The organism is Pseudobutyrivibrio sp. (assembly GCF_017471675.1).
Lineage (GTDB): Bacteria > Bacillota > Clostridia > Lachnospirales > Lachnospiraceae > Pseudobutyrivibrio.
The window spans coordinates 1-53,587 of sequence record NZ_JAFUSK010000077.1; the positions used below are offsets into that span (position 1 = coordinate 1).

At 36.8% G+C, this 53,587-nt stretch carries 51 protein-coding genes; 50 read left to right on the top strand and 1 reads right to left on the bottom strand.

Going from position 1 to position 53,587, the window contains the following annotated elements; translation table 11 throughout:
• The first annotated feature begins 240 nt into the window (after positions 1 to 240).
• The 50 genes from IJ535_RS12305 (at position 241) to IJ535_RS12545 (ending at position 52,199) form a co-directional block, all read left to right on the top strand.
• Complete coding sequence (locus IJ535_RS12305; protein WP_294303433.1) at positions 241 to 1,308, top strand: hypothetical protein; 1,068 nt, start codon at positions 241 to 243, stop codon at positions 1,306 to 1,308.
• Between the two features lie 3 nt (positions 1,309 to 1,311).
• Positions 1,312 to 3,060 carry an ABC transporter ATP-binding protein gene (locus IJ535_RS12310; RefSeq protein WP_294303436.1) on the top strand — a complete coding sequence of 583 codons (1,749 nt, stop codon included), beginning with the start codon at positions 1,312 to 1,314 and terminating at the stop codon, positions 3,058 to 3,060.
• Positions 3,053 to 4,801: an ABC transporter ATP-binding protein gene (locus IJ535_RS12315; RefSeq protein WP_294303439.1), complete on the top strand. Its 1,749-nt coding sequence runs from the start codon at positions 3,053 to 3,055 to the stop codon at positions 4,799 to 4,801. The genes IJ535_RS12310 and IJ535_RS12315 overlap by 8 nt, the downstream gene beginning before the upstream one ends.
• Positions 4,802 to 4,853: 52 nt before the next feature.
• Positions 4,854 to 6,149, top strand: coding sequence for a UDP-N-acetylglucosamine 1-carboxyvinyltransferase (locus IJ535_RS12320; protein ID WP_294303444.1), 1,296 nt, complete (start codon positions 4,854 to 4,856; stop codon positions 6,147 to 6,149).
• A gap of 8 nt (positions 6,150 to 6,157) precedes the next feature.
• Positions 6,158 to 6,400 (top strand): cysteine-rich small domain-containing protein, encoded by a 243-nt coding sequence (locus tag IJ535_RS14200; protein ID WP_294303449.1) that lies wholly within the window; start codon positions 6,158 to 6,160, stop codon positions 6,398 to 6,400.
• A gap of 421 nt (positions 6,401 to 6,821) precedes the next feature.
• Positions 6,822 to 8,312 (top strand): methyl-accepting chemotaxis protein, encoded by a 1,491-nt coding sequence (locus tag IJ535_RS12330; protein ID WP_294303452.1) that lies wholly within the window; start codon positions 6,822 to 6,824, stop codon positions 8,310 to 8,312.
• Between the two features lie 79 nt (positions 8,313 to 8,391).
• Positions 8,392 to 8,613, top strand: a complete 222-nt coding sequence (locus tag IJ535_RS12335) for a Lar family restriction alleviation protein (RefSeq protein ID WP_294291678.1) — start codon at positions 8,392 to 8,394, stop codon at positions 8,611 to 8,613.
• 16 nt (positions 8,614 to 8,629) lie between these two features.
• Positions 8,630 to 10,132 (top strand): nicotinate phosphoribosyltransferase, encoded by a 1,503-nt coding sequence (locus IJ535_RS12340; protein ID WP_294303454.1) that lies wholly within the window; start codon positions 8,630 to 8,632, stop codon positions 10,130 to 10,132.
• A gap of 2 nt (positions 10,133 to 10,134) precedes the next feature.
• Positions 10,135 to 10,827 carry a class I SAM-dependent methyltransferase gene (locus IJ535_RS12345; RefSeq protein WP_294303458.1) on the top strand — a complete coding sequence of 231 codons (693 nt, stop codon included), beginning with the start codon at positions 10,135 to 10,137 and terminating at the stop codon, positions 10,825 to 10,827.
• A gap of 102 nt (positions 10,828 to 10,929) precedes the next feature.
• The gene (locus tag IJ535_RS12350; protein ID WP_294303463.1) at positions 10,930 to 12,306 is read left to right on the top strand and encodes a cache domain-containing sensor histidine kinase; all 1,377 of its coding nucleotides are present in this window, start codon (positions 10,930 to 10,932) and stop codon (positions 12,304 to 12,306) included.
• 145 nt (positions 12,307 to 12,451) lie between these two features.
• On the top strand, positions 12,452 to 13,441 hold the full coding sequence (locus IJ535_RS12355) for a LacI family DNA-binding transcriptional regulator (protein WP_294303466.1): 990 nt from the start codon (positions 12,452 to 12,454) through the stop codon (positions 13,439 to 13,441).
• Between the two features lie 159 nt (positions 13,442 to 13,600).
• Entirely contained in the window at positions 13,601 to 14,887 is a 1,287-nt protein-coding gene (locus IJ535_RS12360; protein WP_294303470.1) for an extracellular solute-binding protein, read from the top strand.
• Between the two features lie 201 nt (positions 14,888 to 15,088).
• Entirely contained in the window at positions 15,089 to 16,516 is a 1,428-nt protein-coding gene (locus IJ535_RS12365; RefSeq protein WP_294303473.1) for a carbohydrate ABC transporter permease, read from the top strand.
• Complete coding sequence (locus IJ535_RS12370; RefSeq protein WP_294303475.1) at positions 16,516 to 17,358, top strand: sugar ABC transporter permease; 843 nt, start codon at positions 16,516 to 16,518, stop codon at positions 17,356 to 17,358. The genes IJ535_RS12365 and IJ535_RS12370 overlap by 1 nt, the downstream gene beginning before the upstream one ends.
• A gap of 176 nt (positions 17,359 to 17,534) precedes the next feature.
• A complete protein-coding gene (locus tag IJ535_RS12375) occupies positions 17,535 to 17,795 on the top strand; it encodes a DUF1292 domain-containing protein (RefSeq protein ID WP_294303478.1) in 261 nt (86 codons plus the stop codon).
• Positions 17,796 to 17,941: 146 nt separating this feature from the next.
• Positions 17,942 to 18,616: a nickel pincer cofactor biosynthesis protein LarB gene (gene larB, locus IJ535_RS12380; RefSeq protein WP_294303480.1), complete on the top strand. Its 675-nt coding sequence runs from the start codon at positions 17,942 to 17,944 to the stop codon at positions 18,614 to 18,616.
• Positions 18,606 to 19,346, top strand: coding sequence for an alpha/beta hydrolase (locus tag IJ535_RS12385; RefSeq protein WP_294303482.1), 741 nt, complete (start codon positions 18,606 to 18,608; stop codon positions 19,344 to 19,346). Before larB ends, IJ535_RS12385 begins: the two co-directional genes overlap by 11 nt.
• A 201-nt stretch (positions 19,347 to 19,547) precedes the next feature.
• Positions 19,548 to 20,915: a CDP-glycerol glycerophosphotransferase family protein gene (locus IJ535_RS12390; RefSeq protein WP_294303485.1), complete on the top strand. Its 1,368-nt coding sequence runs from the start codon at positions 19,548 to 19,550 to the stop codon at positions 20,913 to 20,915.
• Positions 20,912 to 21,574 (top strand): ribulose-phosphate 3-epimerase, encoded by a 663-nt coding sequence (locus IJ535_RS12395; protein WP_294303487.1) that lies wholly within the window; start codon positions 20,912 to 20,914, stop codon positions 21,572 to 21,574. The genes IJ535_RS12390 and IJ535_RS12395 overlap by 4 nt, the downstream gene beginning before the upstream one ends.
• Positions 21,575 to 21,580: 6 nt before the next feature.
• Positions 21,581 to 22,276 (top strand): IspD/TarI family cytidylyltransferase, encoded by a 696-nt coding sequence (locus IJ535_RS12400; protein ID WP_294303489.1) that lies wholly within the window; start codon positions 21,581 to 21,583, stop codon positions 22,274 to 22,276.
• A gap of 26 nt (positions 22,277 to 22,302) precedes the next feature.
• Positions 22,303 to 23,301 (top strand): galactitol-1-phosphate 5-dehydrogenase, encoded by a 999-nt coding sequence (locus tag IJ535_RS12405; protein ID WP_330619615.1) that lies wholly within the window; start codon positions 22,303 to 22,305, stop codon positions 23,299 to 23,301.
• A gap of 122 nt (positions 23,302 to 23,423) precedes the next feature.
• Entirely contained in the window at positions 23,424 to 24,785 is a 1,362-nt protein-coding gene (locus IJ535_RS12410) for an ATP-binding protein (RefSeq protein WP_294303494.1), read from the top strand.
• Between the two features lie 306 nt (positions 24,786 to 25,091).
• Complete coding sequence (locus IJ535_RS12415; RefSeq protein WP_294303497.1) at positions 25,092 to 25,529, top strand: DUF4869 domain-containing protein; 438 nt, start codon at positions 25,092 to 25,094, stop codon at positions 25,527 to 25,529.
• A 9-nt stretch (positions 25,530 to 25,538) separates the two neighbouring features.
• Positions 25,539 to 26,513, top strand: coding sequence for a translation initiation factor 2 (locus tag IJ535_RS12420; RefSeq protein ID WP_294303501.1), 975 nt, complete (start codon positions 25,539 to 25,541; stop codon positions 26,511 to 26,513).
• A 202-nt stretch (positions 26,514 to 26,715) separates the two neighbouring features.
• Positions 26,716 to 27,753, top strand: coding sequence for an RES domain-containing protein (locus IJ535_RS12425; protein WP_294303505.1), 1,038 nt, complete (start codon positions 26,716 to 26,718; stop codon positions 27,751 to 27,753).
• Positions 27,754 to 27,844: 91 nt separating this feature from the next.
• Positions 27,845 to 28,594, top strand: coding sequence for a hypothetical protein (locus IJ535_RS12430; protein ID WP_294303507.1), 750 nt, complete (start codon positions 27,845 to 27,847; stop codon positions 28,592 to 28,594).
• A gap of 310 nt (positions 28,595 to 28,904) precedes the next feature.
• Positions 28,905 to 29,840 carry an SDR family NAD(P)-dependent oxidoreductase gene (locus IJ535_RS12435; protein WP_294303510.1) on the top strand — a complete coding sequence of 312 codons (936 nt, stop codon included), beginning with the start codon at positions 28,905 to 28,907 and terminating at the stop codon, positions 29,838 to 29,840.
• 29 nt (positions 29,841 to 29,869) lie between these two features.
• A complete protein-coding gene (locus IJ535_RS12440) occupies positions 29,870 to 31,039 on the top strand; it encodes a glycosyltransferase family 2 protein (protein WP_294303513.1) in 1,170 nt (389 codons plus the stop codon).
• Positions 31,032 to 31,475 carry a hypothetical protein gene (locus IJ535_RS12445; RefSeq protein WP_294303516.1) on the top strand — a complete coding sequence of 148 codons (444 nt, stop codon included), beginning with the start codon at positions 31,032 to 31,034 and terminating at the stop codon, positions 31,473 to 31,475. The genes IJ535_RS12440 and IJ535_RS12445 overlap by 8 nt, the downstream gene beginning before the upstream one ends.
• A 2-nt stretch (positions 31,476 to 31,477) precedes the next feature.
• Positions 31,478 to 32,695: a glycosyltransferase gene (locus IJ535_RS12450; RefSeq protein ID WP_294303519.1), complete on the top strand. Its 1,218-nt coding sequence runs from the start codon at positions 31,478 to 31,480 to the stop codon at positions 32,693 to 32,695.
• Positions 32,696 to 32,697: 2 nt separating this feature from the next.
• Positions 32,698 to 33,654 (top strand): class I SAM-dependent methyltransferase, encoded by a 957-nt coding sequence (locus IJ535_RS12455; RefSeq protein ID WP_294303521.1) that lies wholly within the window; start codon positions 32,698 to 32,700, stop codon positions 33,652 to 33,654.
• 9 nt (positions 33,655 to 33,663) lie between these two features.
• Positions 33,664 to 34,626 (top strand): phosphotransferase, encoded by a 963-nt coding sequence (locus tag IJ535_RS12460; protein WP_294303524.1) that lies wholly within the window; start codon positions 33,664 to 33,666, stop codon positions 34,624 to 34,626.
• Positions 34,626 to 35,786 carry a radical SAM protein gene (locus IJ535_RS12465; RefSeq protein WP_294303526.1) on the top strand — a complete coding sequence of 387 codons (1,161 nt, stop codon included), beginning with the start codon at positions 34,626 to 34,628 and terminating at the stop codon, positions 35,784 to 35,786. Before IJ535_RS12460 ends, IJ535_RS12465 begins: the two co-directional genes overlap by 1 nt.
• Before the next feature lie 10 nt (positions 35,787 to 35,796).
• A complete protein-coding gene (locus IJ535_RS12470) occupies positions 35,797 to 36,999 on the top strand; it encodes a glycosyltransferase (RefSeq protein WP_294303529.1) in 1,203 nt (400 codons plus the stop codon).
• On the top strand, positions 36,992 to 38,257 hold the full coding sequence (locus IJ535_RS12475) for a radical SAM protein (RefSeq protein ID WP_294303530.1): 1,266 nt from the start codon (positions 36,992 to 36,994) through the stop codon (positions 38,255 to 38,257). Before IJ535_RS12470 ends, IJ535_RS12475 begins: the two co-directional genes overlap by 8 nt.
• An 11-nt stretch (positions 38,258 to 38,268) precedes the next feature.
• Positions 38,269 to 39,408 (top strand): hypothetical protein, encoded by a 1,140-nt coding sequence (locus IJ535_RS12480; protein ID WP_294303533.1) that lies wholly within the window; start codon positions 38,269 to 38,271, stop codon positions 39,406 to 39,408.
• Positions 39,409 to 39,438: 30 nt separating this feature from the next.
• Positions 39,439 to 39,645 carry a DUF1796 family putative cysteine peptidase gene (locus IJ535_RS14230; protein WP_442961402.1) on the top strand — a complete coding sequence of 69 codons (207 nt, stop codon included), beginning with the start codon at positions 39,439 to 39,441 and terminating at the stop codon, positions 39,643 to 39,645.
• A gap of 276 nt (positions 39,646 to 39,921) precedes the next feature.
• Positions 39,922 to 40,437, top strand: coding sequence for a hypothetical protein (locus IJ535_RS12485; protein ID WP_294303534.1), 516 nt, complete (start codon positions 39,922 to 39,924; stop codon positions 40,435 to 40,437).
• 14 nt (positions 40,438 to 40,451) lie between these two features.
• Positions 40,452 to 42,479, top strand: coding sequence for an HAD hydrolase-like protein (locus IJ535_RS12490; protein WP_294303535.1), 2,028 nt, complete (start codon positions 40,452 to 40,454; stop codon positions 42,477 to 42,479).
• 135 nt (positions 42,480 to 42,614) lie between these two features.
• On the top strand, positions 42,615 to 42,827 hold the full coding sequence (locus IJ535_RS12495) for a helix-turn-helix domain-containing protein (RefSeq protein WP_294303538.1): 213 nt from the start codon (positions 42,615 to 42,617) through the stop codon (positions 42,825 to 42,827).
• A 537-nt stretch (positions 42,828 to 43,364) separates the two neighbouring features.
• Entirely contained in the window at positions 43,365 to 44,783 is a 1,419-nt protein-coding gene (locus tag IJ535_RS12500; RefSeq protein ID WP_294303540.1) for an AAA family ATPase, read from the top strand.
• Positions 44,784 to 44,788: 5 nt separating this feature from the next.
• Complete coding sequence (locus IJ535_RS12505; protein ID WP_294303542.1) at positions 44,789 to 44,971, top strand: hypothetical protein; 183 nt, start codon at positions 44,789 to 44,791, stop codon at positions 44,969 to 44,971.
• A 62-nt stretch (positions 44,972 to 45,033) separates the two neighbouring features.
• Entirely contained in the window at positions 45,034 to 45,555 is a 522-nt protein-coding gene (locus IJ535_RS12510) for a helix-turn-helix domain-containing protein (RefSeq protein WP_028242886.1), read from the top strand.
• The gene (locus IJ535_RS12515) at positions 45,545 to 46,279 is read left to right on the top strand and encodes a DUF6036 family nucleotidyltransferase (RefSeq protein WP_294303546.1); all 735 of its coding nucleotides are present in this window, start codon (positions 45,545 to 45,547) and stop codon (positions 46,277 to 46,279) included. The genes IJ535_RS12510 and IJ535_RS12515 overlap by 11 nt, the downstream gene beginning before the upstream one ends.
• Before the next feature lie 82 nt (positions 46,280 to 46,361).
• Positions 46,362 to 47,057, top strand: coding sequence for an IspD/TarI family cytidylyltransferase (locus tag IJ535_RS12520; RefSeq protein ID WP_294303548.1), 696 nt, complete (start codon positions 46,362 to 46,364; stop codon positions 47,055 to 47,057).
• Entirely contained in the window at positions 47,035 to 48,045 is a 1,011-nt protein-coding gene (locus IJ535_RS12525) for a galactitol-1-phosphate 5-dehydrogenase (RefSeq protein ID WP_294303550.1), read from the top strand. Before IJ535_RS12520 ends, IJ535_RS12525 begins: the two co-directional genes overlap by 23 nt.
• Positions 48,046 to 48,062: 17 nt before the next feature.
• A complete protein-coding gene (locus IJ535_RS12530; protein ID WP_294303552.1) occupies positions 48,063 to 49,028 on the top strand; it encodes a sugar phosphate isomerase/epimerase family protein in 966 nt (321 codons plus the stop codon).
• 107 nt (positions 49,029 to 49,135) lie between these two features.
• Positions 49,136 to 50,719 carry a glucose-6-phosphate isomerase gene (locus IJ535_RS12535; RefSeq protein ID WP_294303553.1) on the top strand — a complete coding sequence of 528 codons (1,584 nt, stop codon included), beginning with the start codon at positions 49,136 to 49,138 and terminating at the stop codon, positions 50,717 to 50,719.
• Positions 50,720 to 50,860: 141 nt separating this feature from the next.
• Positions 50,861 to 51,559, top strand: a complete 699-nt coding sequence (locus tag IJ535_RS12540; RefSeq protein ID WP_294303555.1) for a hypothetical protein — start codon at positions 50,861 to 50,863, stop codon at positions 51,557 to 51,559.
• Positions 51,560 to 51,563: 4 nt separating this feature from the next.
• The gene (locus IJ535_RS12545) at positions 51,564 to 52,199 is read left to right on the top strand and encodes a YesL family protein (protein ID WP_294303556.1); all 636 of its coding nucleotides are present in this window, start codon (positions 51,564 to 51,566) and stop codon (positions 52,197 to 52,199) included.
• A 23-nt stretch (positions 52,200 to 52,222) separates the two neighbouring features.
• On the opposite strand, the gene IJ535_RS12550 is transcribed toward IJ535_RS12545, so the two are convergent.
• The gene (locus IJ535_RS12550; RefSeq protein WP_294303557.1) at positions 52,223 to 53,032 is read right to left on the bottom strand and encodes a hypothetical protein; all 810 of its coding nucleotides are present in this window, start codon (positions 53,030 to 53,032) and stop codon (positions 52,223 to 52,225) included.
• Between the last annotated feature and the right edge of the window lie 555 nt (positions 53,033 to 53,587).

A 53,587-nucleotide genomic window follows, 5' to 3' on the forward strand; every position in this document is an offset into this window, starting at 1 on the left:
ATTATATACCGGATTTGGGTCACAGCCATAGGTCTGTGGCTCATTTTTTTAATAAAAGAGGAGTGAAATCCGAAGATTTCACTCCTTACCTTTTAGGGGAGTTTTTTAACAGCCCCTTTTTTAGTTAGCAGTTAAGAGCATCGCTGTAATTCTTCGCCTAAACTTGTATAATTCACGAGGATTAATTATAATAAAAAGGCTTGAATATATTTGGGTGGGGACACTCAGGAGGAATTTATAATGAATAGAAAAATGGTAAAGACAGCTGGTCTTACTGCACTTTCAGCAGTAATGCTTATGACTGGTTGTGGTAAGATTAATCCAAACGAGACACTTGTAACAATTAACACAGGGGATGCTAAGGATACTATTTCTTTAGGTTATGGTAATTTTGCTGCCAGATATCAGCAGTCTATGTATGATCAGTATTTGCTTTCATACTATGGCGAGGATATGTGGAAATCAGATATGTCAGGAAGTGGTTCTACACTTGAGGCAGATACAAAGGACGGAGTCCTTGAGGAGATGGAATCTCAATATCTTACAAAGCTTCACGCTGGTGATTATAAGATAGAGCTTTCTAAGGATCAGAAGAACGATATTGCAAAAGCTGCAAAGAAGTTCATCTCTGATAATAGCAAGGAATCTCTTGAGGCTATGGGTGCCACAGAGGAATATGTTAAGGAATATCTTGAATATAGAACATACTATTCTCTAGTTAGTGCAGCAGCAAAGGAAGCATCTGATGCTGACATTAAAGATGAGGATTGTTGGATGCGTACATTTACCTATGTTCTCTTTGATACAACAGGTAAGAAGGACGAAGAAGGTAATGTAACAGAGTATACAGATGATGAGATTACTGAATTAAAGACTCAGGCTAAGGAGCTTTCTACATCAGAGGATTTTGATGCAAAGGTAGAGGAACTTGGTCTTACAACACAGAATTATTCTTATCTTAAGGGCGAGTCAGAAGATAACACAATGGATATGTCGATAATCTCTGAGGCTGAGAAGCTTAAAGAGGGTGAGCAGTCAGGTGTTATTGTTGTTGATGGTGTAGGCTTCTATGTAATTAAGCTTACTGCAGATCATGATGAGGACGCTTCACAGAGCAAGAGAGAGTCACTTCAGTCAGAGGCATTTGATAAGCTTTTAGACGAATGGAAGGAAGCTATCACTTGGAAAGTAAATGACAAGGCTTGGGAGAAGGTTAAGTTCGATAGCTTATTCAAGGCTCCTGAGACAGAAGAATCTAAGGAAGATACAACAGCTACTGAATCGACTGAGGAAACAGAAGCGGAGTAATTTATGAGTTTTGTTTTAAAATATCTTAAACAATATAAGGTTAAGGCATTTTTAGCCCCACTCTTCAAAATGTTAGAGGCGATATTTGAACTGCTGGTACCACTTGTTATGGCATCAATCATTAACAAGGGAATTGCCAGTTCAGATACCCACTACATCCTAAGGATGAGTGGGGTTCTTTTATTACTGGCAGTTGTGGGCCTTATATTTTCTATCACAGCCCAGTATTTCAGCGCATATGTTGCAGTGTTTACAGCAGCAGAAATAAGAAGAGACTTATTTGCCAAAATCATGTCTTTGTCACAGGGCGTGAAGGAAAGTATTGGTGAAGAAGTTCTTACCACTAGAATCACAAATGATATTAATCAGATTCAAAATGCTATCAATATGGTGCTTAGATTATTCTTACGTTCACCATTTATAGTGGCAGGTGCTATAGTAATGGCGTTTGTGGTAGATGTTAAATCAGCATTTGTTTTTGTGCTGGTGGTAGCTTTGCTATCTATCATAGTGTATTTTATTATGCGCTATACACTGCCAAGGTATAAGGCTATAGCTGCTAAGCTTGAAAAAGTACTGCATGCTGTTTCAGAAAACTTAGAAGGCTCTAGAGTGCTTAGAGCATTCTGCCAGGTGGATGAAGAAAAGGAAAGCTTTGAGATTAAGACAGGTGAGCTTGCAATGATGCAGATTGGAACTGGCAAGGTTTCAGCCCTTTTAAATCCAGTTACATACGTGGTAGTAAATCTTGGCATAGTATTCCTTATCTATGTAGCCATGCACAGGGTTGATAATGGATTTATATTACAGGGTGACGTGGTAGCCTTGGTTAATTACATGAGCCAGATACTTATAGAGCTTATAAAGCTTGCCAATCTTATAGTTCTTTTGATGAAGGCATTTCCATCTGCTGATAGAGTACAAGAGCTTATGGAGATGAAGTCAGATGAGCGAAGCCTTGTTAAATTAAATGATAATTTAATTATATGCGGTTCGGATGCGCCTGAGCAAATCTCCATTAAGAACGTATCCTTTAGCTACAATGGCACAGCGGATATGGACCTTGAAGATATTAATTTGGAAATTCCTGCTGGTTCTACACTAGGCATTATTGGTGGTACAGGTTCAGGTAAGAGCACACTGCTTAAGCTCCTTAATCATACCTATGATGTTACTAAGGGCTCTATCGAAATAGGTGGCACTAATGTAAATCAGTTTGATGATAGCTATTTAGCTAAATGCTTTGGTATAGTTCCCCAGAAGGCATATCTATTTAGCGGCACTGTTAGAAGTAATATGGAAATGGCTGGAACTAATCCAGATGATGATGAAATTAAATCAGCACTTAATATAGCACAAGCTATAGATTTTGTTGAAGCAAAGGAAGGTGGCATTGATACAGAGGTGAAGGGACGAGGCTCTAACTTCTCTGGAGGCCAAAGACAGAGGCTAACAATCGCAAGGGCTCTAATTGGACAGCCTAAATATTTATTATTAGATGATTCAGCCAGCGCACTTGACCTTGCCACAGAAGCAAAGCTTAAAAAGGCTCTTATGAATCTTAGCTGGCATCCTACACTTATCATAGTATCCCAAAGAGCTTCATCCGTAATTGAGGCTGATCAGATATTGGTACTTGATGATGGTAAATGTGTAGGCCTTGGAAATCATGATAAACTAATTAAGGACTGCGAAACATATCAGGAGATATATTATTGCCAGTATCCTAGAGAGGAGGCTGCAAATGAATAATAGGTCTCAAGGTAAAATATTAAATCGCGTTTTAATAGAATTGAAAACCTACAGTTTTCAAATAATTATCTCTTTAATATGTGCTCTTGCTACAGTTTACCTAACACTTAGAATTCCTATCCTTACCGGTAGGGCGGTGGACTGTATAGTGGCAAAGGGTGAGATTGATTATGATAAGCTTATAGCTGTGTTACAACAGATGGCCGTTACAGTAGCCGCTACATTCTTCACACAGTGGATTATGAACAGGGTGAATAATTCAATCACCTACAACGTAACTAAGAGCCTTCGCGATAGGGCTTTTAGAAAGCTACAGCACATGAAGCTATCTCAGATAGATTCACACCCACATGGAGATTATGTAAGCCGAATCGTTTCTGATGCAGATACATTTGCAGATGGACTACTCATGGGCTTTACCCAGTTTTTTACAGGAGTGCTTACAATACTTGGTACAATCTATTTTATGCTGATGATTTCAGTGAAGATTGCGCTGATAGTAATTATTGCAACACCTGCATCTTTATTGCTTGCCAAGTTTATCTCGGAAAAGACTTACAAGTTTTTCGGAGAGCAGGCCAAGCTTAGAGGAACAGAAACTTCTTATATAGAAGAGATGATTACTGGCAAAAACATTGTAAGAAACATGGATTACGAAGCTACGGCTATAGAGAAGTTTGACAAGATGAATAATAGTCTTCGAGATGCTTCTATGAAAGCAACATTTTATTCATCAACAGTTAATCCTAGTACAAGGCTTATAAATAACATTATCTATGCTGCTGTTGGCGTGTTTGGTGCAATTCTTGCAATAGGTGGCGGCATTACAGTAGGAGGGCTTACCAGCTTCCTTTCTTATGCCAGCACATACGCTAAGCCATTTAACGAGATATCAGGAGTTATTACAGAATTCCAAAACGCATTGGCATGTGCAGCCAGATTATTTGAAATGATAGACGCTGAGGTTGAGGTAGATGAAGGCGAAAAAGCTATAAATGATATTAGAGGAGAGATAGAGTTTAAGGATGTGTTCTTCTCTTATGATAAGAGCAAGAAGCTTATTGAACATCTGAATCTATCTGTTAAGAGTGGTCAGCGCATCGCCATAGTAGGACCAACAGGTGCAGGAAAAAGTACAATCATTAATCTTCTTATGAGATTTTATGATATTGATAATGGTCAAATCCTTATAGACGGGGTGGATATCAGAGATATTCCAATTAACGATTTGCGTCAAAGCTTTGGTATGGTTCTTCAGGAGACATGGCTTAAGAATGCCAGCGTAAAGGAAAATCTTAGAATGGCAAATCCTGATGCCACAGATGAAGAAATAATAGAGGCAGCCAAGGCCACATATGCACATAGCTTTATAAAAAGAATGCCTTACGGCTATGATACAATCCTTTCGTCAGAAGGGGGAGCTTTGTCCCAAGGGCAGATGCAGCTTTTGTGTATAACACGTGTTATGCTTAATATTCCACCAATGTTAATACTTGACGAAGCTACAAGTTCAATTGATACTCGTACCGAGCAGAAAATACAATCAGCATTTAATAAGATGATGAAGGGCAGAACTACATTCATTGTAGCCCATAGATTGTCAACAATTAGAGAAGCAGATGTGATTCTATTTGTAAAAGACGGAAGTATAGTGGAGCAAGGAAGTCATTCAGAATTGTTGCAGAAAAACGGCTTTTATGCTAAATTATATCAGAGTCAGTCTAAAGAGGAATCAGCTTAGCCGATTCCTTTTTAATGACTCGTTTCTTAAGTTAGAGATTATAGGAGATAAAATGGAACAGTATGTTATTAAAGGTGGTACTGCGCTTTCTGGAGAGGTAGAGATTAGCGGTGCCAAAAATGCAGCGCTAGGTATTTTAGCTGGTGCCATTATGGCAGACGAGACTGTTACAATTGAAAATTTGCCAAATGTTAAAGATATTAATGTCTTGATTGGGGCTATCGAAGATATTGGGGCTAAGATTAACCGTGTGGATGACCACACAGTAGAGATTAACGGCGCTAGTATAAATAGACTTTCTGTAGACTATGAGTACATCAAGAAGATTCGTGCTTCCTATTATTTAATGGGTGCACTTCTTGGAAAATATAAGAGTGCAGAGGTAGCGCTTCCAGGTGGTTGCCTTATTGGTTCACGTCCAATCGATTTACACGTAAAGGGACTTAAGGCTCTTGGTGCTAATGTAGATGTATCATATGGTCTTTGGTCTGCCAGGGCAGATAAGCTTGTAGGTAGTCATATTTATCTTGATAAGGTATCTGTTGGTGCTACTATCAATATTATGCTTGCTGCTGTACTTGCAGAGGGTAAGACTACTATCGAAAATGCTGCTAAGGAGCCACACGTGGTAGATGTTGCATCTTTTTTAAACAGTATGGGTGCTAATATCCGTGGTGCTGGTACAGATGTTATTCGTATTGTTGGTGTTTCTAAGCTTCACGGTACTACTTACGCAGTTATTCCAGATCAGATTGAAGCTGGTACTTATATGTGTGCAGCTGCGGCAACACACGGCGATGTTCTTATTAAGAATGTTATTCCTAAGCATTTGGAGGCTACATCAGCTAAGCTTGTTGAAGCAGGCTGTGTTATTGAAGAATATGATGATGCTGTTAGAGTAATCGCTAAGGGACGTAAGCTTACACATACACATGTAACTACACTTCCTTATCCTGGCTTCCCTACTGATATGCAGCCAGAAATCACAGCAGTTCTTGCCATAGCAGATGGTACTAGCACTGTTACAGAATCGATTTTTGAGAACCGTTTCAAATATGTAGATGAGCTTGCCAGAATGGGAGCTAACATTAAGGTTGAGGGTACTGTTGCAATCGTCACTGGTGTAGAGCGCTACACAGGTGCACAGGTGCAGGCACCAGACCTTAGAGCAGGCGCTGCGCTTATCATTGCAGGTCTTGCTGCAGATGGTATCACCACTATTGATGATATCAAGTTCATCCAGCGAGGCTACGAAGATATCGTTGGTAAGTTCACCAAGCTTGGCGCATCCTTCGCCCAGGTAGATAACGAACACGATTTACAAAAGTTCAAACTAAAGGTAGGCTAATCCGTAATATGGAGCATTACAAGTTTTTTCAGAACAAAGAATGTGAATATTTTCCTTGCCATGAGACAGATAAACCAGAAGAGTTTAACTGTCTCTTTTGTTATTGCCCACTTTATCATTTGGGTAAAGACTGTGGAGGAAATTTTTATTACACAGACAAAGGTGTAAAGTCTTGTGTTAATTGCATAAGACCTCACATTAAAGACAATTATGAAGAAATAGTGAAAAAATTAAAAAACGATATAAATTAACAAAAATATAACAATTTTGGACTATGATGAACTCAAATTTACGAGTATGCAAACGAGGAATCGGTGATATTATACACTTACAGAAAGTGCTAACCAGATTGCAACAGAAAGTCAGGGCGTAGAGGATGTAGCAAATTCTGTTTCAGATTCAGCGCTTGCTATCAATGATGAACTTTCTAAGTTCAAGATTGAATCTGATAATCAATAAGTGTAGTAGCGCTACAATCATATATAGAGGGGGCCACGGCGGTTAATCTGTCGTGGCCTCTTCACTTTTTCAATCCTGGGTAAAAATGGGTGTTATGAAAGTTTTGTGAAGATTCTATAAAATTCACATTATTTTCAAAAAAATGTTGTTATACTTAGTATGATACGTGGGGGAATGTGAATTGTAACCAATGTATTAATGGAGGACATTAATATGAACGAAGAAGCTGAGAAGATTGATATTAAAACCAAGCAGATGCTGGAAAAAAACAGACTTGCAAGGTACTGTGGGACTATAACATGTATCGCACTTGTATTTTTTGCGGTCAGGTCACTTATTATGGACGGGGTAAATCCCCTTGACGTGGTTCGTTTAGTTACAGCAGTATTAGATATTATATTATTCCAGGTATGCTACATGAGTTTTGGCGAACAGTATAAATACAAATTCTGCATCACATTATCTATGGTTGCCATGTTCCTTATGAACATCTATGTGCCTAGTGATAATCATATGTATTTGTTCATGTATACTATCATCCTTATTGTAATGATTTATGGTGAGGCTTCTACAGTTAGGATTGGATGTATTATCGCAAATGTGTGTCTTATTACATCTGGTTTCATAGAGATTAACAGAGGTCGACTTACTGGTCGTGATTTGATAACAGAGCTTGGATTTAGTATCATAGCCTGCACTATAGCCGTAGTTGTATGTAAGCAGCAACGTAATCAGACAACAGAGGCACTTGATACTATCAAGGATCATGCAGCAGATTTGAAGGAAACATCAGAGGCAATTGTGGATTTGGCTGACCAGTTGAACCAGAAATTTGAAGAAGCTAACGATGTTTCTAACAGACTTAATGAGTCTATGGAGACAGTACATTCATCAGTTGCTGATATTGTTGAAGGTACAAGAAACACAGCTGAGGCTGTAGAAAATCAGACTAGCAAGACAGCGGTCATCCAAGAAAGTATTCAGACTGTTGGTACAGAAGCAAACAACATTGATGATGTTTCAATGCGTGTAGAGGAATCTGTAAACGAAGGCGTAGACCTTATCAATCAGCTTAAGAGTCAGGCTGAGAAGGTTGCAAACATAAATATCGAAACCAGTGAAACAACACAGGCACTTAACGAAAGTATTCAGGATATTCAGGGTATTACCGAAACAATCCTTGGAATTTCCAGCCAGACAAATCTGCTTGCGCTTAATGCATCTATTGAGGCTGCAAGAGCTGGTGAGGCAGGTAAAGGCTTTGCCGTTGTTGCAGACGAAATCAGAGCACTTTCTGAAAGCACCAGAGAGGCTACAGAAGAGATTGCAAAGATTATTGAGCGTCTTACATCAGATGCCCGTTCAGCAGCTTCTGCCATGTCTAAATCAGCAGAATATGCTAACAAGCAAAACGAGCTTATTTCTGAGACAGGAACCAAGCTTGATACAATCAAGGAAGGTACAGATGAGCTGAGAGAAGGCGTTGTTCAGGTTAAGTCTTCCGTAGATGAGGTTATCGCAGCAAATACTCAGATTATGGATAACATCACTAATCTATCTGCAACCAGTCAGCAGGTTGCAGCAGCAACAGATACTGTTGGCTCTGTAAGTGATGATGCTATGGATGCCCTTACAAACATGAATGATACTCTTGCAGTTATTAATAAAATTGCAAGAGAAATGGAAGAGATGGCATTGAAGTAAGAAATCGTGTACAATAGAACAGTGAAGTAGCAGAGGTGTAGCAGATGCTACACCTCTATTTGTGTAAGGAGTTTATAAAATGGACATTACAGAAAAAATCGAATTACATGATTGCCCAATTTGCGGTGGCGCAGGAATACTAGAGGAAGAGGATATGGGATATTATGTGGCTTGCTTGGATTGCGGCAGTTATACAGGAACTGTAGGCTATAAGGACGAATCAGGAAAGCTTACAGCGGCAGAAAAGTCAGCAATGCTGTGGAATACAGGCAAAGTAATTAATAGTGCACCTGGAGAGTAAAGAAAGAAGGTAGAGTATGAAGCAGACACAGGATAAGGCACGTAACCTTACGATGATGATGGATGAGTATGAGCTTACAATGGCTAATGCTTATTTTAACGACCCTACAATTGATAATAATACTAGGGTTAGCTTTGATGTGTTTTATAGAGTGAATCCAGATGGCGGCGGTTTTGCTATATTTGCAGGCTTGCAGCAGGTAAAGGATTATCTTTTGAATATGCATTTTACAGATGAGGATATTGAGTATCTGAGAAGTGTTGGACATTTTACCGAGGATTTCCTTGCCTACCTTAAGGATTTCAAGTTTACAGGTGATGTGGATGCATTTAAAGAGGGTACTATCATGTATCCTAATGAGCCAATCATTACTGTTACAGCCCCAATTATCGAGGCTCAGCTGGTGGAGACAGAGCTATTAGCTCAGGTAAATCATCAGTCTCTTATAGCTACTAAGGCTAGCAGAATCGTCCGTGCAGCAGCAGGCAGGGCTGTTTCGGATTTCGGTGCAAGACGTGCCCATAATAACGATGCTGCTATTTACGGCGCAAGAGCTGCCTATATCGGAGGTGCCAGCGGTACAGCTACTGTTTCTGCAGGCCAGTATTTTGATATCCCTATTGGTGGCACAATGGCTCACAGCTACGTAATGTATTTCACATCTGATGATAATGATTATCGTACATCGGAGCTTGCAGCTTTTAGAAGCTTTGCAAAGAGCTACCCTAATAACTGCATTCTTCTTGTTGATACATATAATGTACTTAAGTCTGGCGTGCCTAATGCTATTAAGGTATTTCAGGAGATGAAGGATGCCGGCATCGAATCTAGGAGCTTTGGTATCCGTATTGATTCAGGTGACCTTGCATACCTTACCAAGAAGGCCAGAAAGATGCTAGATGATGCAGGCTTTGAAAAGGCTAAGATTATCGTTAGCAATTCACTGGACGAGTATACTATCACATCTATCCTTCAGCAGGGTGGTCAGGTAGATTCATTTGGTGTTGGTGAGAGACTTATCACTGCCAAGTCGGAGCCTGTATTTGGTGCAGTTTACAAGCTTTGCGCTGTTACAAACCCTAAGACTGGTGAGATTATCCCTAAGATTAAGATTTCTGAAACAGTAGAGAAAATTACAAATCCAGGCCTTAAGGATGTGTACCGTATCAAGGATGCAAGTGGAAGAGCAGTGGCAGATTTGCTTGCAATCAAGGGTGAGAAGATTGATATGAGTGTGGAGGGTGGCTACAAGTTTGTAGACCCAGAGCAGCCATGGAAGAGTACACACATCTTTGAAAATTGTACTGCAGAGCCATTGCAGCATCCTCTTATTAGGGACGGTAAGGCTGTATGCGAGGACGAGGATATGCAGGCGATTAGAGCCAGGGTTCAGGCACAGCTTAATGATAGCGTATGGCCTGAGGAGCAGCGTTTTGAGAATCCTCATAAGCATTATCTGGATATGACTCCAAATTACTACAACATGAAGATGGATCTTCTTCGTAAAGAGGATAAATAGAATTGATATCAAAAGATGTAATAGAACAGTATAATTTAAAGCTCGCAGATAGAGGGCTGGCCCTGATTCAAACAGATGAGGGGCTTAGCCTTAGCTCTGGCGAGCTTTCTATAATGGCGGACTTTAGAGATATGCTGCCAAGGCTAAAAAAGAGCAACCTGGAGAGGGAGATGCTTGTTAAGGTGGCTCGCATTAAGGGACAGCCTATGCCACAGAGCCTAGTGGACGCCACGGCAGGCTTTGGGGAGGATTCACTTATTCTTGCTGCAGCAGGCTTTGATGTGAGGCTGTATGAGTTTGATGAGGTTATAGCACTGCTGCTACAGGATTGCATGGAAAGAGCTATGGAGATTCCTGAGCTTAAGGAAGCAGTAGGAAGAATGACCTTGGTGTGCGGTGACAGTACAATCGCCATGAAAAGCTTAGATTATAAGCCTGATATCGTGCTACTGGACCCTATGTTTCCAGAAAGACAAAAGAGCGCTTTGATTAAGAAAAAGTTTCAGCTTTTGCAAAAGTTAGAAAGCCCTTGTTCTAATGAGGAGCAGCTACTAGAGGCAGCCATAGCAGCAGAGCCTAAGAGAATCGTAATAAAGCGCCCTTTAAAGGGGCCATATCTTGCAGATAAAAAGCCTAGCTATAGCTTAGATGGTAAGGCAATCAGGTATGATTGCATGGTGTTTGCCAGAAACTAGGGATATTTCATCAAATGACACGGTTTTTTCACGAAAAACCCTCAAATTTATAATAAGATAAATGATATACAAGTGTGCGTATTATCTTTTTGAGGGATAGATATGGAAAAAACTAAGAGAACTACCATAAAAAGCAGAATAACAAGGCATGTGGTTATAGCCATTATTATTACAGTAGGGTTTATGACTGTTGTTAATCTCGTATATCTTTCTAGGCGTATTATAGAGCAGCAGGAGATGAAGCTGGAGCTGGCTACTCAGATGAGCGCTAACAAGGTGGAAAACTGGGTTAATGATATGGCTACTGTTACAGAGGATATGGCAAGTACTCTTACTGCAAACGGTGATTTGAGCAAGGATACAGTAAGGGCTGTTGTAGATAGGGTAGCTCTTAATCATCCTGAATTTTACTTCGTTTATTTTTCAGATAAGCTGGGAAATATGACCATGGCCAGAGGCGTGGACTTTGCTCAGGGGGTAGACCCTAGAGAGCGTGGCTGGTACAAAAAGGCAGAGGCAGCAGGACATACGGTAGTTCTTGACCCATATGCCAGTGCCACCAGACCGGATGTAATGATGGTAACAGTTGCAACACCGGTATATTGGGGAACTATGATGGTAGGTGTTGTGGCAGTTGATGCAAATATTGAATCTGTTCAGCAATTTATGGGAACCATTAATTTTGAAGAAGGCTCCTATGGATTCCTGCTAGATAGTCAAAACAATATCATTGTTCATCCAGATGCAGATTACAATCCTACTGCAGAAAAGATAACAGCAGCAGTGGATGTAATGCCAGAGCTTGAAAAGGTTCTTTCTTCATCTAAGAAGGATGAGTACGTAACTAACAAGGACTATACAGGAACCAGCATGGTTTATTCAGCTACAACCATTGAAAACAGTAATTGGACAATAGCAGTTGCTTATCCTGAGTCAAACTTCTTAGCTCACGTAGATAGAGGGATAAGGATAAGCTTACTTGTAGCAGTATTTTGTATAGCTTTAGCACTTGGGGATATTACAGTTACCATTAGAAAGGTGCTTAAGCCTCTAGAACAAATTAATCCAGCTATGGATAAGATCATGGAGGGCGATTTTACATCTAAGCTGAATTTCGCAACTGCAAATGATGAGATTGGGGATTTGCAAAACAAACTTGCTGTTACGCTAGAAACATTGTCCAAGGTAATTCAGGAACAGAAGCATGTGTTATCTGAGATGGAAAAGGGAAACCTGATTGTTGAAAACATAGACGACTTCCCTGGAGAGCTTAATGAGATTGCAACATCAGTTAATTCCATCAAGGAGTCATTTAACGATATTATCAGTGATATTCAGTTCTCAGCTATAAACCTGCAGAGCTTTGCAATGGGCATCAATGAATCCAGCGACTTAGAGGAAATGAGGTCAGTGTTTGAGGAGCTTTCAGCTGAGGCAAATGCCCTGATGGAAAAAACATCCAAGTTCACCACAATGTAATAAAAGTAAACAAGATAGATATCAAGGAAAGTCTTCACAAGGTGTGGAGACTTTTTTTGTTTGTTTTTTACAAAAAGTGCGCAACCGATTGCAAATGTAAATTTAGTGTGCTAACGTAAGATGTTAGAAAGAGAAGAGGTTAATTATGAGCCATACATTAGATTCTATTGCCAAAGAATTAGGCCTAAGCAAGACAACAGTGAGCCGTGCTATTTCAGGAAAGGGCCGAATTTCAGAGGAAACCAGGAAAAAGGTTAATGAATATATTAAGGAGATAAACTATAGACCAAGTGCTGTAGCCAGGTCTCTTGCTTCTAATCGCACATACAATGTGGGATTAGTTGTGCCTGCAGATTCTGCATTAGGGGAGATGCCATATTTCCAGACACTTATGACAGGTGTTTGCGATAGAGCTATGGAATTTGAGTATGATGTACTTATCATCCTTGCGGATAATGATGGTATTGCAGCCTTAAGACATGCTGTATCTAACAGAAAGATAGATGCTGTTATTGTCAGCCGATGCGAGCGTGATTCCAAGGTTATCAACTTCTTAAAGGAGTCTGATATACCTTATATTGTTGTGGGAAATCCTATGGACGAAGGGGTTCCTTATGTGGATCACGACAACGAGGGCGCTGCATCTAGAATGATAGAAACCCTTATAGATGCTGGCATTACCAGAATGGCTCTTATAGGCGGTGGTGAAAATATCAATGTTACCCATAGCCGTTTGGAGGGCTTTAAAAAGGGCTTTATAAATAAGGGGTTAAAGGCAGATGAATCCCTTATTTTCTTAAACATGCATAAAAGTGCGCGAATGGATTCTGTTCTAAAGGAATCAATTGCAGAAGGGGCAGAGTGTATAGTTTGCATGGATGATATGCTTTGTAATTCTGTGCTTAATTGCCTACATAACGATGGCATTTCTGTACCAGAAGATATCAAGCTTTGTTCTTTTTATGATTCTAATTTGCTTTCTACATCAAAACCATCTATTACCAGCCTTTATTTTGATGCAAAGAAGTTAGGTGGCCAGTGCTTAGAGATTTTGATGCGCAACTTGGATGGGGAAAGCATCACAAGTCAGACTCTCACCGACTTTAATATCCAAATGAGGGATAGCACGCTTTAGTAAAATTAACAAAATTATCACAAAATAGTTGTACAAATTGCTATATTGACCAAAATCGGTTCAAGATATAGGATTATTTATGTAGAACAACCGGTTGCACATTGGGGAGCAACCTGGGAGTATAAAGTTAAGATTTACGAAGAAAATGGAGGAGTAAAAATGAAGAAAAAGATTGTTTCAGCACTTCTTGTGTCAACAATGGTAGCAACTGCATTTGCAGGATGTGGTTCAAAAGCAGAGGAGACAACAGACACTGCAGCAACAGAGAGCACAGATGCATCTGCAGAGGACAGCTCAACAGATGATGCTATCGCAAACCTTATTGCAGCAACAGAGGGTACAGTAAATATTGACCTTTGGTGCTCAGAGACGGAGGAATATCAGACAGTTATGAAGAAGCTTTGCGATGATTTCGCAGCTCAGTATCCAGATGTTGATTTTAACATCACACTTGGTGCTGTTTCAGAAGCTGATATGAAGGATAGAGTGTTAGAGGATGTGGAAGCAGCAGCTGATGTATTCGTATTCCCAGATGATCAGCTTGAGGCACTTGTTAAGGCAGGCGCTCTTAACGAAGTAGCAGCTCAGTACACATACGACATGAACGAAACAGATACAGAGGCAACAGTTGAGGCTGGCCAGTACGATGGTAAGCAGTATGGCTATCCATTCACAGCTTCAAACGGATATTTCTTATACTATGATAAGAATCAGCTTTCAGACGAGGATGTAGCTTCTTGGGAGGCACTTACAGCTAAGGCTGAGGAGCTTGGCAAGGAAGTTGGTTGCGAAATCGCAAACGGCTGGTATCTATACGGATTCTTCCAGGGTGCAGGATGTACTCTTACAGAGAACGAGGATCAGTCAAACAACTGTGATTGGAACAACGAGACAGGTCTTGCAGCAGCTGAGTCACTTCAGACTATCACATCTTCAAAGGCATTCAAGGCTTATGGTAATGATGACCTTCTTGCAAACCTTAATGATGGTAAGGTAGCAGCTTATGTATCAGGTACATGGAATGTTAATGCATTCTCAGAGGCTTATGGTGATGGATATGCAGCTACAAAGCTTCCTACATTCAAGGTAAATGGTGAAGACAAGCAGATGGCTTCATACTCAGGATACAAGTTCGTAGGTGTTAATGCTTATGCAGAGAACACAGGTTGGTCAATGCTTCTTGCTGAGTACCTTACAAACGCAGCTTCACAGGAAGCAGTTTACGAGGCAACAGGCGAGGGTCCTTCAAACACAGAGGCACTTGCAAAGGCTTCTTCTCCAGCACTTGACGCTCTTGCAGCACAGTCTGAGTTCGCACAGCTTCAGAGAGTTGGTGGTAACTACTGGACACCAGCAGAGTCACTTGGAAAGAACATCCTTGATGGCAAGGTAAGCCAGAAGGTTCTTGATGATGCTGTAGCTGGAATAACACAACCTGTAGAATAATAACAAGCCTTCCCCCCTCTGGGGTTGCTAGGCTCCAGTGGAGCCTGTTTAGCAACGACCGAGCCAGAGGCGAGACAAGGTGGCAGCGTAGCTGACGGATGAGGGTGTGTGTAAAAAATATAAGATGCTTAGCGTCTTTACATACATTTACCCTCATCAGTCACTGCGTGACAGCTTCTCCCAGAGGGAGAAGCCTTTTATATGAAGAGGACAAAGATGAAGAAAATAGGCAACTACTTTAAAGATTTTGGTCAAGCCGTTGTGCATGGCGACATTTGGGTTAAATTATCACTTGTAATAATGGGTGCAGGCTATTTCGGAAGAAAGCAGTTTGTACGCGGAATACTTATGACTTTACTTGAGGTGGGAGTTTTAGCCTCAATTTTTGGTGTATTCGCACCTTATCTATCAAAGCTTAACACTCTTGGTACAGTTCAAAGAGAAGAAGTCTTTGATATAGTAACTATGAAAAAAACTGTTAATGATTATGATAACTCATTACTAATCCTTCTTTACGGAATTATTGCTATCTTAGTAATCATTGCATTTATCGTATTATATTTACAGAATATAAAAGCTGTTTACCGTATTCAGAAGATGAGTGAAAATGGTGAACACATTAATAACATTAAGGATGATATTGCTTCATTCAAAAACGAAAGATTTCACATCACACTTCTTACCTTGCCAAGTATTGGTGTAATTCTTATTAATATTATTCCTATACTTTTCATGGTATGTATCGCATTTACAAATTATGATGAGAATCATCAGCCACCATCATATTTATTTACATGGGTTGGTTTTAAAAATTTCGTAAATCTGTTTACAACAAGCCAGACAATCACATTTGGTTATGCATTTATAAGAGTATTAATATGGACTTTAGTTTGGGCAGTTTTAGCAACAGCTACAACATTCCTTGGTGGTATCCTTCTCGCTCAGTTTATCAACCATGAGGACACTAAATTCAAGGGAATGTGGAGAACACTTTTTGTAATCACAATCGGTATTCCACAGTTCGTTACCCTTCTTCTTATCAGTAAGATGTTTGGTGATAATGGTATCGTAAATACGTTTTGCTCAAATGTAGGAATCCTTGATTTCTTCAAGAACATTGGATTGCTTAATGCAGGCGATGCATGCATCCCATTTTTATCGCGTCCAATTTGGGCACACATAACAATTATTCTTGTAAATATCTGGGTAGGTATTCCTTATCAGATGCTTGTTGCTACAGGTATTCTTATGAATATTCCATCAGACCAGATTGAATCTGCAAAGATTGATGGTGCAAACAAGTTCCAGATTTTCTGGAAGATAACAATGCCTTATGTAATGTTTATTACTGGCCCATCACTTATTCAGTCAGTTATCGGTAATATTAATAACTTTAATGTTATTTACTTACTTACATACAATTACCAGACAACAAATATGGCTATGGCTAATTCACACGCCAACGAGGTTGACTTGCTTATTACCTGGTTATTCAGACTGACAAACGAGTACAGTAACTTCAAGATGGCATCAGTAATCGGTATTGTAACATTCGTAGTTTGTGCAGCCCTTTCACTTCTTACTTTCTCAAGAATGATAGGTGGAGATAAAGAGGGGGTATACAGATAATGAAAAAAACATGGAAAATAGTTGGAAGACATATCTTCCTTGCAGTACTTGCATTTATTTGGTTGATACCAATCTTTTGGTTGGTTGTAACAACATTTAGTGTGGAAAAGGGAATTAATACAAATCATTTCTTCCCAGAACAGTGGACACTTGCAAACTATCATCAGCTTTTCTTTGAGCCAGATGCAGCAGCAAATTTCCCTGCATGGTTTAAGAATTCAATGATTATTGGTGTATTCAGCTGTCTTGTTTCATCAATATTTGTAATCATGACAGCTTATGCATTTTCATTTATTGAATTTAAGGGTAGAAAGAAGCTTATGAGCTTTTCACTCATCCTTGGTATGTTCCCAGGCGTACTTTCAATGATTGCTATGTACTTCATTTTGAAGATGCTTGGACTTACTGATAGCGTAGTAGGACTTATAATCCTTTATTCAGGAGCATCAGGTCTTGGTTACCTGATTTTGAAGGGATTCTTTGATACAATTCCTACTTCACTTCACGAAGCAGCAAAGCTTGAGGGTGCATCAGAGGCAACAATATTTGCCAAGATTGTAGTACCTCTTTCAAAGCCAATGATTGTTTACACAGTTATCAACTCATTCCTTAATCCTTGGATGGATTTCGTAATGGTAAGACTTATGATTAAGTCAAAGGATGCAGCTGACTGGACAATGGCGCTTGGACTTTTCAACCTGCTTCAGAGAGCACTTGTTAACCAGTACTTCGCATACTTCTGCTGCGGTGGTTTGATGATTGCGGTACCTATTTCAATCCTATTCATCATCATGCAGAAGTTCTACGTTGAAGGTGTTACAGGTGGTGCTGTTAAGGGCTAAACTTTGCCGAGGTGCGCTTTCCCGCTTGCATATGTATGAATCAAGTGTGAATTGCACCACACCCCAATATACTATTTACGAATAGTTCATAGATTTTGCTTACTATATACACATTTATGATGTAATATATTGCCATATAACGGGAGAGCTATGAATCCTAAAAAGGAGGATCCCATATGGATAATGAATTTAGAGAGTATATTACATTTGTGGTGAATACCAGAGATGGTGACGAAGTCGAAATGGCAGTCATAGATCAGTTTGAATTCGAAAATAAATCATACGTTGCAGCAGCTCTTGTTGAAGGAGATACGGTGAGCGACGAAGGGTGTTTTATTTACCGAATAAAGGTTGGCGAGGATGACTTCAAGGTGGAGAAGATTACCAACCAGATTGACTATAATAGGATTGCCGAAGCGTATATGGAAATGATATGACATGATAATAAAAAGGACCAGTATTTTTTACTGGTTCTTTTTGTTATCCACGACGCACCTCGCGCGCAGCGCATTTAAATAGGTGCGTCTTCCCGTATTGTGATATAATATGACCACAAAGGCATAGTCGTACAGGAGGAGCTCACATGGATTTTGCAAGATTAGACCACGACAGAAAAAGACGCACAGGATTTCCAGAGGTGATTTTCTGCGAAGGAAAGCCAGATGAGTTTTTGGTGGATATTTATAAAAAGATGTATGAAAGAGAAGGCCAGGTATTTGGCACCAGAGCATCAGAGCATCAATATGAGATAGTAAAGGCGGCTTTGCCTGAGGCAAGCTACGATAAGGTAAGTCGCATACTAAAGGTGGTTTCTACAGATTATAAAAAGCCTGAGCTTATAGGCGAGATTGCAGTGGTCACAGCTGGAACAGCGGACATCCCTGTGGCAGAAGAGGCAGCCCAGACAGCTGAGTATTTTGGAAGTAAGGTGAATAGGGTGTTTGATGTGGGAGTCAGCGGAATACATCGCTTGCTTTCAAATGTGGATGTGCTCAACAGTGCCAACTGCGTGGTGGCAGTGGCAGGAATGGAGGGCGCCCTTGCTTCTGTTGTAGGAGGCCTTGTAAAGGTTCCTGTGATTGCAGTTCCTACCAGCGTAGGTTACGGTGCAAATATGGGTGGAATTTCCGCACTTCTAACCATGATTAATTCCTGTGCAAATGGAATATCAGTGGTTAATATAGATAATGGATATGGGGCTGGCTACATCGCCACCCAAATAAATAGATTGGCAGTAGGATATAAGGATGAAGAATAAGAAGACTAGAAGAATAGTAATAGGTGTTGTTTTAGTAGTGCTGGTGGTGTTTATTGTTAGCAAGTTTTATAGCTATGTGGATAACTATTATAGAGCCACCGATGAGGCGTGGACATTCATTAATGAGCCAGCTGAGGGGGTAGAGGTTGAATATGTAGATAACACAATCTTGTTTAGACCAGAAAACCCTGTGGCAGGGTTCATATTCTATCCAGGTGGATTAGTAGAAACAGAGGCTTACGCCCCTCTTATGGAGAGCTTAGCAGAGCAGGGAATATTTGGTGTGGTAGTAAAAATGCCTTATTACCTGGCTATGTTTGATGCCAATGGAGCCAGGGGAATCCAGGCTAAATACCCTGAAATAACGGATTGGTACATCGGCGGCCACAGCTTAGGCGGCGCCATGGCGTGCTTGTACGCTGACAGACATCAGAGTGAATATGAGGGCTTGATACTTCTTGCGGCGTATTCTACAAAGGATCTTACAGATGAGCCTGCAGTAGCCACAATTTCTATCAGAGGCTCCGAGGACGGCGTGCTCAACATGGAAAAGTACGAAGAGTGTAAGGCAAACCTTCCGTCAGATTTTGAGGAAGTGGTAATCGAAGGTGGCTGCCACGGATATTTCGGTGATTACGGAATGCAAACCGGTGACGGTGAGCCTAGCATTAGCGTACAACAGCAGACCAGCGAGACTGTGGATGCAATAGTAGATTTTGTGGAAAAGTAGAAAGTGAAAAAGAAATTAGGGATATATCTGAAAGGGTATATCCTTTTTTTATTGCTGGGGTTGGCAGTGGGGTGGTTATTTCTGAGGTGATTTGTAAAGAAAATTCGCAACATTCTGTGAATAAAAGTGTATTTTGAGACAGAAAGGGTTAAAATAAAATAGAGTATGTATAAGGTTTGCCAAATCAGGAGGCAATGGGGGATGCGAAAGTATAAGTTTAAACAGGTTGAGAAGTATATAGAGCTGTTTAGGAAGCTGAATGAGGGGGTGTATGAGGAACTCAAGAATGATAATCTAGCAAAATGTTCGGAGTATCTTCAGATTGCCCAGCAAAGAGCGATAGACCTTGGTACATTAATTGAAGATAGCGAAGGATTGGGCCATCCTACTGTTGGCGTGTTGGAGCAGTTTTGCGAAGAACTTTATCAGATAAATGAAGAAGTATTATCTGAGAGGGGATTATCTCCTGATTCTGCAAAGCTCAGACTAGATAGTATAGTAAATAAAATCGATAAAAGCACAAATAGCGAGATTAAGCAGCAAAAGCTGGTGGTGTTTCTGCCATACAAGGCAAGCATGTGGGATTCATTAGAAAGTGTTTGGATGGCGCTTGATGCAGAGGAAGATACTACTGCACTAGTAATACCTATCCCATATTTTGATAAAAATCCAGACGGTAGTATGAAAGAGATGCATTATGAAGGGAATGATTATCCTGATAATGTGCCAATTACATCCTTTGAAGAATTTGATTTTGAAGGTGCTCATCCTGATGAAATATACATTCATAACCCTTATGATGATATGAACTTTGTAACATCAGTTCATCCATTTTTTTATACAGAAAACCTGAAAAAGTATACTGATAAATTGATATATATTCCTTATTTTGTTTTGGCAGAACCTGATTTAGACAATCTGACTGATGAAGTAATTGAAAGCTATAGAGGCTTTGTACTCACAAAAGGAGTGGTAAATTCTCATGAAGTAAGGGTCCAATCTGAGGCTATGAAAAAAGTGTACGTAATGATTTTGACAGAACACTTTGGAGCAGATACTAGGAATGCATGGGAAGATAAAATAAAGGGAACTGGTTCACCAAAATTTGAAAAAATAAAGAGGATGAAACGTGAGGAACAAGAGATTCCTGAAGACTGGTTAAGACTGATGAAAAAACCTGATGGAAGCATGAAAAAGGTAATATTGTACAATACTAGTGTAGTATCATTGCTGAATCAGGAACAAAAGATGATAGATAAAATTAAGGATGCATTGGAGGTGTTTAAAGAGTGCAAGGATGATGTGACACTGCTGTGGCGTCCTCATCCATTGATAAAAGCTACACTAGATAGCATGATTCCTGAACTTGCAAAACAATACGAAGAAATAGTAAGGACTTACAAAGCAGAGGGATGGGGTATTTATGATGATACTCCAGATATGGATAGAGCGATTATTATCAGTGATGCATATTATGGGGACAGCAGTAGTATCGTGCAGTTATATGAAACACTGGAAAAGCCGATAATGATACAGAATGTTGATGTGCTGGAGAAGGAGGGAGTATGAGTTTTGAATTAACCGCTTCTATGATGTGCGCTAATTATGGCCACTTAGCTAGAGAAGTAACAGAACTGGAAAACGCAGGAATCGATTCGTTTCATATAGACATAATGGATGGAAGATTTGTTGCGAATTTTGCCATGTCTTTGAACGATTTAAGCTATATAGCCAAAACAACAAATAAGCCGCTAGATGTACATTTGATGGTGGAGCATCCAAATAATACGGTAGAACTATTTATAAGAAATTTACGAAAAGGGGATACTATATACATTCACCCAGAGGCAGAGTATCATCCTTCAGCAACGCTGTTAAAAATTATTAATGCAGGAATGGTCCCAGGCATCGCCATTAATCCCGGTACAAGCATAGAGACAATCATGGAGATGCTTAGGATTGTAGATAAAGTGCTTGTAATGTCGGTAAATCCGGGGGATGCCGGTCAGATGTATCTGCCTTATGTTGGACAAAAAATCGATAGGTTGCTAAAACTTAAGGATGAAATGGAATTCAAAATCTATTGGGATGGAGCTTGCTCAAGGGAGAAAGTATTAGAGTATGCTCCAAAGGGTGTGGATGGTTTTGTCCTTGGTACCACACTTTTATTTGGAAAAGATAGACCATACAAAGATATCATAAATGACATTAGAGCATTGAATATATAGGTGAATATGAATATAGCAATAATACTATCTGGTGGTGTAGGAAGCAGGATGGGGCTGGATGTGCCTAAGCAATATGTTGAGGTGGCAGACATGCCAATAATCTGCTATTCACTAAAAACACTAGATGCAAGTAATAGAATAGATGCCATTTGGATTGTGGCTGCGGATGAATGGCTTCCACAGATTAAAGAATGGGTTGATAAGTATGGAATCTCAGGGAAAATATGTGGATATTCAAAGCCTGGGGAGAATCGTCAGCTGTCTATTTATAATGCATTAATGGATATAAATAAATCCGCTAGCGCAGGGGACTATGTATTTATACATGATGCAGCCAGACCAATGCTTAATGTAGCGATGATAGAGGAAAGTATTGATGGTATGAAAGGCTATGATGGTGTAATTCCAGTGCTTACAATGAAGGATACGGTGTATCTTAGTCACCATGGAAAGCAGATAGATTCACTTTTGAATAGGAGCGAAATATATGCTGGACAGGCACCAGAGACATTTGTGTTTGGAAAATATTTGGAGGCTAATAGGGCGCTGTTTGATTCTGGAGCTATAAAAAAGATAAACGGTTCTACAGAACCTGCGATTATGTCGGGTATGAAGATGCATATGATACCAGGCGATGAGAGGAACATAAAAATAACAACAAAGGCAGATTTGGTTCGTTTTCAGGAAATGATTAAGGAGTGATAATGAAGGCTCTGGTGCTCAATGATGTGGGAAAGTTAACAGTGAAGGATGTTCCCGTTCCCAAAGTAGGGGAGGAAGAGGTTTTAGTAAAGGTAGGAGCCTGCGGAATTTGCGGCTCAGATATACCTAGGGTCTATAGGGATGGAGCTCATGTGATGCCTTTAGTGATAGGACACGAATTCGCTGGGACAGTTGCTGAGGACGGTAGACGTGTGGGAGTTTTCCCACTGATTCCTTGCATGAAGTGTGAGTGTTGTAGGAATCGTAAATACGAAATGTGTTCTAATTATTCTTATTTGGGCAGCCGCAGGGACGGAGGCTTTGCAGAATATGTAACCGTACCAAAGTGGAATCTTATTGATTTACCAGAAAGCGTCACCATGGAGCAGGCTGCTATGTTAGAGCCAATGGCTGTGGCAGTGCATGCTATTAGGCAGGTGAAGCCTTCAGCAGATGATAAGGTTGCTGTTATGGGCCTTGGAACTATAGGGCTTTTGATAGTGATGTTTTTGCTTGATATGGGAGTTAAAAACGTATATACGATAGGCAATAAAGAGTCACAGAAAAAGATGGTGATGGAGCTAGGAGTTCCTAGTGACCACTATTTAGATGGAACTAAGGCAGATATTTTAGAGCATGTTAAGGTAGATGTGTTCTTTGAATGTATAGGAAAACAGGAAAGTTTGTTAGCGGGAATTGCGATGGCAAATCCAAACGGAAGGATTTGTACGGTAGGTAATCCTCACAGTGATATGCATATAGATAGAAATATTTACTGGAAAATCCTTCGTAGACAATTAACTCTGGTTGGAACCTGGAATTCATCATTTATACACGATGAGCATGACGACTGGCACTATGTACTTCATAGATTGCAGCAGGGGGCAGTTCATCCAGAAAAGCTGATTACACATAGGTATGGGCTGGAGAACATCGTGGATGGGTTCGAGATGATGAGAGATAGGAAGGAAGAGTATGGGAAGGTAATGTGGATGGCGAAAGATATCAGAAAAGGAGCTTGCTGAAAGAACAGGGACAGGCAGTCAGTTTCTGATGGAAAAGTGGCAAAAATAAGGACAAAACGGGTTGGAAAAGTGGCAAAAAAGTAATATACTATCCATATAAGTTGGAAAATAGAGGTTAAATTATGTATAGAAAAGTTCAAGCAAAAATAGAAAATTGGATAAAAGAGGATAGTAAGCATGCACTGTTGGTGACTGGTGCGAGACAGATAGGAAAGACATATATAATTAGAGAAGCGCTTAACAATTTGAAGTGTGACTATATAGAAATAAATTTTATTGAAAACCCTAGTATGACAGAATTATTCTCTGAATATACTAACGTCAAAGATTTTGAGTTAAGATTAAGTTTAGCAACAAATCATAAATTACAACCTGGGAAAACAATAATATTTTTTGATGAGGTGCAGGAAGTAAAAGATATTATTACAATGTCCAAATTCCTAGTTCAAGATACACCCTATAAATATGTTATGTCAGGCTCGTTGCTTGGTGTTGAAATAAAGGATATAAGATCAGTGCCTGTTGGATATATGCGCATTATAGATATGTATCCTATGGATTTAAGTGAATTTTATAGAGCAGTAGGTGTTGGTGCCGATATAATAAAAACTATTGAGAATGCTTATATAAACAGAAAACCTGTTGATGAATTTGTACATAAGAGATTGATGTCCATATTCAACATATATTTAATAGTTGGAGGGATGCCTGAAGCTGTAAAAAAGTACATAGATACTAATGATTTAAGAAGTGTTGCTGAAGTGCAGTCAAGTATTATAGAGTTATACAAGGAGGATTTTTCAAAATATAATAAAAAAGAAAAACTAATCCTAAATGAAATATATGATGCGATTCCAGGTGAATTAAACGAGAAAAATAAGAGATATTATATAAATCACGTTGAAGGTAAAGTCAAATTTGACTTAGTGAAGAATAATTTCCTATGGTTAAGTAATGCAGGTGTTGCAATACCTGTTTGCAATGTGACAGAGGCAAAAACACCATTACAAATGAGTGAAAAGAGAAGCCTTTTTAAGCTCTTCTTATCTGATGTTGGCATGCTTACAAATATGTTTCCAGATGAGACAAAAATTAAAATAATAAACGGTGATGCTAGCATTAATAACGGAGCAATATTTGAAAACTATGTTGCGCAGGAACTAAAAACGCATGGTTATAAGGTCTATTATTATAATAGTAAGAAACAAGGAGAAGTTGATTTTGTAATTGAACACGATGGGAAAGTGTTACCTATAGAAGTGAAATCAGGAAAAGACTATAAAAAGCATAGTGCCTTAAACAATCTGCTAGAAAATGATGAATATAAAATAGGAGAGGCAATTGTGTTAAGTAATGCAAATGTTTCGAATGAAAATGGAAAAATTTATTTGCCAATTTATATGACTATGTTTTTGGAGGAGAAAAAGATGGATATGGTGATAAAGCCGGATTTAACTGGATTAAATGGAAAAAGAGAAAAATAAATAATAACTTGATAGGCTCCTCGTGCGAAGTAATGGCTTTGTATGGGGAGCTTATTGTTAATGAAACAAATCTGTAACGGGGTCAGGCACGAAATATCAGTTACCAATAACTGGAAAAATCTAGCTTCTAAATATGGTGTTGGAAGAGGAGAAATTGAACGAATGAAAGTGGCATTTGTTTAGTTTGGGACCATTTAAGGATGTAATAATATTGTAACGGGGACAGGCACGATAGTTTTTATGCAAGTTTTAGCTTATATGTTATAATCTTATATAAGATGTAGTAGAGTCGTTTGAGGAGATATTATGCTTTCAATTTATTTTGGTGAAAAAGATAATGTAATGCACGGTCCATCATGGTTTAAGTTTAATTACAATCCGGAATGGTTTAAAGATGAGTTAGTTCAGCAAATGATTGAAGATATTGATAAATCAAAGGTTGTAAGTGATCAATTGATACAAAGTGAAGTTCTTGGGCCTATCCCTCCCGAAAGATTGTCAGGTGGCGTTCAGACATTGATTAGTGCTTATGGTAGACCGGATTTAGTTTTTAATGCAACAAGCTGTGGTGAAAATTGCGCAAAATGGTTGCTGAAGATAGGAGAAGTAAAAGATATTACTGTAAATCTGAGATATTTTATGCCATTCAATGATATGGAACCTTTTAAAATTAAAATATTGAATAATGATATTATTGTTACGAATATGGATGAGTATACAGACGTAGCATTAGATTATATTTAAGGTGAACATATGAAGGGAAAACATAAAGTAATAATAGAAGCCGAAAGACTTAAATATGAGTTTACAATAAAAAGAAATATCACAGTAATCCAAGGAAATAGTGCTACGGGCAAGACTACACTAATTGATTTGTTGCAGACCTATGGAAGATTCAGGGAAGAGTCAGGGATAAGAATAACCTCAGATGTTCCTTGTGTTGCTTTTACTGGTGATTCTAGTATATGGGATGTGCTAATAAAATCTTATGAAAATACAATAGTATTTATCGATGAAGACTATTCGTTTGTTTTCACAGAAGAATTTGCCAGTGTAATTAAAAATACATCAAATTACTATGTTTTGATAACTAGACAGCCATTATATAATTTGCCATATAGTGTAAATGAGATATATGGAATAAGGACAACGGGGAAATATCATTTCCCTGAAAAAATATATAATGAGTTATATCCAATTTATTCACCACTGAAAGTTGATAAAAAGAAATATGTTATTTTAGTTGAGGACGAAAAATCAGGTTTTCAGTTTTTTGCCAAGATATTAAATGAAAATAAGTGTGTTAGCGCAGGTGGAAATTCTAATATAATTCCGAAATTAAAGGAATTATCAAGTGATAATCCAGTTATTGTTATAGCTGATGGCGCAGCTTTTGGCGCCTATGTTGCACAAGTGGTAGCTCATTCAAATATGAGTGGAAATGTAGGTATGTATTTTCCTGAGTCTTTTGAATGGCTGATTTTAAAGTCAGGTATTATTGATATCAAAGGAATAGATGATATTTTAGAACGCACTGAAGAATATGTTGAAAGTAGCGATTTCTTTAGTTGGGAGCGATACTATACAAAACTATTAGAGGATGCTACTAAGGATGATCCTGTTAAAAGATATCAGAAAGCACATTTAGGTGAATATTATCTAGAGGGAAAGAATAAAGACAGTATATTACGAATTCTTCCGAAGGATGTTCTTAATGTATTGAAGTAGAGATGAAAGAGATGGCGAGTAAGGCTATCTCTTTTTGGTTTCTTATGTCTAAAAGATGGTATATTCTGAGTGTCTTTTGTTCATTTTGCCAGATTATAAGGTGGTCATTTAAGGAACCTATCCGACTGGATTTATGCAGTGTACTTGAATACAATTATATAGCATAAATATGAAATAGTTGGAATTAATAAGGGGGAAAGATATGGATGAAAAACATGAATTAAACCCAATTTTGAAGTTACTGAAGGATAATAATCAATACCATCATAGAAATGGAAAAAGAATTAGCGTCTATTTAAAGGAAAGATATGACTTTTATATAAAATCTTTGGAACAGTCTATAAAAGAAGATAATTTTATTGATAGCTCCTTTATTGATGAGCTGAGAAAGAGGTTACCTTCAATTAAAGCAACTACTGATAACATATTAAAATCATATGAATTATATGAGGAAAACAAGTTACTAGAGGCGGAATGCATATCTAAAAAGGTACTTTTTGATAATAGTAACAATATGATAATACGTTCTCTTGGGCGTAAGGAAGAAAGGAGTATGTACAGAATAAGACCGAATGATAACTACCCTATAAAGAGAAGAGAACTTTTTCATGTGCCCATGAGTACGAGAGAGATTTGCAAGGATGGACGTTTTAGTAAAAAAGGAGTACCGTGCTTATATCTAGCAACACAGTTGCCTTTATCATGGCTAGAAATGGATAAACCTGAAATATGCATGGCTGCTAAATTTGCATTAAATGATAATTATTATAATAAAATAAAAGTGGTTGATATATCAGGAAAACAGATTTCGGATGCGTATCAACTGTTTGCAGATATTAGTAATAATAGAAATAAAGGGAAGAACCTTTCTGCAAGTTATGAATATTTAATAAAAGTAATATGTATGATACCAATTAGATTGGCAACAACAATTCCTTCAGAAGAGAATGAGAACAAACAAGAATACTATTTCTCACAGGTATTTTTGGAGTGGGCTAAAGATAACAAAATCGCTGATGGTATAATATATGAATCATGTAAAAGTGAAGAAGCATGGGCTTATTTTGGATGTAATCTTGCCTTTTTTGTTAATGAAGTAGATGAAGAGGGATATGACATAAAGTTAAGATCTATTTTTAATATGTCAAAACCTCATGTTTTAAAAGATATTAAAAGACCTGAAGATTTGTTTTGGGAAGAGTTTTCTGAGATTAAATCTTTAAGTGAAAGTTTAGAATAATAGATATTAAATATTCTATTTCACCCTTTAAACAAAATATTTCGGTATAAATATGAACATGAAATATTGTTGTTGAAATGGAGGGGTTACAATGGCAAAAATCGATGAGGAACTTAAGGCGTCTAAAAAATATTATTTAGAGGAAGAAAAGGGTTTTACTGTAAAGGACGGCAGGCTGCTAGTGAAACTGTCAAAAGATAATGTGGCTCGAGTGGAGGCTATGATACATCATAATTCTGATTATGGGTCAGCTTTTGATGTGATGAATCCGGTTAAATCGGCATGTAAATTCCAAGAACTTAAAAAGGTTCTAGAAGGAACTGAAGTGAAATCGGAAAAAGCTTATAGAGAACTAATTGAAAAGGTAGTCGCTTCAATTGATAAAGAAAATTCAACTCATCTTAATTCTGATGGGTGTGGTATAAAAGCGATTTCAAAACGTATTGCAGATATTGAGCAGGATGAACTGGTGTACCTGCTGAAAAATCCTAAAGAAACAGATTATAAGTTAATTGAAATTATTGCAAAAGAAACAAAACCAGTAGGACAAAGTGATAAAGGAAATCCGCATAGAGGCAGAAGAAATCTATCTTTCGCCAGCAAGTTCTGCCACTATGCTTGTTTCTATTTGTTTGATGGGAAACACAGAGACAACTATTCCATATACGATAGTATCGTGAACAAGGCGCTTCCCTCATATATGGAGCGATATGGAATTGAGAAAAAGAGAATTACTACCTATGCCGAATATCAGGAGGCTATCGATGAGGTTATAAAGAAATCAAAGTCGGGTATCAGTAGGAATGGATTTGATCATTTATTATGGTATTGCTATAAGTAGCATATAGCCAGTTCGAAGAACAACGAATACCTTGTGACAATTCTGTGTCCACACCCCATATTTATTGAATAACCCCACCATATTCAATATAATTAATACATAATGATTAATCCGTGGAGTAAATCTGGCCACGGATAGGGAAGCTAGGCTAATTTAAAACTGAATGCTTGGTGGGGAGTAATGGTAATATGGTAATAATTCAAGGGCTTCGCACCTAGTGGTGCGGTGCCCTTTTTTAGTATAAATAAATGATGAAAAAGCTCCGATATAGACTATATGTGAATTATAAAACACAGAAAGGAAAAGAAACATGAAGGCATTAATTACAGGTGGGGCAGGGTTTATAGGATCTAATTTGGTTGAATTACTGGTGAAAGAAGGTCATGAAGTTAGAGTCTTTGATAATTTATCATCAGGTCACATTGAAAACATATCAGAATATATAAATGACAAAGATATTGAATATATTGGGGGAGATGTAAGAGATGCGGATGCATTATGTAGAGCTATGAAAAACATTGATGTTGTTTATCATATGGCAGCTTCAGTTGGTCGCCAAAGATCTATAGATAATCCTGCGTTGGATTCAACAATCAATCTTGTTGGAACTGTTAATGTCTTGGAGGGGATGAGACATAATGATGTGCACAAGATTGTTTATTCGTCTTCAGCAGCAATATTTGGAGAGTTAAAGACTCCTTCTATTGACGAAGACCATATACAGAATGCGGATTCGCCTTATGGAGTTAGTAAATTAGCGGCTGAAAAAATGATATTATCATATTCTGGGATTCATAATATAGTAGGTATTTGTTTGAGATATTTTAACATATATGGTAAAAATCAACGATTTGACGCATATGGAAATGTTATTCCTATTTTTGCCAAAAGAATATTTGATGGTGAGCATATTAGCATTTATGGAGATGGAGAACAAACAAGAGATTTTGTAAATGTATCAGATGTTGCAAGAGCAAATTATATAAGTTCTATTAAATGTGAACAAACATCAATTTATAATTTAGGTAGTGGCACAACAATAACAATAAACGAACTTGCGAGCATGATGAAGAAGATTGCTAATAAAGACGTAATAATTGATTATTTACCAGAGAGAGTGGGAGATGTGAAACATTGCAAAGCGGACGCTTCTAAGATTGCAAGAGAGCTGGGATTTAGAGTAGAAAAGGACTTGGATGAGGGATTAAATGAATATATTTCATGGTATAGAGATAATTGTGTTTAATTCTTAGAAGATTAAAAAGTAGGTTATTAATGGTGAAAAAGCTAGTATCGATAATTATACCTGTATACAATGGATCAAATTATGTGACCGAGGCAGTTGAAAGTGCACTGAATCAAACATATGAAAACGTAGAGGTTATAGTAGTAAATGATGGTTCTGACGATAATGGTAAGACAAGAGAAGTTCTGAAACGATACGATAATCGTATCAAATATATAGAAAAAGAAAATGGTGGTGTTGCATCTGCGTTAAATGTTGGAATTAGGAATATGTCAGGCGATTATTTCGCCTGGTTATCACATGATGATATCTTTGAAAAGACAAAAATAGAAAAGCAGATGAATGCAATAAATGCCTGTGGTGACATGATGAGAATATCTGTAATGAATTATGTCTTTTTTGATGATAAAACTAAGCAGGAGGTCGCAACAGATTTTCAGAATTATTATCCGATAGATACATTAGAAAATTCCATTTTTTTGCTACTATGGGGAGAACTTCATTTTAGCAGTTTGTTATTTAGCAAAAAGCATTTTGATAGAGTCGGTCTTTTTAATGAACAATTAAAAACTGCTCAAGATAACGAGTTTTTGTTTAGGCTACTACGAAACCAAAGAATAAGCTTTATAAATGATGTTGGAAGTTATGTAAGATTGCATGAAAATGCAGGTACATCGCAATATAGAAGTGTAGTTCAGGCTGAGAATAAAAAATTCTATGAATGGGTAAGTAATATGTTAACCGTTGAGGAATTAAAAAGCATTGGAGGTTTGGAAAAGAGGACTAAGGACAAAATAAATGGAATAATACAAAGCCTTGGACCATATAAGGAGAGCAACGTATCTAATAAAGAGATATGCGAATTAAATCTTGTGATATGTGGCGCAGGAGTATATGGAAGACGATTAAATTTTGAATTATATTCTAATAATCTGAGACCGTATTGTTTTATTGACAATGATAGAATGAAAAATGGAATGATTATAGATGGGACTAGATGTATGGCAATGAATAAATGCAGTCTGCCTAAAGATTCTATTGTAATTATTTCAAATAAATTCTATGAACCCTTATTGAAAATATTAAATGAGAATGGAATAAAAAGAATACTGAAAAAAATAGACATAGACGCAATGATTTTGAAGTATTCAGATGAAGATTTGAAGGAAATGATAAAAAGGAAGATGGACAATGTCTAGAATATTAAGACAGCTAAAACAGCATGATAAGGATATTTGTATATATGGATTAGGGAAGATGGGGGCATGTATGTTTTGGTCTTTTAGAGAGTGCGGAATGCAAGAAGACTATTACGCAGATAAAGATCCTAATAAACAAAATCTTAATATTGACGGTATTAAATGTATTTCTTTTGATGACTTGTTGAAGAAAGACAGAAGTATCATTCTTATAGTAGCACTGTATGACTATAAATCGGTTGTAAAATCGTTTGTTACAATGGGATTTAAAAACGTATATAACTACAAAGAGGTACTGCATGCTATAAGAAAAGAGCCTAAGAGAAATTTTAAGCAGATAAGGAGTTATGAGGAAGCATATAAAGTAAAGCAAGTTGTAAAAGAATGGCTATGTAGAGGTGTCAAACTAAATATAAATGATTTGCTTGAGGGTTGATAATGAAAGTATTAGAAGTAAACTTTGCAGATTTGATGGGACATATTTTTAATGGTTATGATTTGATGAATTCATTAAATCTCAAGAAAGAATTTGATATAAAACAAGTTGTCGAGCATAAGAAATCAGAAAATCCCAATGTTTTAAAGGTATCTGATTATAGCGGTATTTATTATGACCTATACAAGGAATTAGAGAATAGATGCCATGTTAGTCATCTTTTTACTGGAACGGGAGAGCAAATATTGCAGTTAAAAGAATATCAAGAAGCGGATATAGTGCATTTCCATATACTACACAATAGATTTATATCATTACTAGATTATCCAGATTTATTTAATAATAAAAAAAGTATTTGGACAATTCACGATCCATGGATTTTGACGGCGAATTGTGTCTACCCATTAGAATGTCAGAAATGGAAGACATTTTGTAATAAGTGCCCAAAAGAAGGAGATTTTAGATATGGAAAAGACAATCTTGCAAATAGCTTTATGTGGGATGTAAAGAAAAATGTATTAGCTTCAATCAATCCCCATATCGTGGTTTCTTGCGACTATATGAAGCAGTTGCTAGAACAGAGTCCGCTAACAAAGCATTTAACCAAAATACATGAAATACCATTTGGTATAGACGCTGGAAAATATATTTATAATCAAAAAATTCAAAAAAGAAAAAAATATGGATTAAGTGAAGATAAATTGGTAATTGGCTTTAGAACAGGTGGGAAAATTAAGGGAGGTCAGTATTTATACAAGGCCTTAAAGAAAATAAAGATTAAAGAACCAATAGAATTGGTTGTAATTGGAGGGGAAGAAAAAATCGGTTATCTGGGTAATAAAATAAAAGTACATCAGTTAGGATGGCTGTACAAAGAAGCCGATGTGATAGATTTTCTGGAATGTTGTGATATTTTTGCAATGCCGTCTTTAGCAGAGACTTTTGGATTGATGGCAATAGAAGCAATGGCTGCAGGGTGTGCTGTAATATGCTTTAATAACACAATTCTTGAAAAAATAACGAATTCGCCTAAATGTGGAGTGGCAGCAGATTATTGTTCTGTCAATTCCTTGAAAAATGAAATAGAAAGAATGATAAATAACCCAGATGAAATAAAGCAAAGAGGAAAACTATCCAGGAAGTTTGTTGAAGAAACATATAAATATGACGATTATGTTCGTAAACATGCTCAGCTTTATAAAGAGATTTATGAGGAGTAAAGATGTATACGTTTCCATACTATTTATGCAAAAAGAATAGCAATATAGTTTTATATGGCGCAGGTAAATGCGGTCTATCATTTTATGTTCAACTTAGAATGAATGGATATTGTAATGTGCTTGCCTGGGTAGATAAACAATTCGATTCAGATGTGAAGCCCCCATTTGAAAGCGTAAATAATATTAATAAGTACGATTATGATTATATAGTTATTGCCATTGAGAATTTTCATGTGGCAATGGACGTTAAAGATATACTAATAAAAAATGGTGTCAACTCAGAGAAAATCGTATGGTCAGCACAATATATAATGACAGATGCCTTTTTTCCATCAGATATGAAGCGTTTGTATGAAGAGTTTGATTTTTATATGGATATCTTTGATGAGTATATGAAGGGGAATATAGAATATGGGGCCGATCAGTATTACCAGAGTAACAAGTTGTTAAATTTGTCAGGGGCAAGAAATACAGAATACAGAATTCAAGAATATGAAATTAAAAAATTCTTAAATAAGAAAATGAATGTTTTAAATATTGGCTGCAATACTGGATTTTTAGACATTCAAATAGCACCATTTGTCAATCATATTACAGGCATAGATATAAATAGGGGAGTTGTAAATGTTGCAAATAAAACTGCGATGCATTTGGAAGTAGAAAATGCTAATTTTATTTGTAAAGATGTTATTTCAAAAGGTGTCAGTAATAAATATAACGCCATTTTGCTTTTGGCAGTGCATGGAATATTTGAAGATAGTAAAGAGTTTTTAAAAATCACAGGGGCAATAGAAGAAAAGGGGTACTTGTTATTTGAATCTCATGAAGTCCCTGGAGACGAAACAAGATATATTAATAGATTAAAGCTATTAGAAGAAAATGGATTTAACAGTTGCTTGTTTAAGATTATCAAAGATGGCGGGATTACTCGAATGTATAGTATTTTACGGAAGGGTTAGATAATTCATATGAATCAGTATAGTGACATAGAATCTTTGTGTGATGATAAGCTATTTCTTTCGAGAGCCGAAGAATGTGAGATTTCTGATGAGCTGGATATACTTATACAAAAGGCTAAAAGAATTATACGAGAATGCTATCCCAATGAGGTATATACATATTCGTTGCCAGAAAAAGGACATAGATGCAATGTAAAATTGATTCAAAATGACGCAATAAAATATATTATTTCATTTCCTGATAATACGATTAAAAATGATTTGCGTGAGATAACCAGGATTAAAGAGGCTTTGGGACTAAATAGAGAGCTTATAGTGTATGAAGAAGATGGTTTTTATATAATGCAAAAAGCAGATGAGGTGATTGATTGGAATAGGTCAATTATTGTCGATTGTATAAAGAAACTTCGTCAAATGCATAATAGTAATTTATCAATCAACAGAGCATTTGTTAATAACTATAGGATTCTAGAAAAAAAATTCAGAGATTCAATAACGGATGCAAAGATTACTGAATTATTTGGATGGGATGTATCTGCATGGATTGATACTGAAATAATGACGTACCTCAACAAATATAAGCCGGTCTTATGTCATGGAGATGCTTCATATGGAAATGTTTTGCTGTTCAACAATAAGGCCGAATGGATAGATTGGGAATTGCTCCAGATGAGTAATCCGATGTTTGATATTTTTTATTTTTTTGAAAGCTTGTACAGCGGAAATATGATGAGCGAGCAGATGTCCATACAAGATTTTTTGCATGTTTATTATGAAGATAGAAATTTATCGTCAAAAGAAAAAATGAATGTGATTTGCATGGGAATATATTTCCTGTATTGGAGAATTTTAAATAACGCAAAGTCTGGAATAATAGACGAGGAAACAATCAGGGTTATCAACAGAATGAAACTGCTCTGGCAGAAAAAGAAATTTGATGAAATATATAAATATTATATGGGGGACGACTGATGAAGTGGACAAATAGAGGGCATGAATTTGATAAAATAGGTGAAAATTTCAAAAATAAGCAAATTATATTTTATGATATGGCAGAGGACACATACCATCTCTTTAATAGATTACAAAGGATTAATAAAAATCTTATTGCTGCAATCGTAGTCGATGGAGATAAAAACGATGAAGAAATATGCGCAGTTAAAACTATTACAAAGCTGGAGTTTGCTTCTATGCCGATTGACAATTATATAGTGGTTCTCTGTTGTACAAATGCCGCCAATTATCGGGCCCAAGCGCATAGGCAGGCAATCAATTTGGGATATAAAGATGGAGAATCATTGTTCTATTATGATACTTTTGAATACTACTATCTGCCGATTTTTTTATATTATTCACTTGGAATATTATATTTTAAGACTTTAAATATGGTGATAACCACAGTGTGTAACTTAAACTGTAAAGGATGCTTAAATTACACTTCATATAATAGTAATAAACACAGTTTCACTCTAGAAGAATTAAAGAGAAATGTAGACGTGGTGTTTAATAGAGTTGATTTTACCGGGCTATTCTTGATATCAGGAGGAGAACCTTTTCTTCATAAGGATATCATTCCTTTAGTAGATTACATCGGTGAGAAATATCGAAAAAACATACTGCGATTAAGTATAGTTACAAACGGAACTATTATTCCATCGGAAGAATTAGTTAAATGCTTAAAACGGAACAATGTATATGTGCAGATTGATGATTACGGTAGATCAATAGAATCGCTTTCTAAGGCATCCGATATAGAATATATATTAAATGATTACGGTATTAAATGTGAAGTTTTGAGAGTACCATATTGGATTAATATGGATCCAGTAGATGAGGACGGCGTTGATATTTTGGCAAAAGTAAATGCCTGCAATGTACCGTTTACCGGAACTAAATCCGGCAGATTATTTGGTTGTACATATAATCAATTTGCAATCGAAGCAGGGCTTATATCAGTTGACAATTTGGATAATGAATCTCTTGATTTAGAAAAAATATCGGATAAACGTACTATACTTGAAATGCAGATGGGATATAGTCCAAATGGATTTTGGGAATTTTGTAAGATGTGTCCTGGGCATGAATGGATGAACAACGATAGTATCGTACCAGGACAACAACTCGGGAAGTAGGTGATATATTATGAAGATTCTTTTGCTTAGCGATTTGCCTCCGTGTATTAATCATACGGGGGGATTATTTCTAGATAGATTATGTACATATTTAATCGAAAGTGGATGCGAAATAGTTGCATATATCGTTAAAAATGATGAAGTGTACACTGTTCTGCCGGAAGACAAAAAGCAAAGTATAAAATTTAAATTTGACAGGAAACCAAGAGAAAATGTAGGACATACTAAAGGGCCTGTAGCCTCATTAGTATTTGATAGATTTACAAATATTACGTATATACCCAAGTTGGAAAAGCGTATCCTAGATTTTATAAACACTGAAAAACCTGATTTGATTTGGGGCGTAATTCAAGGACAAACAATGACAAAAATTGTTAGACCTATAGCTGAAAAGAGCAATGTGAAATATATTATACAGTTTTATGATGCCATTAGTTGGTGGTTTCAAGCTAATAGAGTAGACAGGCTGACTCAAAAAAGAGTAATGAAAGAATATGGAAAGATGTTGAAAAATTCGTATTGTTTCATAGGTGCGTCAGACGAAATGGCAAGGGATTATGCAAAGAAATATGATATAGCTCGAAGCGTGGGAATAATGATGCCGTTTGATAAAGGAAATCAATATAGTGAAAAAGTGGAAAGAGATGACAGTGATTTTGTTATAGCAATCTCGGGACAATTGTATGCACGAAGTACTATTGCAGCAATGACAGAAGCTCTATCACAAATGAAATGGCAATATAGGGGTAAAAGAATAGTATTTAGAATCTATGGACCCGAAATAGTTTTCTACGGTCTACAAAATGCATATATCGAGTATAGAGGTTGGATTGAACAAGAACAATTATTATACGAACTAAATGAAGCAGATTTATTATATTGTCCGTATAGGTTTGACGAAGATTTTAGAGAAGTAGCAAGCTATTCATTTCCAGGAAAGCTATCAACATATATGAAAACAGGTGTACCTATAGTTGTTCATGCACCTGATTATTCATCAATATCGAAGTTTATAAATAAACATAAATGTGGTTATATTATAAACACTGTAGATGTCGAAAAAGTAAAAACAATAATTCAAGAAATCATTATATCTAAGGATAAGAATAAATATGTTGAAAGGGCAAATGAGACAGCTAATGTGTTCTTATCGGAAGAAACGACGAAAAGGAAAATGTTATATTCTGTGGGATTGAGAGATACATATGATTGATTATAGGATGCTAAAATCGAAGACTATAATAGTTTATGGCACAGGGGAACGAGCTGAATCTGCTATTAATCATTTAAAGAATAATGGATTAATTGAAGAAGTAAAGGGGTTCACAAATAGTTTTATAGAAGAAGAGGATGTGTTATTGGGTAAAACTGTTTATCCATTACAGAAAGTATTATTACTGTTTGAAGATGCATTTTTTTATATATCGCCGATAGAACCTGTTAAAAGCGAAATCATTGCGAGCTTGACACAAATAGGAATACCAATCGATAGAATAATTAATGCAACCGTTAGATTCCTGAGTTGTGACGAATTACAAAAAGGGATAATAATAGCAACGTCAGGATTGGTAAGCTGTTGTGCTGAGCCGGGAAAGAATAAGCCGTTTGAATCGAAATGGGACGATTTTGAAACGATAGAAGTAGCGATTGGGGATTATTGGGAAAACCGAAATAAGAATATTGAATTATTAAAAAGTAACGAAGGCGCATGTGGTTCATGTACTTATGCAAAAGTAAAACCGTGGAGTAAAGATCAACAAATCGAAATAGTTAACATAGGGTTATATTATCCATGCCAATTATCGTGCTGTTATTGTAATTGGATATGTAATGCGGCACATAAGAATAGTTTAGAGAAGAAAAAACGTATAGAAAAAGCACAAAATATTGATGTTGGAAGAGTAATTCGCTACATGGAAGAGCAAAAAATGTTTTCTAAAGAAGGATTAGTATCTATTGCATCAGGTGAGTTTACATTGGCGAATAGACGTGACGAAGTACTAGAACTGATAGGAGAACATAAGCTTGCAGTTTTGACTAATGGTATCTTTTTTAATGAAAAGATAGCTAAAATGACTGCTAGAAATGACGGGAGTTATTTAAATGTTTCACTTGATGCAGGTACAAAGCAAACGTATTTCGAGGTAAAAGGATTAAATGTTTTTGAACGCGTATGCGAAAATTTATTGCGATATAAATCATTTGGTTCAAATATTCAATTAAAATATATTTTCTTAGAATCAAATATTTCCGAAGAAAATATTATTGGTTTTATAAATATTGTTAAAAGGATAAAACCAAGCGTGGTTATTGTATCATTTGATTATAATTTAGGAAGAGTCGATATAGATGAAAGAATAGTTTTAGCGATTTCAAAGATGATAAGGCTGTTGGATAAACTTAACATTCAGTACTCATTTGTAGATGCTCTTGGCAAGGACAACATAGATAATATCAAAAAGTATATATGAGGATTGTATTAATGATGGAGTTTATTGAAAAAGTAGTAATTAGGACGCAATGCACTTGTTATTATTGTGGAGAAATATGGTTTTTCTCGAATGAGATAAATGCACTCTTTAAAATTAATCCACAGACAATGCAATCGAAGTATGTAACATCGATTGAAGGATATCCTATAAATACAGGATGGTTATTCACTAAAATGATTCCATATAAGGATAGATTGATTCTTATACCTTTTGTGGCAAAAAGATTAATTATTTATTGTCCAAACACTAAAGAGACAAAATATATAGAATTTAATCTAGAGGATGATAGTCCGTATTTTGTTGTTAGTGAGATGTTCGATCAGCACTCAATTATACTATTTCCTGCAATTAAGCATGGATATTATTATATATATAATCTTGAAGATGAGATGGTTACACGTCATAGACTGGAATCTAATATGTTTATAAACGGCTCAGACAAAACATTGGAGATAGTAAGTTCTGGCGTAATGCATGATGATAGATATATTATAAATATACTAAAGTCGAATAGATTAATGTATTTTAAGAATAATTCTTGTAGTTTAAAGTTTGATAATATAACTACGCTGAAAAAGCGAGTATGCGCAATCGAAAAGTATAACGAAAAGTATTTTATAGCGTTAGATTCAACCGGTGATAATCTTTTTATGGTAGATTATGATGGGAAAATTACGGAAGAATATTGTTTAGGAGCGGTTCATGGTGAAAAACTCTATATGTTTGAAGAGCTTATGGGGTATTCTGCAATAAAGAATCTTGGAAATGAATTGGTTATGGCTATTCCGGTTAAAGGGAATGATTTGATAATACTATATGATGGGGAAGTAATTCGTTTGAAATTAAACTGGGAGTTTATAAAAACTACATGTGATAATGCAAAACCGTTTTCAGATGTAATAGTAGATCAAAACTATTATTATTTAATGCCATATCAAAGTAGTACAATAGTCCAAATAAGTATAAAAAACTATACAATAGAGTATTTTGAAAGACCTGATGTTTCGACGCAAGTTATCTATGCAAAAGTTGATTTATATACAAATAAGGAAAATAAGAATCTTATACTACAAGAAGGGGATATTACGATTGAAGACTATATAAAAGTAATTCGAAAAAATATTAAGTGAAGAATAATAAATTAGTATATGAGGAGATATATGGTAAACGTGGAAAATAATGAAGAATGTTTTGATTTGTTTTTGTCGATAGGTCATAATTGCACACCAGCATTCAATTTGCGTGATAATTATTTGAGAATTATTTCGGCGCCATTAGATTGGATGTATGGATACTCATTAAATACGGTTTTACATTTATTTAAAAGTGGTTTTACTGATTTTTTTATTCAATATGAGATAGATTAGGCTAACCCTAATGGAGATACGGGTAAATTAAGAGTGAATGACACTTTAAATAACATAGTGTCAATTCATCATTTTCCAAAAGATATTTGGTTAGATACGTCATATTCGCAATTTGTTTCGAAAATGGGTTCTCGAATTAAAAAAATGGATATATTTTTAAAGAAGTCTAGTAGTATAGTTTTAGTGGGGAATCGTAGTGAAACACGAGAGGAAATATGTTTATTTTTAAGAGAGTTCTCTAATATTTATCCCCATGTAAATGTTCGTTTAATTAATATGCGAAATGATGATGGTATTAATTACAATGAATATATAGAAAAGAGGATATTTAGAGAGGGAAAAATAGATTATATAGAATATTTACTTAATGATACACAACAAGGTGTCAAAGTATTAGAGGGTAATGCGTACGTATGGGCGCAGATATTGTCAAAGTATAATACTAAAGAGCAACTTATGATAAAAAAAGAGTGGACACGTTTTCGCGAGGAGAATAAACTTGTTGTAATTTATGGAGCTGGAAAAAGGTGCATTTCTACAATAAACTGGTTAAAAACGTTTGGGGTAAGTATTGATGGAATTGCTGTTTCTTCGATGAAGGATAATCCAGAGGAAATTGATAGAATTCCTGTCAAAATGTATTCCTTGTATCCATATGATGTTGCGATAATTATAAGTATAGCTAGTAAAATCGAGGCAAAGATGGTTTATAAACTGCTTGATTCACGTGGATATAAGAATATCTCATATATTAATGAACAAAATATGAAGAGAATCACAGAAGAGGAATAAGGATTATATATAATATGTTGTCAAAAGCGTTTATTAATCATTTTTATTCCATAGCACTCTACGGTCTTGGTACCGAAACAGAAAGGCTCATTTCCCAGTGGGGAAGTGGGCCTAAAATAGTTGGTTTATTAGATGGCTTTAAGGAATCGGGAGAAGCATTTGGTTATCCAATTATATCATTGCAGCAGGCGGTGGATGCTAAAGTGGAAGCTATTATAGTTGTAGCCCGTCCTGGCTCGTGCAAAGTAATAGCTAAAAGGATAAAAGCAGTATGCCAGTCTAACGGTATACTTGTTTATGATGTTCGTGGAAATGATTTGTTAGCTGAGACAAAAGTATTATATGATTTTGGAAATATTAACGTATATACGAAATCAGATTTATTGGCAAAAGTGCAAGAGTCGGATGTAATTAGCTTTGATTTATTTGATACCCTAATAGCTAGAAAAGTGCTTTATTATACAGATATATTCGAGCTAATTGATGCTAAATTGCGCGAGCAAAAAATTTATATACCTGAATTCTCAAAGCTAAGACTTGCTGCAGAAAAAGAGCTGTCAAAGAATGCAGCGCCAAAACTCAGTAATATTTATGATTGGGTGATTAGTCAGCATCCAGAATGTAATCTTTCTTCCAATGAATTAGCCGAAATAGAGTGGCAAATTGATAAGCCTATCATGTATACTCGCGATGGTATGAAGGATTTATTATCTGAAATAACTACTTTAGGAAAGAGGATTGTAGTTACCACAGATACATATTATAGCAAACAGCAGATTGAGGAATTGTTGGCGCTGATGGGATATAAACACATTGATAAAGTGTATGTATCCAGCGAATATAATGTTTCTAAAGCTAATGGATTATTTGAAATAGTTAAAAATGACAATAGGGACCAAAGTATTCTACACATCGGAGATGATGAATACGTAGATATCGAAAAGGCTTCAGAGTATGGTCTTAATAACTATCGTATATACGGAGCGAAAGATATATTTGATGAAGTAGGTGCCTTTGGATTATCATCGAATATTAAATCGTACTCCGATAATGTGAAGGCGGGATTAGCGTTGTCAAAATTATTTTCTAATCCATTCCAGTTTGAAACATCAAACAAAAAGATATCAATAAATAACGCAAAAGATATAGGATATTTCATCTGCGGGCCAATGGTTTTAGATTTCGCTTTTTGGTTTGAAGATAAGCTGAGACATATTGGGGCCGAAAATGCTTTATTGTGCGCTAGAGATGGATATTTGTTAAAGAAAATATTCGATCGAATAGATTCGGAAGTTAATTCGGTATATTTCCTAACTTCCCGCACCTCTGCAATACGTGCAGGCATCGAAAATGAGGATGACATAGCCTATGTTGATAGCATGAAGTTCTTTGGAACACAGGAAGAAAGCATGATTGCACGATATGGTATCACTTTAAAGAATGATGTAGATAGAAATATCACAATCATTAATAAAGCTAAATTGCAACGCGAAAATTATCAAAAATATATATCAAATCTGAATCTTAAAGACGTTCCAACAGCTGTCTTTGATTTTGTTGCTAAAGGAACAACCCAATTATTCCTTCAGAAGATAATGAATCAGCCACTCAAAGGATTGTATTTCTTACAGCTTGAGCCAGAGTTTATGGCTGATAAAGGAATAGACATAGAATCTTTCTACACAGAAAAAGAGCGTGATACCAGTGCTATATTTGATAACTATTATATTCTAGAAACTATTTTGACATCGCCTATGCCATCTGTTGATGAATTTGATGAAGCGGGACAACCTGTCTATGCAAAAGAAACTAGAAGCGATGAGAATCTGGAATGTGTATCGCGAATGCAGCAGGGAATTATGCAGTATGTAGATGATTATCTAGAAATTGTTCCCGTATCCATGAGACAGCAGAATAAAATGTTGGATGAGGCATTTTTAACTTTAATTGGAAAGTTGGAAATTACAGATCAGTCATTTAAGAATCTTGTTGTAGAAGATCCATTTTTTGGAAGGATGACAAATATAGTTGATGTGATGTAATATAATTGTAATTATCGGGATTCTGAATTGACATAGCCGTACGGCGAAATGTATAATCAAAATAAGATTATATAGCCGTACGGCTAATTTTATACAATGAAAAGGTAAATATAGCCGTACGGCTAAGAGGTGTTTATGAAAGTAACAGATTCAAATTCATTTGGAATAGCAATAAAAAACAAAAGAAAAAAACTAGGGTATACGCAGAAGTATATTTCAGAATTTACGGGAATAAGTGCAAGCTTTTTGTCTGATTTGGAAAATGGAAAAAAGACTATTGAATTAGACAAGGCTCTGAGAATAGCAAATCTATTAGGGCTTGATGTTGAGTTGAATGAGAGAGGGTAATATATTCCACCCTTCCTGCCGATATAAAGAATATAAAACAAAAGAATTGATTCTTTCGGCAGGAAGACCAAATCTCCGTTGGGTGATTTGACAAAGGTCAGGTTGGCTGACGCGAAGGCACAGCAGAAGGACAATTCAAGAAAGGAACTAAATAATGACATTATCAGTATTCGCTTAAGAGCTGCTTTTTGACTTCTGAATGAGGTTGAGAGGCAGCTCGTTTTATGCCATGCGTGTAAAGAAATTAATTAGTTAACAAAACGTGTGCCAGCCTCCATAATATGTCTAAGGAGATATTTCTATGTCAAATGAGCGTAATGCAGGGCGTAAGCCAAAAATCACTGATGAACAATTAATTGAATAAAATCATTTCCCGCCATGAATCAGGGGGAAACGTTTCAACTTTACATAATCTCGTGTTAAAATAGAGATTAAGTAAAGTTGAAACGAAAGAACATATTGAAATCAACCTAAAAACGTATTAGAATCTACTTAAAGATACAAAATAATCGAGATTAAGAAGAGTTGAGGGCTAATATGATAATAGGAAGAGAAAAAGAACTTGAAATATTAAATTCAACACTGCAAGACGATTATTCTCATTTTGTAGCTATTTATGGCCGTAGAAGAATCGGTAAGACTTTCCTTATCAGAGAGGCTTTTAATTATAGATTTACTTTTCAGCATGCGGGATTATCAGAAGGGGGACTGAAAGACCAACTATTTGCTTTTGAGTCATCTATAAAAGATGCTGGTGGCAAGCCTGAAAAGAAAAGGAAGAATTGGTTAGAAGCATTTGAAGACCTTAAAGATGTAATTCGAAACTCAACAGAAAAAAAGAAAATTATATTTATTGACGAGTTATCATGGATGGATACCCAAAATAGTGATTTGATGGTAGCTCTAGAGAATTTTTGGAATGGCTGGGCTTCAGGTAGAAGAGATGTGGTTTTAATAGTATGCGCTTCTGCTACATCATGGATGCTATCAAAAATAGTTCATAATAAAGGTGGTTTGTATAACCGATTGACCGAGCAAATACATCTCCAAAGTTTTACATTATCGGAATGTCGGGAATATGTACAATCTAAAAATTTAGTACTGACGGAAAGTCAGATACTTCAGTATTATATGATTTTTGGTGGCGTACCTTTTTATTGGGGATTTTTAAAGAAAGGCCTAAGCCTACCACAAAATATCGATGAAATACTTTTTGCGAAAAACGCACCTTTAGCAGATGAGTTTAAATACTTGTATTCATCAATATTTAAGAAGCCAGAAACATATATAAAAATTATCGAGACATTGGCTACCAAAAAAGTCGGGATGACTCGTGAAGAGATAATTGCAAATTCGGGAATTGCAAATTCAGGAGATTTGACCAAAAAACTTGAAGAACTTGAGAGCTGTGGTTTTATTAGAAAATACGATTCTTTTGGGATGAAGAAAAAGAATGCTGTTTATCAATTGATTGATAATTATACGCTGTTCTATTACCAGTTCCTTAAGAACAAGCCTTCTGATGAAAGATTCTGGTCTAACCAGATAAATATGCCACAGATAAATACATGGCAGGGGCTTGCGTTTGAGAGAGTGTGCTTGGAACACATTAGTGAAATTAAAAGTAAGCTCGGTATATCTGGTGTTCAAACAGATGTGAACTCGTGGTATTGTACACGTGATGTAGATAAAGGGATAAATGGTTCTCAGATTGACTTATTGATTGTTAGAAGAGATCAAGTGATAAATTTATGCGAGATTAAGTTTTCTAATTCTGATTTCACAGTAACAGAAAGTGTGGATGAGAGTATTAGAAAAAAAATTGCTGACTTTGTAAATATTACAAAAACAAAGTACGCAATATATCCTACATTAATAACCACATATGGTATGGTTCAGAATTCCTACTCTGGAAATATACAATCGGTTATTACTCTTAAAGATTTATTTACATAGCGGGAGTGAGTACGAAAACAACAGATTCAGTAAGTGATTTAGCGCGGGGGCTAATCGCGTGGTACAACTTTAAAAAGAATGGAAAAGCACTTCTAATTACAGGGAACTTCCCTGCCTTTGAGGTGCTTTTTTCTGTATTTGAGGATGTGGGAATGCATATCGGACGAGCTGGAAAAATCACTGCTTGAGAATAACTAGCCTCTTGTTATTATAACGGTTAACCGATATAATAACAAGAGGAGGTTGTATCATGAATATTAAAAGATATTTAAAAGAAAATGACATATCCCTTAAAACAATGTCTGAAATCACAACAATTCCTTATACAACACTTTCAGATATAGTTAATGAGAAGGTTGATTTATATGAGTGCAAATACAAGACTTTAAAGAAGCTTTCTTTATTTTTGAAGATATCTATAGATGATTTAGTTTATGAGAAAGAGGACTTTCAAACTTTTAGGAATAATCTTCATCATGAAATAAAAAATAGTGGCCTTCTAGAAGTTGCGGCAGATGTTTTACAGCGAAAACGTATTGATTACTATTATCAGAATGATGATATTGTAAAGGCTTTGTATCTTTTGAGCTTGGTTGACTATGTCTGTAGGATAAATGAAATAGCTCTTTGTGAGGATTATGCCAATTTGCGAAATAAGAAACTTAAGGAACCTTTTTATGTAGGCGATTTAGTTGAAGCTAGTAATCCCAAGTATATTATGGAATTTAAAAATCATAATATCTACGAAGGAGAGTTGACAGATGCAGTATAATTCAGACAAAACCTTAATCACTAATGAAAATGCGTATGGGATATTAAAAGCTTTTGCTAACGAATATAAAAGGCAAAATGGTGAAGCTCCTGCTGAGATAATTATCGTAGGTGGTGGAAGTATAATGCTTAATTATGGCTTTAGAAAATCTACCCAGGATTTTGACATAATGATAAGTGGTGGCGGGACAGACATAAAAAATATTATTCATTATGTTGCAGATAAATATAATCTACCTAATGATTGGATGAATACAGATTTTAAACGCACGATTTCTTATTCTAGCAAGCTAAGGCAGGTATCTTCACATATGTTTTCGTTTAATCATAATTCACTGGAAATAAGAACTGTTAAAGATGAATACCTAATTGCTATGAAAATGATATCGGCTAGGCAATATAGAAATGATTTGTCTGATATTGTGGGAATTTTGTTATTTGCAAAGCAGAATAATAACCCTATAGCCTATAGAACTATTGAAAATGCAATAATAGAGCTTTATGATTCTACAAGGAATATTAAAAGTGAGGTTATAGAAAGAGTAAAAAGATATTCATCAATGAATGAAAGTGAACTTAGTGATGAATATTCAAAGTTAAAAGAAGATGAGAATAAAACCTTAGAAGATCTTCAGGACATAGATAATAAGTATAAAGGTGTAGTGAATGAAGCAAGTGTGGATACTGTAATAGCTGCTTTAAGAAGAAAGGAAAACAAATCTTAAAAATGTTTAGCAGGTAATAGCCACACTTCACCCCAATTTTACATTCCCCCGCTAGACTCCTATTCATAAAGGAGTGAGGCTTATGAATATAGGAATTTTACTAGCAGGAGGATGTGGCAGTCGCATGAAGTGCGATATGCCCAAGCAACTAATAAAGATAAACAATAAGCCGCTTATGTGTTATGCATTAGCGGCTTTTTTGGACTGCAAAATGATTGACCAGGTGCAGATTGTCATCAGTGATGATTGCCTAGAAAAGGTGGCGGATGACATTATTGCCATGGGAAATACTGAGAAAATAATGGGATTTTCAAGGGCGGGCGCCACCAGGCAGGAGTCAATTCTAAACGCCCTAAACGATATGGTGTATAGGATATCAGAAGAAGATGTGGTGGTGATTCACGATGGGGCAAGGCCACTGGCGTCCCAACAGCTGTTTGAAAAATTAATCACATCTATGGAAGGCTGCGACGGAGTAATCCCAGTGCTGCCGGTGAAGGATACCATATATAGATGTGCCGATGGAATCTGGATTGATGAGGCTTTAGACAGAAGTCATCTGGTGGCAGGGCAATCGCCGGAAGCGTTTTTATATGGAAAATATCTAAAGGTCAACAGGCTTTTAGAAAAGCAAAATCGTATATGCGATATCTGTAGTTCCACCGAGGCGGCGATTTTGGCAGGAATGAAAATAAAAATGATTGAAGGTGAAGAGAACAATTTTAAGATTACAACTCAGGAGGATTTGAAACGTTTTGAAAGCATTATTGCTAAGTGATATAGGAAAACTAGAGATACTTGAACGACCTGTGCCACTCCTTGAGTCTAACCATGTGTTAGTAGAGGTGAAGGCTTGCGGCATCTGCGGCTCAGACATCCCACGGGCATATACTGATGGAGCCCATCGTATGCCGATAGTGCCAGGACATGAGTTTGCAGGGGTGGTTAAAGATGTGTCGGCGGATGTGGATAAAAGCTGGCTTAACAAAAGAGTAGGTGTATTTCCATTACTTCCATGCATGAAATGCAGCCAATGTAGAAAACAGCACTACGAAATGTGTGAAAACTATTCCTATCTAGGTTCTAGGACAGATGGTGGTTTCGCAGAATATGTATCAGTGCCAAGCTGGAATCTGATTGAACTACCAGACACTGTAACCTTCAAGCAGGCTGCCATGCTAGAGCCGCTTGCTGTAGTAGCTCACGCTATTAGAAAGCCAGCAGTAAAGCCTAATGACGAGGTCACAGTTATAGGCCTTGGGGCAATCGGATTACTTACAACCATGCTGCTAAAAGAGGTGGGTGTAGATATCGTATATACGATAGGAAACAAATCATATCAGAATGAGTATGCTGCAACCCTTGGAGCCTGTCCTATTACACCAGCGGAAAGTTCATCAGCTGTGGTTTTTGAATGTGTTGGAAGTGAACAATCCTTGCAGCAGGCAATAGAGCTGGCTGCCCCGGCTGGCACCATTGTCCTTATAGGCAATCCAAGGCAGGATATGAACTTGCCAAAAGAAATATATTGGAAGATTTTACGCAAACAACTAAAGATAATAGGAAGTTGGAATTCAACCTTTAACCATGATAAAAACGATGATTGGCACTTTATCCTATCCATTCTTGCCAACCAGGAAAACAAAGATTTTCATCCAGAAAAATTTATCACCCACGAATTCAGTTTATGCAATATCCGGGATGGCTTTGAAATTATGCGATTAAAGCAAGAGCCTTACGTGAAAATCATGATGGTAGCAGAGTAGTAAAAGGGAGGAATTTGATGCACAAAATAGGTATACAAACAGCAAACATAGTAAAGGATGAAGCCCCAAAAGAGGGCTTTAGGCGCATAGCAAATGCTGGCTTTGATTGTGTTGACTTTAGCCTTGATACGTATTTACGATATGAGGAATTTGCACCAGATTATAGCGGCAGATTTTTTGACAAATCCTTGGATGAATTATTTGGATTTTTCACGCCACACAAAAATGCAGCTAAAAGCCTTAATATCAAAATCAACCAAATGCACATGCCCTTTCCCATGTTTGCAACCAATATCAGCCGCGAAGCCAATGAATATATAAGGTATCAGGTTCTGCCCAAATCCTTGGAGATATGCGCCTTCATGGATTGTTCTAATATCGTAGCCCATCTATTCAACCTACCAAACAAGGTTCCAGACAAGACCTGCGCTCTGGAGCAGGAGGGAATTGAATGGCGTGCAAATGCAGAAGTACTTCATGAGCTGGCGCCATTAGCAGCAAAGTGTGGCATTACAATCTGCCTTGAGAATCTGTATAAGCCAGGACAACGTAGGCTTAGCGAAGGCCCGTGCTGCGACCCTGTAAAGCTATCGGCCAGAATCGATTACTTCAATGCCAAATATAAATCCGAAGTTCTAGGCGCCTGCTTCGACACAGGCCACGCCAATCTCACAGATATGGACATGGCATCTTACCTGAAAATCCTTGGCCCAAGGGTGAAGACCTTGCACATCCATGACAATGATTGCATGACTGACCTGCACCAAATTCCCTATACCTTTACCAACACCAGGGACAAAATCTGCAGCACAAATTGGGATGAATTCCTGCGCACGCTTAAGGCTATAGGCTTCACAGGAGTCTTAAGCTTTGAGACAGCTCCAGCTCTTAAGGCTTTCCCTCAGGAGCTTGCAGATGATGTACTGCATTTTATCGCCTCCATCGGAAAATACTTCGCCAAGGAACTGGACAATGCAAAATAAATGTGAAAAAGTGTTCCTATTCCTTGAAATGAAACCTCTTTTATTATAAAATTTTCTCGATATCGTTTTAGTAAACACATTATTCACATAATAAAGGAGTGATCAAAATGATAGAATGGAAGAATTTTGATAAGCTCGAGTCTTACAAGACTCTCCAGGGGCTTAAGAATCAAGTAGAATTAAAGTCTGCAATGGCAGGAGCAAACGGTGCTAAGCGTGTGGCTGAGTACGTAGTTCCAATGTCTAATGGAATGGTTTACAACTTTGCTTCAAAGCAGGTAGACGACACAGTTCTTGATGCACTTGCGAAGCTTGCTGACGAGGCACAGCTTGTAGATAAGTATGCAGCCCTCTACAACGGAGAGGTTATCAATACAGGTGAGAAGAGATTAGTTCTTCACCAGCTTACACGTGGTCAGCTTGGAGATGATGTTACAGCTGATGGCGTTAATAAGAGAGAGTTTTATGTAAAGCAGCAGGAGCGTATCGCTGATTTCGCTAACAAGGTTCATGCAGGTGAAATCGTTAATGAGAAGGGTGAGAAGTTCACATCAGTAGTTCAGATTGGTATAGGCGGTTCTGACCTTGGCCCACGCGCTATGTATCTTGCACTTGAGAATTGGGCAAAGGTTACAGGCACATTCAAGATGGGGGCTCACTTCATTTCAAATGTAGACCCTGACGATGCAGCTGCAGTACTTGCAGGCGTTGATGTTGCTCATTCAATCTTTATCCTTGTTTCAAAGAGTGGTACAACACTTGAGACACTTACAAATGAGTCATTTGTTAAGGATGCCCTTGCAAAGGCTGGCTTAGATGCAAGCAAGCACATGATTGCTGTTACATCTGAGACATCACCACTTGCAAAGTCATCTGATTACTTAGATGCATTCTTCATGGATGATTACATCGGTGGCCGTTACTCATCTACATCTTCAGTAGGTGGTGCAGTGCTTTCACTTGCATTTGGTCCAGATGTATTCGCTAGATTCTTAAATGGTGCAGCAGCAGAGGATGCACTTGCAAAGAATGCTGATATCCGCAAGAACCCAGCACTTCTTGATGCACTTATTGGTGTTTATGAAAGAAACGTACTTGGCTACGAGTCAACAGCAGTTCTTCCATATTCACAGGGCTTAAGCCGTTTCCCAGCTCACTTACAGCAGCTTGATATGGAGTCAAACGGTAAGAGCGTTAACAGATTTGGTGAGCCAGTTGATTACGTTACAGGACCAGTTATCTTTGGTGAGCCTGGTACAAACGGTCAGCACAGCTTCTACCAGTTATTACATCAGGGAACAAACATCATTCCTCTTCAGTTCGTAGGCTTCAAGAAGAGCCAGATGGCAACAGATGTTGTTATCGAAGGCAGCACATCACAGCAGAAGCTTAAGGCTAATGTTGCAGCTCAGATTATGGCTTTCGCATGCGGTAAGGATGATGACAACAGAAACAAATACTTCGAAGGTAACAGACCTTCTTCAATCATCGTAGGCGAGCAGCTTACACCAGAGACACTTGGTGCACTTCTTGCTCACTTCGAGAACAAGGTAATGTTCCAGGGATTCGTATGGAATCTTAACTCATTCGATCAGGAAGGCGTTCAGCTTGGTAAGGTACTTGCTAAGAAGGTACTTGCTGGCGATACATCAGATGCTCTTGCAGCATACGCTAAGCTTCTTGATATCTAATAGCTTAGGCTTCTATTATTAAATGTTTATTAAAAATGGCTATCGCGTCTTGCGGTAGCCGTTTTTTTACGCTAGGATATGTAAGAAAGCCTTCTCCCTGTGGGAGAAGGTGGCAGCGCAGCTGACGGATGAGGGTAAACAATGAATAATTTTACAGACAAAGAACAAGAAGCAGTTAAAAAGACTTGGGCAGGGGAAAAAGCAAAGCTTAAACAGATGTCCTTTGGCGAAAAGCTGGAATACATCTGGGCTTATTATAAGCTACATATATTAGTGGTATTGCTGATAATCGGTGCAATCACCTGGGGCGTTCATCATGCCCTTACCTATGTGGAGTATCGTATTTACGGTATGGTAATTAATTCAGGTCAGTTCAACGAAGAACTAAACACTACTCTTCATGATAAGCTGGGCATGGCTAAGCACGATGGAGTCAACATCACTGCAGACCTATACACAGATGAAAGCGCGAACATGGGCGGCTACGGCAATCGCCTTGATATCTATGTAATGTCTGGTCAGCTTGACTTTGCATTTACAGATAAAGAAGGTGTTGATTATCTGGTAAACATGGGAGCAATTAGAGCCATCGAGGATCTTGCACCAGATTACCTATTAGCTGAGTGGTCAGATGATAAGCTTTACGAAGCCTCAGTTGTTGGAGATGATGGTAACACCTACTCTGGCAATGTGGCTGTTGATATTTCAGATAGCCCAATTCATGAATACTTCGGTTTAGATGATAATATCAATTATCTAGTGCTTGCTGATTTAAGTGGCAGCGAAGAATACATGAATAATTTTTATAAATTACTATATGAAATAGAAAAAGGAGAATAAGGTTTTGGGAAAGTTTTTTAACAGTAGATTTTTTGAGGGAATATCAAAGGCAACAGATGTAATACTTGTGGGACTGTATTTTATAGTATGTTCCTTACATATATTTAAAATTGGAGCTAGCGAAACAGAATTATACTACGCAACACACAAGTGCATCTACAAGGGACGTGGCTACACTACAGAGTTCTTCCACTCATTCAAGGACAACTTTAAGCAGTCCACATTATCCTGGTTAATCTTTATGGTATTGTTTGGAATCCTTGCAGGAGATATTTACATAACCAGAAATTTCATTCCAGCTGATAGCCCAATTGCAGCAGCATCAATCTTCTTTTTAGTGTTGATGGTATTTTCTATTGTTTGGGCAATCTATCATTTCGCTTACATTGCCAGATTTGAAAACAGCTTTAAGGAGTCCTTTAAAGTCTCAGCAATATTTATGATTGCAAACATCGGATGGTCAATTGCAATAGTAGGTGTTGTTGTTCTTGGACTTTTATTAATGTACAGATTCATGATTTTAATCGTGTTTGCTCCAGGATTATTCGCCTGCGCATTTCATCCTATCCTTGAGAAAGTCTTCCGCAAGTACATGTCCGCCGAAGACATCGCCAAGGAGGACGAGGATAAATATTACTAAGAATATTATTTAATAGAGGCATCCTATAGAAGGAATGCCTCTATTTTTTTGTCGACAATGAATGAATCCAGTGGGTCATCGCTTGTTTCAAAAGAAGCAATAAGCTGCTTTCCAGGCCAATAGCCAGCCCTTTCATACATAAATAATTTTAGCAAGTTGTTAACACTGTAGTTGTCATCGTCAGTAAGGCCAAAATGTTCCCAGATAAGAGTCTGCCTTGTCCTCTTGTTTAATACTATGAAATCGGGATATTTTAGATGCTCATTTATAACTAGCTTAGGCTCATAAACATAGGGTATCTCGAAATCTAAAAGTCTATCTGCAATTATTTTCTCAGATTTGGAGCGAACCAGTTCTCCCTTTTTGGTGCAAATACCTTTATCAATTGTATAAGAGTTTTGACTTCCAGGATTTTTATCATACCAATCCTTAATAAAGGTATTGATATCTGGAATAATCGGTGTAATAAGTGATCTTCTTCCAGGATTAAAGGAAAAATAGATGTTATCCATTTCTAAATACAAATCTACATGAATCCCTTTTCTTATTTTATTAATTAATTCCCGCATTCTTTTTGAAACTTTTATCAAATAATCCCTTTGACAAATAGAGGTAATGAAACCTATATTGTCTGCGGATAAATATTGCCCCTTAGTGTCTGAACGGTTCTTGTAGTAATAGAATCTGGGGTACCCCTTACTGCTTTCTAAGCGAATGAAGCCCTTAGGTGCCGACAGTAATTCTTTATCAGCGATATCCATTAGGTTGTTTACGGATACTACTAGTTTGTTCAGGTCTATAACAGGTGTTGATGACATAAAATCTCCTTTCAAAGTAAAAATTAATATAAATATATTGGTAAATTGCAGCAGCAAATCAGGCGAATTCCATTCTTAGAAATGAACTTAAGTGTAAATACTAATTTTGATTTATTCACTTATATGCTATATGTGAATAAGTTAAGTGAAATAGCGAGAATACAAAATTCACTTAAAAACTGATTTTGCTGTTAAGTGTAGATAGATTTTATTAAAATAAACTTAAATGAAAATAGAAAAATCAGCTGTTTGTTAAGTGGAAAAAAAGTTTTAGAGGGAAAAACTTAACAAGCTGCCTTGCTTGGTTAAGTGAAAATATAGAAATGTATATTAAACTTAAGTGTAGCTAAAAAGTTTTAACGTAACTTAAGTGAAAATATTTTTTTCATATAGAAACTTAACAGCAAAATCAATTTTTAAGTGGGAATTGAGTCAAGTCCATATTTGTGTGTAAATTCATCTTTCAGTTAATATTGTATTCCTCAGGCCACTCTCATTTTTATGAGCTCCTTTTGTATTTTATTGAGGTTATCGTAGTACTCCTGCATGTCAAAAAGCCTCTGAGCTACG

Bases quoted from the DNA above. Each gene is read 5' to 3' on its own strand.
- IJ535_RS12490 (WP_294303535.1), top strand. From the start codon at position 40,452: ATGTTGTCAAAAGCGTTTATTAATCATTTTTATTCCATAGCACTCTAC.
- IJ535_RS12425 (WP_294303505.1), top strand. From the start codon at position 26,716: ATGGATGAAAAACATGAATTAAACCCAATTTTGAAGTTACTGAAGGAT.
- IJ535_RS12365 (WP_294303473.1), top strand. From the start codon at position 15,089: ATGAAGAGGACAAAGATGAAGAAAATAGGCAACTACTTTAAAGATTTT.
- IJ535_RS12350 (WP_294303463.1), top strand. From the start codon at position 10,930: ATGGAAAAAACTAAGAGAACTACCATAAAAAGCAGAATAACAAGGCAT.
- IJ535_RS12540 (WP_294303555.1), top strand. From the start codon at position 50,861: ATGAATAATTTTACAGACAAAGAACAAGAAGCAGTTAAAAAGACTTGG.
- IJ535_RS12465 (WP_294303526.1), top strand. From the start codon at position 34,626: ATGAAGTGGACAAATAGAGGGCATGAATTTGATAAAATAGGTGAAAAT.
- IJ535_RS12435 (WP_294303510.1), top strand. From the start codon at position 28,905: ATGAAGGCATTAATTACAGGTGGGGCAGGGTTTATAGGATCTAATTTG.
- IJ535_RS12485 (WP_294303534.1), top strand. From the start codon at position 39,922: ATGCGAAATGATGATGGTATTAATTACAATGAATATATAGAAAAGAGG.
- IJ535_RS12430 (WP_294303507.1), top strand. From the start codon at position 27,845: ATGGCAAAAATCGATGAGGAACTTAAGGCGTCTAAAAAATATTATTTA.
- IJ535_RS12315 (WP_294303439.1), top strand. From the start codon at position 3,053: ATGAATAATAGGTCTCAAGGTAAAATATTAAATCGCGTTTTAATAGAA.
- IJ535_RS12460 (WP_294303524.1), top strand. From the start codon at position 33,664: ATGAATCAGTATAGTGACATAGAATCTTTGTGTGATGATAAGCTATTT.
- IJ535_RS12515 (WP_294303546.1), top strand. From the start codon at position 45,545: ATGCAGTATAATTCAGACAAAACCTTAATCACTAATGAAAATGCGTAT.
- IJ535_RS12370 (WP_294303475.1), top strand. From the start codon at position 16,516: ATGAAAAAAACATGGAAAATAGTTGGAAGACATATCTTCCTTGCAGTA.
- IJ535_RS12455 (WP_294303521.1), top strand. From the start codon at position 32,698: ATGTATACGTTTCCATACTATTTATGCAAAAAGAATAGCAATATAGTT.
- IJ535_RS12330 (WP_294303452.1), top strand. From the start codon at position 6,822: ATGAACGAAGAAGCTGAGAAGATTGATATTAAAACCAAGCAGATGCTG.
- IJ535_RS12375 (WP_294303478.1), top strand. From the start codon at position 17,535: ATGGATAATGAATTTAGAGAGTATATTACATTTGTGGTGAATACCAGA.
- IJ535_RS12510 (WP_028242886.1), top strand. From the start codon at position 45,034: ATGAATATTAAAAGATATTTAAAAGAAAATGACATATCCCTTAAAACA.
- IJ535_RS12500 (WP_294303540.1), top strand. From the start codon at position 43,365: ATGATAATAGGAAGAGAAAAAGAACTTGAAATATTAAATTCAACACTG.
- IJ535_RS14230 (WP_442961402.1), top strand. From the start codon at position 39,439: ATGGTAAACGTGGAAAATAATGAAGAATGTTTTGATTTGTTTTTGTCG.
- IJ535_RS12305 (WP_294303433.1), top strand. From the start codon at position 241: ATGAATAGAAAAATGGTAAAGACAGCTGGTCTTACTGCACTTTCAGCA.
- IJ535_RS12450 (WP_294303519.1), top strand. From the start codon at position 31,478: ATGAAAGTATTAGAAGTAAACTTTGCAGATTTGATGGGACATATTTTT.
- IJ535_RS12520 (WP_294303548.1), top strand. From the start codon at position 46,362: ATGAATATAGGAATTTTACTAGCAGGAGGATGTGGCAGTCGCATGAAG.
- IJ535_RS12420 (WP_294303501.1), top strand. From the start codon at position 25,539: ATGAAGGGAAAACATAAAGTAATAATAGAAGCCGAAAGACTTAAATAT.
- IJ535_RS12480 (WP_294303533.1), top strand. From the start codon at position 38,269: ATGATGGAGTTTATTGAAAAAGTAGTAATTAGGACGCAATGCACTTGT.
- IJ535_RS14200 (WP_294303449.1), top strand. From the start codon at position 6,158: ATGGAGCATTACAAGTTTTTTCAGAACAAAGAATGTGAATATTTTCCT.
- IJ535_RS12320 (WP_294303444.1), top strand. From the start codon at position 4,854: ATGGAACAGTATGTTATTAAAGGTGGTACTGCGCTTTCTGGAGAGGTA.
- larB (WP_294303480.1), top strand. From the start codon at position 17,942: ATGGATTTTGCAAGATTAGACCACGACAGAAAAAGACGCACAGGATTT.
- IJ535_RS12470 (WP_294303529.1), top strand. From the start codon at position 35,797: ATGAAGATTCTTTTGCTTAGCGATTTGCCTCCGTGTATTAATCATACG.
- IJ535_RS12395 (WP_294303487.1), top strand. From the start codon at position 20,912: ATGAGTTTTGAATTAACCGCTTCTATGATGTGCGCTAATTATGGCCAC.
- IJ535_RS12310 (WP_294303436.1), top strand. From the start codon at position 1,312: ATGAGTTTTGTTTTAAAATATCTTAAACAATATAAGGTTAAGGCATTT.
- IJ535_RS12385 (WP_294303482.1), top strand. From the start codon at position 18,606: ATGAAGAATAAGAAGACTAGAAGAATAGTAATAGGTGTTGTTTTAGTA.
- IJ535_RS12390 (WP_294303485.1), top strand. From the start codon at position 19,548: ATGCGAAAGTATAAGTTTAAACAGGTTGAGAAGTATATAGAGCTGTTT.
- IJ535_RS12400 (WP_294303489.1), top strand. From the start codon at position 21,581: ATGAATATAGCAATAATACTATCTGGTGGTGTAGGAAGCAGGATGGGG.
- IJ535_RS12475 (WP_294303530.1), top strand. From the start codon at position 36,992: ATGATTGATTATAGGATGCTAAAATCGAAGACTATAATAGTTTATGGC.
- IJ535_RS12440 (WP_294303513.1), top strand. From the start codon at position 29,870: ATGGTGAAAAAGCTAGTATCGATAATTATACCTGTATACAATGGATCA.
- IJ535_RS12360 (WP_294303470.1), top strand. From the start codon at position 13,601: ATGAAGAAAAAGATTGTTTCAGCACTTCTTGTGTCAACAATGGTAGCA.
- IJ535_RS12415 (WP_294303497.1), top strand. From the start codon at position 25,092: ATGCTTTCAATTTATTTTGGTGAAAAAGATAATGTAATGCACGGTCCA.
- IJ535_RS12335 (WP_294291678.1), top strand. From the start codon at position 8,392: ATGGACATTACAGAAAAAATCGAATTACATGATTGCCCAATTTGCGGT.
- IJ535_RS12530 (WP_294303552.1), top strand. From the start codon at position 48,063: ATGCACAAAATAGGTATACAAACAGCAAACATAGTAAAGGATGAAGCC.
- IJ535_RS12495 (WP_294303538.1), top strand. From the start codon at position 42,615: ATGAAAGTAACAGATTCAAATTCATTTGGAATAGCAATAAAAAACAAA.
- IJ535_RS12410 (WP_294303494.1), top strand. From the start codon at position 23,424: ATGTATAGAAAAGTTCAAGCAAAAATAGAAAATTGGATAAAAGAGGAT.
- IJ535_RS12535 (WP_294303553.1), top strand. From the start codon at position 49,136: ATGATAGAATGGAAGAATTTTGATAAGCTCGAGTCTTACAAGACTCTC.
- IJ535_RS12445 (WP_294303516.1), top strand. From the start codon at position 31,032: ATGTCTAGAATATTAAGACAGCTAAAACAGCATGATAAGGATATTTGT.
- IJ535_RS12355 (WP_294303466.1), top strand. From the start codon at position 12,452: ATGAGCCATACATTAGATTCTATTGCCAAAGAATTAGGCCTAAGCAAG.
- IJ535_RS12340 (WP_294303454.1), top strand. From the start codon at position 8,630: ATGAAGCAGACACAGGATAAGGCACGTAACCTTACGATGATGATGGAT.